Annotated in this window: 58 protein-coding genes (2 of these 58 running past the window's edge); 18 read left to right on the top strand and 40 right to left on the bottom strand. The window is 30.2% G+C overall.

All coding sequences use genetic code 11. The annotated features are described in order from the left end of the window. The 6 genes from DIS07_RS05855 to DIS07_RS15070 form a co-directional block, all read right to left on the bottom strand. Positions 1–137: the 5' end (the start) of a carboxypeptidase-like regulatory domain-containing protein gene (locus tag DIS07_RS05855; protein ID WP_109404292.1), read on the bottom strand. The gene continues 2533 nt to the left of window position 1, outside the view; 137 of the gene's 2670 nt are visible here — the first part of the coding sequence; it begins with the start codon at positions 135–137; its stop codon lies beyond the left edge, outside the window. Between the two features lie 45 nt (positions 138–182). Next, positions 183–935, bottom strand: a complete 753-nt coding sequence (locus DIS07_RS05850; RefSeq protein ID WP_109404291.1) for a GLPGLI family protein — start codon at positions 933–935, stop codon at positions 183–185. 63 nt (positions 936–998) lie between these two features. After that, positions 999–1202 (bottom strand): hypothetical protein, encoded by a 204-nt coding sequence (locus tag DIS07_RS05845; RefSeq protein ID WP_109404290.1) that lies wholly within the window; start codon positions 1200–1202, stop codon positions 999–1001. A 523-nt stretch (positions 1203–1725) separates the two neighbouring features. After that, positions 1726–2472 carry a GLPGLI family protein gene (locus tag DIS07_RS05840; RefSeq protein WP_181374548.1) on the bottom strand — a complete coding sequence of 249 codons (747 nt, stop codon included), beginning with the start codon at positions 2470–2472 and terminating at the stop codon, positions 1726–1728. Between the two features lie 53 nt (positions 2473–2525). Next, positions 2526–3275: a GLPGLI family protein gene (locus tag DIS07_RS05835; RefSeq protein ID WP_109404288.1), complete on the bottom strand. Its 750-nt coding sequence runs from the start codon at positions 3273–3275 to the stop codon at positions 2526–2528. Between the two features lie 52 nt (positions 3276–3327). Beyond that, a complete protein-coding gene (locus tag DIS07_RS15070; protein WP_181374547.1) occupies positions 3328–3564 on the bottom strand; it encodes a hypothetical protein in 237 nt (78 codons plus the stop codon). 509 nt (positions 3565–4073) lie between these two features. On the opposite strand from DIS07_RS15070, the gene DIS07_RS05825 reads away from it, so the two are divergent. Beyond that, on the top strand, positions 4074–4361 hold the full coding sequence (locus DIS07_RS05825) for a helix-turn-helix domain-containing protein (protein ID WP_181374546.1): 288 nt from the start codon (positions 4074–4076) through the stop codon (positions 4359–4361). A 108-nt stretch (positions 4362–4469) separates the two neighbouring features. On the opposite strand, the gene DIS07_RS05820 is transcribed toward DIS07_RS05825, so the two are convergent. The 7 genes from DIS07_RS05820 to DIS07_RS05785 all read right to left on the bottom strand — a co-directional run bounded on the left by DIS07_RS05820 (position 4470) and on the right by DIS07_RS05785 (position 17453). Then, positions 4470–5210, bottom strand: coding sequence for a succinate dehydrogenase/fumarate reductase iron-sulfur subunit (locus DIS07_RS05820; protein WP_109404287.1), 741 nt, complete (start codon positions 5208–5210; stop codon positions 4470–4472). 8 nt (positions 5211–5218) lie between these two features. Beyond that, a complete protein-coding gene (locus DIS07_RS05815; protein ID WP_109404286.1) occupies positions 5219–7231 on the bottom strand; it encodes a fumarate reductase/succinate dehydrogenase flavoprotein subunit in 2013 nt (670 codons plus the stop codon). A 12-nt stretch (positions 7232–7243) separates the two neighbouring features. Beyond that, complete coding sequence (locus DIS07_RS05810) at positions 7244–7918, bottom strand: succinate dehydrogenase cytochrome b subunit (RefSeq protein WP_109404563.1); 675 nt, start codon at positions 7916–7918, stop codon at positions 7244–7246. Between the two features lie 173 nt (positions 7919–8091). Continuing rightward, the gene (locus DIS07_RS05805; RefSeq protein WP_109404285.1) at positions 8092–12033 is read right to left on the bottom strand and encodes a LamG-like jellyroll fold domain-containing protein; all 3942 of its coding nucleotides are present in this window, start codon (positions 12031–12033) and stop codon (positions 8092–8094) included. Positions 12034–12527: 494 nt separating this feature from the next. After that, on the bottom strand, positions 12528–13925 hold the full coding sequence (locus DIS07_RS05795) for a LuxR C-terminal-related transcriptional regulator (RefSeq protein WP_109404283.1): 1398 nt from the start codon (positions 13923–13925) through the stop codon (positions 12528–12530). Positions 13926–13968: 43 nt separating this feature from the next. After that, positions 13969–14589, bottom strand: a complete 621-nt coding sequence (locus DIS07_RS05790; protein ID WP_109404282.1) for a DUF6973 domain-containing protein — start codon at positions 14587–14589, stop codon at positions 13969–13971. A gap of 32 nt (positions 14590–14621) precedes the next feature. Further along, positions 14622–17453, bottom strand: a complete 2832-nt coding sequence (locus DIS07_RS05785) for a VPS10 domain-containing protein (protein ID WP_109404562.1) — start codon at positions 17451–17453, stop codon at positions 14622–14624. A 152-nt stretch (positions 17454–17605) separates the two neighbouring features. Between DIS07_RS05785 and DIS07_RS05780 the strand changes: the two genes are divergently transcribed. Together DIS07_RS05780 and DIS07_RS05775 are read left to right on the top strand one after the other, a co-directional pair. Beyond that, positions 17606–18922 (top strand): DEAD/DEAH box helicase, encoded by a 1317-nt coding sequence (locus tag DIS07_RS05780; RefSeq protein ID WP_109404281.1) that lies wholly within the window; start codon positions 17606–17608, stop codon positions 18920–18922. A gap of 57 nt (positions 18923–18979) precedes the next feature. Further along, complete coding sequence (locus tag DIS07_RS05775; protein WP_109404280.1) at positions 18980–20272, top strand: aminopeptidase P family protein; 1293 nt, start codon at positions 18980–18982, stop codon at positions 20270–20272. 44 nt (positions 20273–20316) lie between these two features. On the opposite strand, the gene DIS07_RS05770 is transcribed toward DIS07_RS05775, so the two are convergent. Continuing rightward, entirely contained in the window at positions 20317–21099 is a 783-nt protein-coding gene (locus tag DIS07_RS05770) for an alpha/beta fold hydrolase (RefSeq protein ID WP_109404279.1), read from the bottom strand. Positions 21100–21244: 145 nt separating this feature from the next. Between DIS07_RS05770 and ppk2 the strand changes: the two genes are divergently transcribed. The 3 genes from ppk2 (at position 21245) to DIS07_RS05755 (ending at position 23890) form a co-directional block, all read left to right on the top strand. Further along, on the top strand, positions 21245–22045 hold the full coding sequence (ppk2, locus tag DIS07_RS05765; protein WP_109404278.1) for a polyphosphate kinase 2: 801 nt from the start codon (positions 21245–21247) through the stop codon (positions 22043–22045). 24 nt (positions 22046–22069) lie between these two features. Then, positions 22070–22942 carry a helix-turn-helix domain-containing protein gene (locus DIS07_RS05760; protein WP_109404277.1) on the top strand — a complete coding sequence of 291 codons (873 nt, stop codon included), beginning with the start codon at positions 22070–22072 and terminating at the stop codon, positions 22940–22942. Between the two features lie 84 nt (positions 22943–23026). Then, a complete protein-coding gene (locus tag DIS07_RS05755) occupies positions 23027–23890 on the top strand; it encodes a nuclear transport factor 2 family protein (protein WP_181374545.1) in 864 nt (287 codons plus the stop codon). Positions 23891–23936: 46 nt separating this feature from the next. On the opposite strand, the gene DIS07_RS05750 is transcribed toward DIS07_RS05755, so the two are convergent. Then, positions 23937–24800 (bottom strand): winged helix-turn-helix domain-containing protein, encoded by an 864-nt coding sequence (locus tag DIS07_RS05750; protein WP_109404276.1) that lies wholly within the window; start codon positions 24798–24800, stop codon positions 23937–23939. Between the two features lie 123 nt (positions 24801–24923). Between DIS07_RS05750 and DIS07_RS05745 the strand changes: the two genes are divergently transcribed. The 3 genes from DIS07_RS05745 to DIS07_RS05735 are packed head-to-tail and all read left to right on the top strand — an operon-like array spanning position 24924 to position 26658. Beyond that, entirely contained in the window at positions 24924–25487 is a 564-nt protein-coding gene (locus tag DIS07_RS05745) for a YceI family protein (RefSeq protein ID WP_109404275.1), read from the top strand. A gap of 4 nt (positions 25488–25491) precedes the next feature. Next, on the top strand, positions 25492–26064 hold the full coding sequence (locus tag DIS07_RS05740; RefSeq protein ID WP_109404274.1) for a hypothetical protein: 573 nt from the start codon (positions 25492–25494) through the stop codon (positions 26062–26064). Between the two features lie 6 nt (positions 26065–26070). After that, a complete protein-coding gene (locus DIS07_RS05735) occupies positions 26071–26658 on the top strand; it encodes a hypothetical protein (protein WP_109404273.1) in 588 nt (195 codons plus the stop codon). 49 nt (positions 26659–26707) lie between these two features. Here DIS07_RS05735 and DIS07_RS05730 read toward each other — a convergent pair whose 3' ends face one another. The 10 genes from DIS07_RS05730 to dinB all read right to left on the bottom strand — a co-directional run bounded on the left by DIS07_RS05730 (position 26708) and on the right by dinB (position 33766). Then, positions 26708–27070, bottom strand: a complete 363-nt coding sequence (locus DIS07_RS05730; RefSeq protein WP_109404272.1) for a cupredoxin domain-containing protein — start codon at positions 27068–27070, stop codon at positions 26708–26710. A gap of 71 nt (positions 27071–27141) precedes the next feature. Then, on the bottom strand, positions 27142–27690 hold the full coding sequence (locus tag DIS07_RS05725) for a carboxymuconolactone decarboxylase family protein (protein WP_109404271.1): 549 nt from the start codon (positions 27688–27690) through the stop codon (positions 27142–27144). 281 nt (positions 27691–27971) lie between these two features. Further along, positions 27972–28286 carry a thioredoxin gene (gene trxA, locus DIS07_RS05720; RefSeq protein ID WP_109404270.1) on the bottom strand — a complete coding sequence of 105 codons (315 nt, stop codon included), beginning with the start codon at positions 28284–28286 and terminating at the stop codon, positions 27972–27974. Positions 28287–28471: 185 nt separating this feature from the next. Further along, positions 28472–29131, bottom strand: coding sequence for a DUF4386 domain-containing protein (locus DIS07_RS05715; RefSeq protein ID WP_109404269.1), 660 nt, complete (start codon positions 29129–29131; stop codon positions 28472–28474). 69 nt (positions 29132–29200) lie between these two features. Beyond that, positions 29201–30040 (bottom strand): helix-turn-helix domain-containing protein, encoded by an 840-nt coding sequence (locus DIS07_RS05710; protein ID WP_109404268.1) that lies wholly within the window; start codon positions 30038–30040, stop codon positions 29201–29203. 99 nt (positions 30041–30139) lie between these two features. Then, positions 30140–30598, bottom strand: a complete 459-nt coding sequence (locus tag DIS07_RS05705; RefSeq protein ID WP_109404267.1) for a 3-oxoacyl-ACP synthase — start codon at positions 30596–30598, stop codon at positions 30140–30142. Then, positions 30579–31124 carry a YceI family protein gene (locus DIS07_RS05700; RefSeq protein WP_109404266.1) on the bottom strand — a complete coding sequence of 182 codons (546 nt, stop codon included), beginning with the start codon at positions 31122–31124 and terminating at the stop codon, positions 30579–30581. Before DIS07_RS05700 ends, DIS07_RS05705 begins: the two co-directional genes overlap by 20 nt. After that, positions 31109–32218: an NAD(P)/FAD-dependent oxidoreductase gene (locus tag DIS07_RS05695; RefSeq protein WP_109404265.1), complete on the bottom strand. Its 1110-nt coding sequence runs from the start codon at positions 32216–32218 to the stop codon at positions 31109–31111. The genes DIS07_RS05700 and DIS07_RS05695 overlap by 16 nt, the downstream gene beginning before the upstream one ends. Beyond that, a complete protein-coding gene (locus DIS07_RS05690; protein ID WP_109404264.1) occupies positions 32219–32668 on the bottom strand; it encodes a GNAT family N-acetyltransferase in 450 nt (149 codons plus the stop codon). Between the two features lie 12 nt (positions 32669–32680). After that, entirely contained in the window at positions 32681–33766 is a 1086-nt protein-coding gene (gene dinB / locus DIS07_RS05685; protein WP_109404263.1) for a DNA polymerase IV, read from the bottom strand. Positions 33767–33862: 96 nt separating this feature from the next. On the opposite strand from dinB, the gene DIS07_RS05680 reads away from it, so the two are divergent. Continuing rightward, positions 33863–36979 carry a BspA family leucine-rich repeat surface protein gene (locus DIS07_RS05680; RefSeq protein WP_109404262.1) on the top strand — a complete coding sequence of 1039 codons (3117 nt, stop codon included), beginning with the start codon at positions 33863–33865 and terminating at the stop codon, positions 36977–36979. A 14-nt stretch (positions 36980–36993) separates the two neighbouring features. On the opposite strand, the gene DIS07_RS05675 is transcribed toward DIS07_RS05680, so the two are convergent. The 9 genes from DIS07_RS05675 to DIS07_RS05640 all read right to left on the bottom strand — a co-directional run bounded on the left by DIS07_RS05675 (position 36994) and on the right by DIS07_RS05640 (position 45051). Further along, positions 36994–37872, bottom strand: a complete 879-nt coding sequence (locus tag DIS07_RS05675) for a sterol desaturase family protein (RefSeq protein WP_109404261.1) — start codon at positions 37870–37872, stop codon at positions 36994–36996. A 24-nt stretch (positions 37873–37896) separates the two neighbouring features. Continuing rightward, positions 37897–38049: a hypothetical protein gene (locus DIS07_RS15065; protein WP_181374544.1), complete on the bottom strand. Its 153-nt coding sequence runs from the start codon at positions 38047–38049 to the stop codon at positions 37897–37899. Between the two features lie 58 nt (positions 38050–38107). After that, positions 38108–38956 (bottom strand): alpha/beta hydrolase family protein, encoded by an 849-nt coding sequence (locus tag DIS07_RS05670; RefSeq protein ID WP_109404260.1) that lies wholly within the window; start codon positions 38954–38956, stop codon positions 38108–38110. A gap of 9 nt (positions 38957–38965) precedes the next feature. Beyond that, positions 38966–39577 carry a LysE family transporter gene (locus DIS07_RS05665; protein ID WP_109404259.1) on the bottom strand — a complete coding sequence of 204 codons (612 nt, stop codon included), beginning with the start codon at positions 39575–39577 and terminating at the stop codon, positions 38966–38968. A gap of 62 nt (positions 39578–39639) precedes the next feature. After that, on the bottom strand, positions 39640–40665 hold the full coding sequence (locus DIS07_RS05660; RefSeq protein WP_109404258.1) for a Gfo/Idh/MocA family protein: 1026 nt from the start codon (positions 40663–40665) through the stop codon (positions 39640–39642). A gap of 11 nt (positions 40666–40676) precedes the next feature. Then, complete coding sequence (locus DIS07_RS05655; protein ID WP_109404257.1) at positions 40677–41945, bottom strand: MFS transporter; 1269 nt, start codon at positions 41943–41945, stop codon at positions 40677–40679. Further along, a complete protein-coding gene (locus tag DIS07_RS05650) occupies positions 41942–43327 on the bottom strand; it encodes a four-carbon acid sugar kinase family protein (protein ID WP_109404256.1) in 1386 nt (461 codons plus the stop codon). The genes DIS07_RS05655 and DIS07_RS05650 overlap by 4 nt, the downstream gene beginning before the upstream one ends. Positions 43328–43329: 2 nt before the next feature. Continuing rightward, positions 43330–43968, bottom strand: a complete 639-nt coding sequence (locus DIS07_RS05645) for a cyclase family protein (protein ID WP_109404255.1) — start codon at positions 43966–43968, stop codon at positions 43330–43332. A gap of 3 nt (positions 43969–43971) precedes the next feature. Beyond that, entirely contained in the window at positions 43972–45051 is a 1080-nt protein-coding gene (locus tag DIS07_RS05640; RefSeq protein WP_109404254.1) for an isocitrate/isopropylmalate dehydrogenase family protein, read from the bottom strand. 171 nt (positions 45052–45222) lie between these two features. Between DIS07_RS05640 and DIS07_RS05635 the strand changes: the two genes are divergently transcribed. Both DIS07_RS05635 and DIS07_RS05630 read left to right on the top strand, forming a co-directional pair. Further along, the gene (locus DIS07_RS05635) at positions 45223–46266 is read left to right on the top strand and encodes a LacI family DNA-binding transcriptional regulator (RefSeq protein ID WP_235869099.1); all 1044 of its coding nucleotides are present in this window, start codon (positions 45223–45225) and stop codon (positions 46264–46266) included. Positions 46267–46271: 5 nt separating this feature from the next. Next, positions 46272–46937 (top strand): hypothetical protein, encoded by a 666-nt coding sequence (locus tag DIS07_RS05630; protein ID WP_219930517.1) that lies wholly within the window; start codon positions 46272–46274, stop codon positions 46935–46937. Between the two features lie 59 nt (positions 46938–46996). Here the strand turns inward: DIS07_RS05630 and gdhA are convergent, their stop codons facing one another. Beyond that, entirely contained in the window at positions 46997–48352 is a 1356-nt protein-coding gene (gdhA, locus tag DIS07_RS05625) for an NADP-specific glutamate dehydrogenase (RefSeq protein WP_394340964.1), read from the bottom strand. A 195-nt stretch (positions 48353–48547) separates the two neighbouring features. On the opposite strand from gdhA, the gene pheS reads away from it, so the two are divergent. The 3 genes from pheS to DIS07_RS05610 are packed head-to-tail and all read left to right on the top strand — an operon-like array spanning position 48548 to position 50393. After that, entirely contained in the window at positions 48548–49567 is a 1020-nt protein-coding gene (gene pheS / locus DIS07_RS05620; RefSeq protein WP_109404252.1) for a phenylalanine--tRNA ligase subunit alpha, read from the top strand. Between the two features lies 1 nt (position 49568). Continuing rightward, the gene (locus DIS07_RS05615) at positions 49569–49994 is read left to right on the top strand and encodes an META domain-containing protein (protein ID WP_109404251.1); all 426 of its coding nucleotides are present in this window, start codon (positions 49569–49571) and stop codon (positions 49992–49994) included. A 3-nt stretch (positions 49995–49997) separates the two neighbouring features. Next, a complete protein-coding gene (locus DIS07_RS05610; RefSeq protein WP_109404250.1) occupies positions 49998–50393 on the top strand; it encodes a hypothetical protein in 396 nt (131 codons plus the stop codon). Between the two features lies 1 nt (position 50394). Here the strand turns inward: DIS07_RS05610 and DIS07_RS05605 are convergent, their stop codons facing one another. Together DIS07_RS05605 and DIS07_RS05600 are read right to left on the bottom strand one after the other, a co-directional pair. Continuing rightward, positions 50395–50883 (bottom strand): hypothetical protein, encoded by a 489-nt coding sequence (locus tag DIS07_RS05605; protein ID WP_109404249.1) that lies wholly within the window; start codon positions 50881–50883, stop codon positions 50395–50397. A 44-nt stretch (positions 50884–50927) separates the two neighbouring features. Next, complete coding sequence (locus DIS07_RS05600; RefSeq protein ID WP_109404248.1) at positions 50928–52403, bottom strand: Na+/H+ antiporter NhaC family protein; 1476 nt, start codon at positions 52401–52403, stop codon at positions 50928–50930. A gap of 81 nt (positions 52404–52484) precedes the next feature. Between DIS07_RS05600 and DIS07_RS05595 the strand changes: the two genes are divergently transcribed. After that, positions 52485–53027, top strand: coding sequence for a pyridoxamine 5'-phosphate oxidase family protein (locus DIS07_RS05595; protein ID WP_109404247.1), 543 nt, complete (start codon positions 52485–52487; stop codon positions 53025–53027). Between the two features lies 1 nt (position 53028). Then, positions 53029–54675: a glycerol-3-phosphate dehydrogenase/oxidase gene (locus DIS07_RS05590; protein ID WP_109404246.1), complete on the top strand. Its 1647-nt coding sequence runs from the start codon at positions 53029–53031 to the stop codon at positions 54673–54675. 6 nt (positions 54676–54681) lie between these two features. Here DIS07_RS05590 and DIS07_RS05585 read toward each other — a convergent pair whose 3' ends face one another. Together DIS07_RS05585 and DIS07_RS05580 are read right to left on the bottom strand one after the other, a co-directional pair. After that, on the bottom strand, positions 54682–55323 hold the full coding sequence (locus DIS07_RS05585; RefSeq protein ID WP_109404245.1) for a CPBP family intramembrane glutamic endopeptidase: 642 nt from the start codon (positions 55321–55323) through the stop codon (positions 54682–54684). Positions 55324–55327: 4 nt separating this feature from the next. Continuing rightward, entirely contained in the window at positions 55328–56032 is a 705-nt protein-coding gene (locus DIS07_RS05580) for a TIGR04283 family arsenosugar biosynthesis glycosyltransferase (protein WP_109404244.1), read from the bottom strand. A 22-nt stretch (positions 56033–56054) separates the two neighbouring features. Between DIS07_RS05580 and DIS07_RS05575 the strand changes: the two genes are divergently transcribed. After that, the gene (locus tag DIS07_RS05575; RefSeq protein WP_109404243.1) at positions 56055–56819 is read left to right on the top strand and encodes a DUF547 domain-containing protein; all 765 of its coding nucleotides are present in this window, start codon (positions 56055–56057) and stop codon (positions 56817–56819) included. Here the strand turns inward: DIS07_RS05575 and DIS07_RS05570 are convergent, their stop codons facing one another. Then, positions 56820–57671: the 3' portion of a Kelch repeat-containing protein gene (locus tag DIS07_RS05570; protein WP_109404242.1), read on the bottom strand. 489 nt of this gene lie beyond the right edge of the window; the window shows 852 of its 1341 coding nt (coding positions 490–1341); the start codon falls outside the window, past its right edge — the gene reads right to left on this strand; its stop codon occupies positions 56820–56822.

Raw genomic sequence — 57671 nt, 5'->3', positions numbered from 1 at the left:
TTAGGTTTTGCAATAACATTGGCATAGGATAATGGGTTTTGTAAACTGTCTTTTATAACTCCATATAGGGTCACTTTTTGAGAGAAAGTTGTGATGCTAAAAAGTAGTAGGATGTAAGTTAGGGGATTCTTTTTCATTGTTTTACTTTTATTTCAGCTTTATTCTTTTTTAATTTTTTTGTTTTAATTCTGAAGTATAAACTTCTTTTTCTTATATAATGTTTGTCCTATTTCATCTAATTCATCCTGAGTAACTAATTTCCCCTTTTCTGAAAAATTAACCTTTATTTTATTCTTCTTGTTAATAATAACTATTTTAGAAGCAAGATATCTATAATTATCCTCAATAAGTTCAAGTATTAAACCAGGAAGTCCACCATATCCTTTTGGACCAAAATTTACAGGTATATCTGGAGCATACCATGCAGTTATTTCTTTTTTAAAGATTCCTTTATTATTTTTAATCATCAAATAAGAAGTAGCTTTAAAACATTTATACTTGCCAACTAGTTTACTATTATTCGTTAAGCTCCATTTTAAATTATCCAATTCACTAACAACAATATAGTTTTCTCCATAAACATTTTTACTAATCTTTCTTCTATTTGTTTTATAGTTGCTGTAATAAACATTATCAGCTTTTAATAAAGCGTTAGCTATTTTATAACTTTTATTATTATCATTCTGTAATGATTCCTGCTTAAGAAATATTGATTCTGATCCTTGAAATTTTAGTTCAAATTCAAATCTATTATTCTCTAAGCTTTTATTGATAAATCTCAACATTCCATTATACTTTTTATCCTTATTATCTATTGTTTTAGAGTCAATTAAGGCTTGCTCGACAGAAAATTTATAAACTACTCTTCCCGCATAATTTTGAGAAAAAGTTTTTAAAAAAAAGAATAAGGAAACTATTATTAAATTTTTTTTCATGGTATAAAATTTATGAGTATAGCGAGAGATTTAAAATCCCTCGCTATTAGTTATTAAATTGAATTACTCACTTGCTGTCTCGCAGATTTCATAAATAAGATTAGCAACTTCATTGGCTGTTTCCATATCAACTCCTTTATCTTCTAAATCGCCTTGTAAATCAAAAGCAATCTCAGAACAACTTTTATCCTTTGTCATTAAAGAATTCGCATTCATTATAGTTCCTGTTGCAAAAACAAAAACCATTGCTAATATTAATTTTTTCATTATATAAATTTTGTAATCCAAACTTATATTTGGATTTGTTTATTAAAAATTTTTAGAATTCTATATGAATTAACAAGTTTAAAATTCTATAAAAACTTGTAGAAAAAGGCTTACTTTTGCAAGGCTTCTTCTGCTTGTTGTTGTTTATTTACATAGGCATTTGTGTTAAGTTATACATTGGTTTCGCGATTTTTTATATTTCTTAATTCCGCAAGCGGAGGTTTTTTTATCAGTAGGCAGTAGGCAGTAGGCAGTAGGCAAAACTAATACTTATAGAATCTACTAGTTTTTAATTTTACTACTTTCTTATTGTTGTATATCTGCTTTTCTTTTCATAGCAATTTCTTTTCTCAAATTTGAAAAACATTTTTTAGCTTACCAAATAAATCGTATTCCATTATGGCATACCCATTTATGGTGATAGGATAAACTCACGGTTTTTGGGTATGCCAAAATGGAAGGTTTTTAAACTTATTTTTTTCTTATTTCTTGTTTTATTGTCAAAACAAAAGGTATATTAAACTTAGAATGAATTTCTTCTGCTCTCATACATTTTTTTACCTAAAGCTTCGAAGTCTTTTAAAGAAATTATTTTCCCTTTTGTTGGTTTTTTTAATTCTAAAAAATCTAATTTTTTAATTTTTTTTATGGTATATGATAAATAGCCAATGTCTAATCTAACAATTAAACCTGGTAAACCTCCGTAACCTTTTGGCCCATGATTAAAAGAAATTTCAGGAACAAACCAAGCTATTACATCATGATAACTGATCCCTTTAGAAGATTGAATTTTTTTTTGAGTTATCGCTTTAAAACAGGTATACTTTCCAATTTTTTTTGAAATACTACTAATTTCCCATTTTAACTTGGGCTTTTTTACAATAAAATCTTGACCATAAGCATTTTTTTTATGAAGTAATTCATTTTTAAATGAATAATAAATACCTCTATATCTTAAAAAGATTTTAGCACTTTTATATTCTTTTGTTTCTATTCTATTTGGTTTATAAAATTTTGATTTATCCCTATTAAAATCTAAATTATAGTATTCGTTTTTAGAGAATTTAATTGCGTTCAAGAATCGATTTTTCATATCCAAACTTAATTCAGCTTTCATTTTGTCTTTAGGATCTGAAGGCGATTTAATTTGATTTTTTTCATATCTTTTCTTAACTTCTAAGGAGTCTATCAAAAAATCTAATTTGTAAATAGCTCTATAATTTTCTTGAGCACTAAGATTTATTGAAACGAATAAAATTATAATACTCAAGAGAATTCTCATTTTTAAAAAGTAAAGAGATTAATGACTCTTTAAGTTAATTATTAGCTACCCCTAATTTTTTTTAATTTTTTGGTAGCTTTAAGAACCATTTCGTTAAATTCTTTATACGTGATTTTTTTACCTTTTGTTGGCTTTTTAACCTCTACTTGCTTCTTAGGGTTCAATTTAATATTAGTAACATAATAAACTATATGGTTTTTTTTGAGTTCCAATATTAAACCTGGTAAACCAGAGTAACCTATAGGCCCATATTGAATATTAATAGCAGGTGTATACCAAGCCGTAATATTGTTGGTTTTAAAACCATTTTTGGTTTTTATTTTTTCAATTGCGACTGCTTTGTATGCTTTATAATTTCCAATTTTTTTAGTTTCGTCAAGTAAAGTCCATTTAGTATAGTCTTTTGGGTAATGAATTAAGAAAAAATCACCAAAAATATCTACAGCTTTTATTTTCTCTTTAACATTATTGTAATACTCGCCTTTTCCGTAAGGTAAAAGTGCTAATTTTATGTATCTATTATTTGGTGTTTCCATAAAATCATTTACTTTAAAACTAGCCTGATTATCATTGTAATACAAAGAGAATTTTAAATAACTAGAAATATTATCTGTTTCCTTTTCAATTGCTGCAAATCTTTTTAATTTTTCTTTGCCTAATTTTTGTTTTTTATCAACTGTAAAAGTCTTTTTTTTCTTTGTTTTTTTATAAGTAATAATTGCTGAATTTGTTTGAGCATGTATTGATAAACTAGCTAATAAAATAATTGAAAATTTTATAATTATCTTCATATATGTTTATTTTAAAAGGGGTTTTACCCCCTTATATTTATATAAAATTTTCTTACTGTAAGTTGTTTATAGTAAGTTTCTTCTTATATGTCCCATCTTCATTACAATGCAATTCAAAGTATTGATTAGTATATTCATATTCTGCAACTGGATCTCCGTCACCAGCTTCTGTTCCATAATCCCAAGCATCTTGAGTACAATCTTGAAATGCAATTATTCTGAATGAATTCGCATTCATTATAGTTCCTGTTGCAAAAACAAATACAACAGCTAAAATTAATTTTTTCATTTTTTCTAAATTTTAAAATGATTCGTAAAATATATTTAGAATTCTAAATGAATAAACAAGTTTAAAATTCTATAAAAACTTGTAGAAAAAGGCTTACTTTTGCAAGACTTCTTCTGCTTGTTGTTGTTTATTTACATAGGCATTTGTGTTAAGTTATACATTGGTTTCGCGATTTTTTATATTTCTTAATTCCGTAAGCGGAGGTTTTTTTATCAGTAGGCAGTAGGCAGTAGGCAGTAGGCAGTAGGCAGTAGGCAAAACTAATACTTATAGAATCTACTAGTTTTTAATTTTACTACTTTCTTATTGTTGTATATCTACTTTTCTTTTCATAGCAATTTCTTTTCTCAAATTTGAAAAACATTTTTTAGCTTACCAAATAAATCGTATTCCATTATGGCATACCCATTTATGGTGATAGGATAAACTCACGGTTTTTGGGTATGCCAAAATGGAAGGTTTTTAAACTTATTTTTTTCTTATTTTTACATCGAAAAAGAAATTCTATTATGAGAGAAAGAGAAAGAGAAAGAGAAAGAGAAAGAGAAAGAGAAAGAGAAAGAGAAAGAGAAAGAGAAAGAATACAAGAAACTTATAAAACGATTTTAGATACTTTAGAAGAAAAAAGAAAAGCAGCTAATATGAGTCGTTTTGAAATAGCTGTCCATTTAGGTTTAACTGAAAATGGTTATTTTAAAGTAATTAAAGGGCAAACAAAATTAGACTTAGAACGTTTGCTAACTATTTTGAATAAAATTGCTATTTCTCCTGAAGATTTTTTTAAAGGTATCAAATAACAAAAAACCAAAACAAATTTCTGTTTTGGGTTTTTTGTTATTGAAATTTCTCGATACAATTTTCTTCTTAAGGTCAGTAAATCAATCGAAAAAACAGTTACTATTTAGTTAAACAGATGCTTTCATTAACTCTCTGTTCATTCTTGCGATATTATCTAAAGAAATTCCTTTTGGACATTCAACTTCGCAAGCACCAGTATTAGTACAGTTTCCAAAACCTTCTAAATCCATTTGAGCCACCATATTTTTAACACGATCTGCTGCTTCTACTTGTCCTTGTGGCAATAATGCATATTGCGATACTTTTGCTCCTACAAATAACATCGCCGATGAATTTTTACATGTAGCAACACAAGCACCACAACCAATACAAGTTGCCGCATCCATAGCAGTATCTGCTGCTTCTTTAGCAATAGGAATGGCATTTGCATCTTGTGTGTTACCAGAAGTATTTACAGAAATATAACCCCCTGCATGCTGAATTCTTTCAAAAGCGGTTCTGTCTACTATTAAATCTTTAATTACAGGAAATGCAGCTGCTCTAAATGGTTCTATAGTAATTGTGTCTCCATCGTTAAACATACGCATATGCAATTGGCAAGTTGTAATACCTCTATCTGGTCCATGAGCTTCACCATTAATATACATAGAACACATACCGCAAATACCTTCTCTACAGTCATGATCAAATGCAACTGGTTCTTCTCCTTTTGCAACCAAACCTTCATTTAAAACATCTATCATTTCTAAGAAAGACATATGTTCTGAAATCTCAGTCACCTTATAATCTACCATTTGACCCTTTGAACTTGAGTCTTTTTGTCTCCAAATTTTAAGTGTTAAATTCATAATCTTTCTTATTTGTATGAACGTTGTTTTAGTTCTATATCTTTAAATTCTAGTTGCTCTTTGTGTAACACTGCATCTTTAGGCTCTCCTTTATATTCCCAAGCAGAAACAAATGCAAAGTTTTTATCATCACGTTTTGCTTCTCCTTTTTGTGGCCCTGATTCTTCTGCAGATTCTTCTCTAAAGTGTCCTCCACAAGATTCTTCTCTAACTAATGCATCTTTAGCAAACAATTCTCCTAATTCTAAGAAATCTGCTACTCTTCCAGCTTTCGCTAATTCTTCGTTGTATTCATTAGATCCTCCTGGTACAGAAACGTTTTTCCAAAAATCTTTACGTAAAGCAGAAATTTCTTCGATAGCTTCTTTTAAACCTGCTTCATTTCGAGACATTCCACATTTATCCCACATAATTTTACCTAATTTTTTATGGTAATAATCTACAGAATTTGTTCCTTTGTTATTGATAAAGAAATCTATACTATCTTTTACAGATTTTTCAGCCTCATCAAATTCTGGCGTATCCGTTGGAATTTTCCCTGTTCTAATATCATCAGCTAAATAGTCTCCAATGGTGTAAGGTAGTACAAAATATCCGTCTGCTAAACCTTGCATTAATGCTGATGCTCCTAATCTGTTTGCTCCGTGATCGGAGAAGTTAGCTTCTCCAATACAGTACAACCCTGGGACAGTTGTCATCAAATTATAATCTACCCAAACGCCACCCATTGTATAATGTACTGCTGGATAAATCATCATTGGTGTTTCATATGGATTTTGATCTACAATTTTCTCGTACATCTGGAATAAATTCCCATACTTTGCTTCAACAATTTTTTGACCTAATTCATAGATTTTAGCCGCAGAAGGATTATTAATGTTCTGGATTTTAGCTTGCTCTGTACCGTATCTGGTAATCGCATCAGCAAAGTCTAAATAAACCGCTTCTCCAGTTGCATTTACGCCATAACCCGCATCGCAACGTTCTTTAGCTGCTCTAGAAGCTACATCACGAGGCACTAAGTTACCAAATGCAGGATAACGTCTTTCTAAATAATAATCTCTTTCGTCTTCTGATAAATCTGTAGGTTTTTTCTTTCCTTCTCTAATGGCAATTACGTCATCCATGTTCTTAGGAACCCAAATACGTCCATCATTACGCAACGATTCTGACATCAATGTTAATTTAGATTGATAATCTCCAGAACGTGGAATACAAGTAGGATGAATTTGTGTATAACAAGGGTTTGCAAAATAGGCTCCTTTTTTGTGGATTTTCCAAGCGGCAGTTACATTAGAACCCATTGCATTGGTAGATAAGAAATATACATTTCCATATCCTCCAGAACCTACAACCACTGCATGTGCAGAATGACGCTCTATTTCTCCAGTCACAAGGTTTCTTGCAATAATTCCTCTTGCTTTTCCATCAACAATAACCACATCTAACATTTCGTGTCTGTTAAACATTTCTATTTTACCACGAGCAATTTGTCTGTTCATTGCAGAATATGCGCCTAATAATAATTGCTGACCAGTTTGTCCTTTGGCGTAAAACGTTCTTGAAACTAACACCCCACCAAAAGAACGGTTATCTAGCAAACCACCATAATCACGAGCAAAAGGAACACCTTGTGCCACACATTGATCAATAATATTGGCCGATACTTCTGCCAAACGATACACGTTTGCCTCACGAGAACGATAATCTCCACCTTTTACAGTATCATAAAATAACCTGTAAGTTGAGTCTCCATCTCCTTGATAGTTTTTTGCGGCATTAATACCTCCTTGAGCTGCAATTGAGTGCGCTCTACGTGGAGAATCTTGGTACGCAAATGCTTTTACGTTATACCCTAGTTCTGCTAACGTTGCTGCTGCAGAACCACCTGCTAATCCTGTACCAACTACGATAACATCGATATGACGTTTGTTAGCTGGGTTTACCAGGTTAATTTTGTCTTTATAAGTTGTCCATTTATCTTTTAGTGGACCTTTTGGTACTTTTGAATCTAAAGCCATATTGTAATAAGATTAATGGTTAAAGTGATGATAAAGTGCTATGAAAATAAATCCTAAAGGCACAATTATAGAATATGCAATTCCTACTTTTTCTAATTTCTTTCTTAAAGAAGCTGCTCCAACAGATTGAAAAGCAGATGTAAAACCGTGTGCTAAATGCAGCCCTAAGAAAATAAAAGCTATAACATAAGCGCCAACTCTTATAGGGCTTACAAATTTATGCACTAATTCTTCATGATAACGCAAACCATCTATACCTTCTAAAGTTCCAGTCCAATCTCCTTGAATAAATTTTGTGTTAATCTCAGGAAACCAAAAATCGATAAAGTGAAGTACAATAAAGGCCAAAATAGTTAATCCGGTCCATATCATATTTCTACTAAACCAAGTAGAATTTGCTGCACCATTGTCTTTGGCATAACCGACACCATTTGCTTTTCTGTTTTTTAGTTCTAAAACAAAACCCATAACAAAATGATAGACAACCGCAAATATTAAAACAGGTTGTAAAGCAAATTGTACTAAAGGGTTGGTTCCCATAAAATGAGAAACCTCATTAAATGTATCTGGACTAAAGACTGATAAAATATTGATAGCAAAATGCTGAAGTAAAAAGAACATCAGGAAGAAGGCAGAAAGCGCCATGGCTACTTTTCTTCCAATCGAAGATTTGAAAAATCCGCTCATTGTATAATTAGTTAAAATTTCTAACAAATTTACGGCTAAAAGCTTCTACAAACAAAATTTTTAAATTGTTTTACAGTTATTTAGAATAATTATAAAAATGAAGTTTCTTAATAAAATTTTGAACACTTTTTTTGATAAAAATCTTGTGGCTACAATTTAAAATTTACAATAAATTACTCAATGAAAATTTTCTTATTAAGAGTTCTTGTTGGTGTTCTTAAAGAAATAACATATAAGCCTGTTTTTAAGTGGTTTACGTTTTTTATTCCTGTTTTTATTCCATTATAATTTAACGTTAAAATCTTACCTCCAATTATATTATACATCTTTAATTTTGTTTCTTCATGTTTTAACCCATTAACATGCATTACATTACTACTTGATACAAAAATTTCTAAAGGATCTGAGATAACATTATCTCCTATTCTTAAAACATTTTGAGTTGTGTGCAAATAAAACCTTCCAATACCACTTAAATGATTTAAAGGAGTTATTGTATAGTTGCTGTTTTCATCCTTTAAATTTGTAATTTTTTTTGCTTCTCTATCTTCTAGATATACATTGTAATTCTCTTCTAAATTTGTTAAAGAGGCAGAAAAAACAATTTGGTTATTTGCCTTAGCATCAATACTTATTGGAATTACATAGTTATCTATATTAGTGTTTGGCAATGATTGTATTGTATAATTCTTACCATTACTATTTGCCACCAAGTGTGAATTGATATCAAACTCAGAATTGCTAAAGTTTTCAATATCTTCATTGGCATCAAAACCTGTTGTTGCTGTTGATGAATAAATTACATCTGTATTAACTTTCACGGTTCCATTATCAATAAAAAGTTTTACAAAAGGAGTACTGCTTTGAGATTTATTAAAAATATGTGTTCCTGAGGAAGGTTGAATACTTCTTTTATTATTGTCAAACTGCAATGTTGTATTGGCATTAGGCTTTATAAAAAACCCTTGCCCTGGAGGTATAAATTGCTCTGTTGAACTTACCAAATTGGTAACTGCAACGTATTTTTGTTGGGTTTTATCCCAAATATAAATTGCAGGTGTTTCTAATTTAGCGGTATTATCTGCTAAAAAGTTATTATTACTGTTTTTGTTTACAGGGTAAAATGTTGTAAACGAATTTCCAATTGCATTCCATTGGCTTCCTGTTACCGTTTTATCAATGGTATTTACCTCTAGAGTCCCTGTAAATGAAACGGAACCATCTGAAGCTCTTGAAATAGCATAACTGCTTCCTTTTTCAAATTTTATAGAATCATCTGTTAAATCTGTGGCTGTATAATACACCCATTTTGATCCTGATGCTTTAGAATCATCATAATAACCTACAGCATATCTATTTGGGGTTACAGATGTATTAACTCTAATATTATTGTTTGTGTTTTCTACAAAAGCTTTTATGCTTTGTCCAGAAACAGGTGCTGTTATAATATGCCAATTGTTAGCTAACAAACCACCTCTTTCATAAGTTACATTTCCTGTTGATGTTCCTTTAACTAATAAACTTCCACTATCATTACCTGTAGATGTTATTGTGGCTGTTCCTGTTGTTATAAAGTTATCTTGAGTAGTTAATGCTTTTCCCGAATTTATATTTAAAGTCCCGCTTAAATTTAAGCCATTTATGGAAGCATCATCAACATCTATATTTAAGGTAATATTTGATGGAACAAAAATATCCTCATCAATATTGGGTAAGCTAGAAGAGCTCCAATTATTAGCAATACTCCAATTATTATTTGAAGTAGCATTAAATATTGTTCTTAAATTACTATTAGAAAAACTACCTGAATTACCATTAATAAAATTAGAAGAAGTACCCGTTTTTGCAAAGTTTACAAGATTCCCTGTAAGTTGATTGCTACTTACATCAATAAGAGAAGTTATGCTTGTATTATTGCCATTAGCCACACCTTGGTCAAAAGGAAAATAGAGTAATAAACCACTTGTGGTTGGATTAACTTTTCCATCTTTAAAAAAGTTAATCTCGTTTACAGAAAGGGCTTTATTCCAAAACCTAAATTCATCTATTGCTCCAGAAAAAGGATTTTGTATGTCTCCAATTTCAAAATTTGATTGGTCATTTATAACATTTGCTACAGAGCCACTAGTAGAAACTGTCGCTTTTACTCCATTGATATATACATTTAATGAACTGTTTTCTTTAACAAAAGCCACATGAGACCAAACATTTCTAGATAAAGATTCTGATGTTGTTACACTAGCATATGAAGAGTTTACTGTTCTTATACTAAAAAAAAGTTTGTTTGTTGAATAAATAAAGCACTTTATGGCTTCTCCTTTTCTAAAAAAATTTAATGTTGTTGCACTGGTTGCGGGATTTACCCAAAAATCAATAGAGAATTCATTCGTAACATCGAATACATTATTATAATTTACAAAAAAAGAATCGTCTGTTCCATCAAAATGTAAAGCATTGTTTTTTGTGGTAAATGTTTTTATAGGAGTATAGGTTGTTCCATTTGAATTGGTAGCATAAGCCTTGTAATAATAGAGTGTGTTTTCTGTTAAACCTGTAATTCTTTCAGAAAAAATTCCTGTTCCACTTCCACTTGTTTTTTGAGTTACATTAGTTCCGCCAATTTCAGGATTTGTATTTGTTGCAGAATATACAATCCCTCTTTGAGTAACAACAGCGGCACCTTGATTTGTTATATTTCCGCCTAAAGTAGCGCTTGAATTTAAAACTAATGGTGCTATATTATCAATTACAGGTGTTGAAGACAAAGTAGAAAAACTTAATACTTGACCATAATCTGTACCTTCTACATTTGTACCATAAGCTCTGTAATAATACGTAGTATTTTCACTTAAACCAGTAATGGTCTCAGAAAATGAACCAGAACCAGAGCCACTTGCTACTTGGGTTACATTTGTTCCTCCAATTATAGGAAATTGATTTGAGCTACTAAAAACAAAACCTCTTGCTGTAGTTGTTGCTCCATTAGGTTCAGAAATACTTGCAGGTAAAGTAGACGCTGATAGCGTTATGTTAGTAGCAGAACTATTAGATACATTTGGACTTTGCTTAAACCTTCTAATCTTAGAGTTTGTTCCTTCATCAAAAGCAATATACACATCATTAGAACTGGAAATAAATAAATGGCGTATTATTGCACTCCCGCTAGAAAAAAAGCCATTCCCTACAATGCTCCAAGAGCTACCATTGTATTTTTTAACACGTATTTTTTTTGAATTATCTTTATCAGAATATGCAACATAAATATGATCACTATTGTCAACAGCAATCTTTAATCCATTATAATCATCTGTATTTCCAGAAATAGAACCCACAGAGCTCCAAGAACTTGTGTATACATTTACAGACAAACTGCTAATAGGATCAAAACAAATAATCGGATTATTTGAGGAGTTAAATGAAATAACTGCATTGTTTCCAAACCCTGCTAGCCCTGATAATTCTACCCAAGAAGTACCATTAAAACGAAGCACTTTGGTAACACCAAAGGGACCGTTTTCGACATAAGATAAATATGGTGTGTTATTTCCATCAAATTTAAATGAAGCATTAAAATTATTAGGATGAGTTAGATTGCTGTTGCCAATTGTTTGATAAGTATTGTTGACTGTATCTATTTTTACAATGTCAGAAATAGAATTACCTTCTTTAAAATAGGCAAGGTATAATTCATTGGCATTATTTACTACTAGTTTTAAAGTTCTTAAAGTATTGGTGCTTGAAGATGTTACTTTGGTAATTAATTCCCATATCAATCCTTTTTTATAAACAGAGATCTCATTAACTGAAGTTGGAATTGCTATAAATAAATTATCATTACTATCAATGTCTAAAGAGATTTTTCCTTGTTCATGCGGGATAGATGGTAGTCCTTGAGTACTTATTTGGGTTACTGTATATCTATTGTGTTTTGCAATTGCATAAGACCCAATACCCGCTGAATATACAAAATAAACTTGATCATTTTTATCTACTTTAAAATCTGAGATCCCCAAAGTGCCACTTGCAACGGAATAAACATCTTGACCAATAGTTTGTGCTTTTATTGATATGCTTAGCATTATAAAGCTTAGTAAAAGTAAATTTTTGAGTTTCATAACTTCTTGAGTTTATATTGTTGATTAACACTTATTAATTTAAAAAATTCTAAATGCCTTTTTTTGAATTTAAAGAATAAAAATCTTTTTGTAAACTTTTATTTTCCTTGTATTTATTGAAACTATAGAAATACATATTCTTCATTGAATCTCTTTAATTTTCTGATTTATTTTTTTATTTGTTAACCAATAATATTTGATTTTGTATATTTCTTTAACCAAATAGATAACACCTGGTATAAACAAAATGATAAATTTTTTAGGGGCTATATAATATGAAACACCAAATAAAATAAGTGTAATTAGAACACTATACACAATGATTCTTTGTGTAATTCTTTGGATATTTTCATTGTTCTCTAACAATGTTTTTTTTAAAGATTGTATTCTTATTTTTCTGTACATCATTATTTTTTACGACAATGCAATACTAAGAATAGGCATTAAAAAAATTCCCACCCTTATGGGTAGTTTTGCTGTTTTACAACTGTTTTCTAGCTTTCGTACATTAATTTCGAAGCTATTTCGGTTCTTTTTTTGATATCTAATTTTTCATACAAATTTCTTGTATGATATTTTATAGTGTTCACAGAAACAAACAACTCTTCTGCTATTTCTTTATTATTTAGACCTTTTGTAATTTGTAATAAAACATCTATTTCTCTTTCAGTTAGATTATATTTTTTTGACAATTGATTTATTTTTTTCGCTATTTCGTCTATGTTTTTTTCTTCTTTTTCGAGCTTAATATGATCTAATTCTTGTAACGATTTTAACAATTCTGATTGCATTACAGCAATTACTTCATCTTGTTTTGTTCGATGTCTTAAGAATTTCTTTATTAAAAAAATTAGCAATCCAACCAAAAAAACAATTAAGGCTATACTAGAATAAATGCTAATAGTAAACTTACTTTTTTCTTTCTCAACTCTTGCTTCATACTCAATAAGACTCTCTGTATCGTTAACATTCTGAGCTCTTAATTCGTCGTTTTCTTTTTTAGAGTTTCTTGCTAAAGAATCTGTATAAGCAACTTGAGTAGTGATATCGTTTGTTAATTTGGCAATATCTATTTTATTAAGAAAATACCTTCTATGATGGTCAAACTCAAATCTGAAATCATCAATAAGAGCATTGTAATAGTTAGCACTATCTACATTTTTTTTACTAATAAAATACCTAGTTGCAATATAATTTTTATGAGCTTCATAATTGTAGTTATTTGGATCTGGAATATGTAAAGGAAGTTTATTTACATAGTAATAAGAACTATCTAGTTTCCCTAAATGCATATAATTTTCTGCTATTGTACTCAAAGCATCCATATACACACCTTGTTGCGCTTTTTTAAAAATAGATAATTTGGATTTTAACTTTTTTGTAGATATTTGGTATTTTCCCTGAAGATTTTCGATAAAACCCTCATATGTGCAAACAATAACTCCTGCTTCATTGCCAAATTCTTTATAAATTGCAATAGCTTTATCATAGTTTTCTATTGCTTTTTTATACATATCATTATCGATATACTCATCACCTAATTCTCTATAAACTTCACCTATATACTGTCTTAATTTATGCTTTCGAGCAAGTTCTTTTACTTTCTCAAAATGAAACATTACTTTCTCAAAATTACGTAAGTTTCTATATGCTGTCGCTTTAATAAAATTAGACTCTATTAAAAACAAAGGCATATCATCTTTAGAAACATGATTTTTAAGGGAATCAATTTTATGTAAGAATAGTTTGGGGGTTGTTTCTGAAAGTACTGTTAGTGAGTCTATAAAAGTTTTTAAAGAAGCATCTTTATAAGTTTTCTCTTCCTGAGAAAAGTGATTAATGGTTGTTAAAACCAAAAAGAAAAAGAAAAATTTCTTGGGGGAAATTCTCATAGATGGTTAATCTTATTGATGTATTGGCTCTAAAATACAAATTTTATTTAATATTATTAGAAGCCATCAAACACTTGTTGTTTTTCCATTTTCCTTTTAAAGATTCTTTAGAAATAATCTTTCCATCACAAGTTAAAAAGTTACCTTTTTTATCTTTTTTAATAATCTTCATTCTTCCTTGATGAATGGCGTTTATAATTCTGAAAATCAATCCTTTTTGAGAAATTTTACTTCTTCTTGTTATTAATTTTAAACCTTCTTTATTATTGTGCAAATCCATAGTTGATGATATTTCATCTGGCACAACTCCATCTTCTAATTTATTCTTCTTAAAAGTTAAATAGTTTTCTTTTTCGTGCGCTTTTCCTAAAGAGCGAGCTGCACTTTTTCCGATTTCTTGACGCAATATGGCCATCCAATACGCATGTCTAAAAGCGTCAACTTGACCTCCCGATTTATCACCATCTAACAAATTGGTTTTAGCAATAGAATCTGCAATTTTATTGGCTTTTAACGATGTTTTTAAGGCTTTTTTAGCTTTAAAAAGGTGAAATAGCACCCAAGTTCTTTTTGGAGGAGATAGCTTAAAAAAATCCTTTAAACCCGTTTGAGAAAACAAATTCAAAGACACAAACATTACTAATAGAGAAAGTGATTTTTTCATTATTTTTAAAGACCATTTTTAAGGTGCTACTTTTATTTCACTTCAAATGCTCTTTTAGCTTCACCAATTTTAATCATATATTTTCCTTTTGGCAAATAATACACATCATTTTTAGCTTTCTTAATATCAGCATCTTTGTTTGCTTTTAGGTAACTTTTTAAGCCTTTTTTAGAAAAAGAAACATCATAAATAGCTTCATTAAAACCTTTATCTGCATTTACAGAAAATGAATTTACTTTTACATCTCCAGAAAAGATATGAACTGTTACTTTTCTACTAGAATTTGCGTAAAAAGGAATTGTTATTTCTGGTGTATTTGCTTCAAACCATTTGCTCCAAGAACTTCCCCAGTTTCTACTTTTTCTAATAGATTCAACATCAAAAATGTGAGCAGATTTAGCAGTCAACTCATCCGTCATTAATTGTAATGAAGCAATATTTGCGCGGTACAAACTGCGTCCGTGAGTTCCAATTATTAAATGTTTTGCTGTGGGTTGAATTACCAAATCGTGTACAGCAACATTGGGTAAATTTTTGCTAAAAGCTTCCCAAGATTGTCCTTGATTAAAAGAAACATACAATCCGTTATCTGTACCTAAATACAATAGGTTTTCGTTTTCTGAATCTTCTTTTATCACATTTACTGGTGATGTTGGAATGTTATTACTGATGTTTTTCCAAGTTGTTCCATAATCGTCAGACATATACACATAGGTTATAAAATCATCAAAACGATAACCATTTAAAGTTGCGTACACTCTTTCTTTTTTAAACTTTGAAGCTACCACTCTAGACACCCATAAATTTTGTGGTAAATTGTTAGAAATTCTTGTCCAACTTCCTCCACCGTTTTTAGTAACATTGATGTATCCATCATCAGAACCTACATAAATTAATCCGAATTGGAATGGAGATTCAGAAATCGTTGTTAACGTTCCATATGCTACATTTCCTTTTTTTCCACCTGTGGTTAAATCATCAGAAATCGTTTCCCAATTATCACCTTTATTTAGAGAACGATGTAATTTATTTCCTCCTAAATAGAGAATATCTTGATTGTGTTTCGACAATAAAATAGGTGTTTGCCAATTGAATCTGTATGGGTTTTCGCCTAAGGTATGTTTCGGTTGAATGTATTTATTTTTACCTGATGCTCTATCAATTCTAAAATAATTTCCAAACTGATATCCTGTGTAAACAATATTCGGATTCCTGTCATCCACCTGAACTTGCATTCCGTCTCCGCCCATAATGGATTCATAAGGATTTTGCCCAGATTGATGCCAACGCTTGTTAATTCTAGCGTTATGAGACGCTACCCAAACTCCATTATCTTGCAAACCACCATACACTTTATAGTTTTTTTGATTGTCTGCATACACAGAATAAAACTGACCAACTGCAGGGTCGTTTAATTTTATCCAACTTTCTCCATCATCATAAGTCAAGTTTAATCCACCATCATTTCCATTTAAAATATGACCCGATTTTTTGGGATTTATCCACAATGCTTGATGATCTGCGTGCACATTTTCTTTGCTAATCGATTTGAATGTTTTTCCACCATCTTTCGATTTTAAAATAGGAACACCCAAAACATAAATTCCGTTTTCGTTCTGCAAATCCACTCGAATTTCTCCAAAATAATATCCATAAGAATAATACAAATCGTCTAAATAACCTTCGTGTGTTTTTTTCCAAGATTTACCTCCATTTGTGGTTTTAAATACCTCAGCTCCAACCACAGGTGTGTCAAACAAAAGAGAATTTGCATCCTCTAAATACTTCGCCAAATCAATGGGTTTTACAGAACCCACTCTAACCATTTGTTTCACATTTTCAGCTCTGTATTTTTCTTGAAACCCGTTTGTTTTTAAATATGTATTCAATTTTTTATCAGATAATTTTAAAAAATCTGCAGAAGACATTGTCTTAAAATCTTCTTTTGTTAATGCTTTTGATGAGGATTTCTTTTTTTGATTATCTTTTCTTCTAAACTGGCTATCGTGAAAAGCATAAACTGTATTTTCATTAAAAACCGCTAAACCAATTCTACCCACTCCATTTCCTTCTGGAAAACCATTTCTTTCTGATATTTTTTGCCAAGAATTTCCTGCATCTGTACTTTTATAAATGGCAGAATTACTTCCATCACCATCAAAATTCCAAGCTTTACGTTCACGTTCCCAAGAAGCTGCATACATCACGTTAAAATTATTGGGTGCAAAAGCAACATCAATAATTCCTGTATCTTGATTTACAAAAAGTGTTTTTGACCAAGTTTTTCCGCCATCAGTGGTTTTAAAAACACCTCTTTCTTGGTTTGATGAATACAAATGCCCAATAACACCAACCACCACTTCATTTGTATTAGTAGGGTTGATGACAATTCTACTAATATGATGCGAATCTGTTAGCCCAACATTGTTCCACGTTTTTCCACCATCTGTAGATTTTAGCATTCCAATTCCTGCGTAACTTGAGCGAGAAGAATTCTTTTCTCCTGTACCCACCCAAATAGTTTTTGAAATCCAATCTACAGCAATATCTCCTATATTTTGAGTTGGAGAATTATCTAAAACTGGTGTAAAAGTAGTTCCGTTATTATTCGTATACCACAATCCTCCAGAAGCGTAACCTACGTAAAATTCAGTAGGATTTTCTGGATTTACATCAACATCAGCAACACGTCCGCTCATTACAGTTGGACCAATATTCGTAAAGTTTACATTTTTTACTAATGATGATTGCATCATCTTAGTTTTTTTTTCTAAAGATTGTTGAATAACTTCAGCGTTTGTAGAAGTCTGTGCTAAAATGGAAGTTGAAAAACAAAGTAACAGGAATTGAAAAAGAGATTTCATAAGTTGGATAGTTTGGTTTAAAGTGTTGAAATTACCATTTGTATTTCCATTTTCAAAATCTTTAACACAAATTAGGAAACCCAACCAATTTTAAAGGATGTATCTTTACACCCAGAAACAACTACATAAAGTTACTTTCTTAAAAAAATTTTATGACATTTAAAGAATTAGGTCTATCCAGCGCTATTTTAAAAGCGGTTGAAGAAAAAGGATATACCAAACCATCACCCATACAAGAAAAAGCAATTCCACCAATTTTAGAAGGCAAAGATATTTTAGCTTCTGCACAAACAGGAACAGGAAAAACAGCGGGTTTTACCTTACCTGTATTGCAATATTTATCAGAAACCAAACACCCAAAATACAGACCTTTGCGTGCTTTAGTGTTAACGCCAACAAGAGAATTAGCTGCACAAGTTTATGATAATGTAAGAGAATACAGTAAATATGTAAATATAAAATCTGCTGTAGTTTTTGGAGGCGTAAATGCAAAACCGCAAATTGCTACTTTAAGAAGTGGTGTAGATATTTTAGTGGCAACTCCTGGTAGATTATTGGATTTACACGACCAAAAAGCGGTTTCTTTCAAGAGAATTGATGTTTTAATCTTGGATGAAGCGGATAGAATGTTAGATATGGGTTTTGTAAGAGAAATCAACAAATTGATAAGCTTTATGCCCGCAAAACGTCAGAATTTGATGTTTTCTGCAACTTTTTCTAAAGACATTAAGAAATTGGCAGAGGGGATTTTAAGAAATCCTATTTCGGTTGAGGCAACTCCTCAAAATTCTACTGCAAAAAAAGTAACACACAGTGTTTTTAAGGTTGATAAAAGCCGAAAAACAGAGTTTACCATCAAATTGATAAAAGACAACAACTGGAATCAAGTGTTGATTTTTACACGCACAAAACACGGTGCCAATAGATTGACTCAAAAATTGATAAAATCTAAAATTTCTGCTGCTGCCATTCACGGAAATAAAAGTCAAGGTGCAAGAACAAAAGCGTTGAAAAACTTTAAAGAAAATTCGATCAAAATTTTAGTGGCAACTGATATTGCTGCTCGTGGATTAGACATTCCTTTATTGCCTCACGTAATCAATTACGAATTGCCAAATGTACCTGAAGACTATGTGCATAGAATTGGAAGAACTGGAAGAGCTGGTGCTGCTGGAGAAGCCATTTCTTTAGTTTGTAGTGAAGAAGTAGAGTATCAAAAAGAGATTGAAAAACTTTTAAATGAAAAATTAAAATCTACCATAGTAGAAGGTTTTGAACCTACAGATACTGCACCTCCCAAAAGAGCAGCTACTCAAAGTAAAGGATCTTTTGGCAAAAAGAAAAACGCTTCAAATTCAAATTCTTCTCAAGGGAAAAAACCTAAAAGAAAACCGCATTTTAAAGGAAATAAATCTAATTCTACCTCTGGACGTGGAAGAACTGGGGCTCCTAAAAAGAAGCGTTTTTAAGTTCATTTTTTATTGATAATTTTATCGTTACATTTGTTTCTATAAATTCGAATACAGATGAAATATCACCCAATAAATTCACAACTTTTTATAAAAAACCGTAAAAACTTTATGGCGCAAATGAAGCCAAAAAGTATTGCTGTTTTTAACTCTAATGACATTTATCCTATAAGTGCAGATAGTACAATGCCCTTTGAACAGCATAGAGATATTTTCTATTTATCTGGTGTAGATCAAGAAGAAAGTGTATTGTTTTTATTTCCTGATTGCCCAAATGAAAACTTAAGAGAGGTTTTATTTGTAAGAGAAACCAATGAGCATATTGCCATTTGGGAAGGTGAAAAACTAACCAAAAAAGCTGCGACTAAAACAAGTGGAATAAAAACCGTTTATTGGTTACAAGATTTAGAAAAAATCTTGTTCGAAATGAGCACGTATGCAGATACTTTTTACATCAATACAAACGAGCATTATAGAGCTTCTGTAGAAACTGAAACTAGAGAAGATCGTTTTATAAAATGGTTATTGGCTAAATATCCTGCACATTCTGTAGCAAAAAGCAATCCTATTTTACAGCATTTGCGTTCTATAAAAGATCAAATTGAGTTGGATTTAATGCAACACGCCTGTAATATTACCGAAAAAGGTTTTAGACGCATTTTAAACTTTGTAAAACCTGGTGTTTGGGAATATGAAATTGAAGCAGAATTGTTGCACGAATTTGTAAAAAATCGCTCTAAAGGATTTGCATATACGCCAATAATTGCCTCAGGAAATAATGCCAATGTGTTGCATTATATAGAAAACAATCAACAATGTAAAAGTGGCGATTTAATTTTGTTTGATATTGCTGCTGAATATGCGAATTACAAAAGTGATTTGAGTAGAACAATTCCTGTTTCAGGGAAATTTTCTGATAGACAAAAAGCAGTTTACAATGCTGTAAATCACGTGAAAAAAGAGGCCACTAAAATGCTACTTCCTGGAACTTTATGGAAAGAATATCACGTAGAAGTTGGTAAAATAATGACTTCAGAATTATTAAAATTAGGTTTAATTGATAAAGCTGATGTTCAAAATGAAGATAAAAACTGGCCTGCATATAAAAAGTATTTTATGCACGGAACAAGTCATCATATTGGTTTAGACACACACGATTACGGACTTTTACACGAGCCAATGCAAGCAAACATGGTGTTTACAGTAGAACCAGGAATTTACATTCCAGATGAAGGATTTGGCATTCGTTTAGAGGATGATGTGGTGGTTCAAGAAAGTGGAGCACCTTTTAATTTGATGCAAAACATACCAATTGAAGCTGATGAAATTGAAGAGTTGATGAATCAGTAATTATATAAGTACAAACACAAAGGCGAGTTTTTAACTCGCTTTTTTTATGCTAAAGAATGAATAAACCCAATCGTTTGGTTGTTAAACGTTTCTGGCTGCTCAACATTTACAACGTGACCACATTTATCTATGACAAAAAGTGATGCTTTTTTATGCAGTTTTACAATGTTTTTAATCGAAGGTAGAAAAAGGTGATCTTCTGCTCCCATCACATATAAAGTAGGAATTTTAATGTCTTTTGTTCTAAAAAAACGCAATAAAGGATTGATTTCTGATGTCAATTTAAACCAACGAATAAATTCTTTTTGATAGAGTTTTTTTGCTTCATTTACAAATAACAACCTCGATTTTTTGTGGTTTTTCTTTGGCATAATAATAAATGCAAAGAATTTGTATAACAACATATAAGGCACTACAGATTTAAAAATCACTCCTAATTTCATTAAGATTTGAGAGCGAATGTTCAACTTAATAATCGCACCACCCATAATCATACTTTGTACTAATTCTGGTCTTTTTTCAGCTAAATTTCTTATTAAAATGGTTCCTAAAGAAATACCAATAAAATGCGATTTTTCAATCTTTAAGTGTTCAATAACCTCAACAATATCGTTTGTAATCGAATCAAAAGTATATTTAGGGTTAAAGGTATCTTTTAAAGTGGGTTTGCTATTTCCGTGACCACGTAAATCTAAAATCAACACATTAAAATGCTTTTTAAAATCACGTACTTGCTTAAACCAAATAGAACTACTTCCTCCCGCTCCGTGAACAAAAGTTACCCATTCTTTAGAAGTTGTATGTGGATATGAATAGTAATTTAACAAAAAATGTGTTTTTAAAATAAGCAGCAAAAATAACCTATTTTATTTTGATACTGTTGAGAATCGTTTTTTTCACTCATATAAATAAAAAAAGAGCCACCTAACAAATGTCAGTTTTTGCCTTTTTTAATTTTTGTAATTTGCCTAAATGGAAAAATCAACATCGGAAAACGGAAAACAAAAGAAGTTCAATTACGAGAAAGAACTCGCAAAATTGCATACAGAATTGGTACATATGCAAGAGTGGGTAAAAAATAAAGGATTAAAAGTTGTTGTTCTTTTTGAAGGAAGAGATGCCTCAGGAAAAGGTGGAACCATTAAACGTTTTACAGAACCTCTAAACCCTCGAATTTGTAAAGTGGTTGCTTTGGGTGTGCCTACAGAAAGAGAAAAATCGCAATGGTATTTTCAACGCTATGTACAATACTTACCTGCTGCTGGAGAAATTGTTTTGTTTGATAGAAGTTGGTATAATAGAGCGGGTGTAGAAAAGGTTATGGGTTTTTGTACTAATGATGAGTATGATGAATTCTTGCGTTCTTGTCCTGAATTTGAACGTATGTTGGTGCGTTCTGGAATTATCGTTTTAAAATATTGGTTTTCTGTAAGTGATGAAGAGCAAGAAAGACGCTTTAAAAATCGTATTTCAAATCCACTTAAACGGTGGAAATTTAGTCCTATGGATTTAGAATCTCGTTCTAGATGGATGGAATATTCTAAAGCTAAAGATCAAATGTTTGCACATACAGACACGAAACAAGTACCATGGTTTGTGGTAAATTCAGACAATAAAAAGAAAGCAAGATTAAACTGTATTAGTCACGTTTTAAGTAATATTCCTTATCAGAAAATGAATATCAAGCCAATTGAGTTACCTCCATTGCCAGATAATAAAGCGTATGTTAGACCTCCAATGGATTATCAAACATTTGTCCCAGAAAAGTTTTAACTTTACTTTTTTTAAAATGATTACGTGTCAGAAAAAATAGAAAAATATGATTTTAAAAAAGGACTTCTTCACGAGTTCGAAATCATTGATTTATCTGAACTTTATCAAAATAACTTTGAGCAAACAACATCACCTCATCGTTTAGAATTTTATCAGGTTTTATGGTTTAAAAAAGGAACTTCTAAACATTGGGTAGATTTTAATGCACTAGATATTGAACCTAACACCTTACTTTTTTTAAATAAAAATAGTGTTCAACGTTTTGATAAAAAAGGATATCCTAAAGGGAAAGCAATTTTATTTACTGATAACTTTTTTTGTAAAACCAAAACAGATACAGCTTATTTAAAAAGCTCTATATTATTTAACGATTTATTTTCAATTCCAAAATTTAAAGTAGAAAACGAATCTTTAAATCTTCAAAAAACATTAAATCTAATTCTTGCAGAATTTGAGCAGCCCAAAGATGATTATCAAGCAGATATCCTCAGAAATCATCTTAAAAACTTTTTACTACATTCTGAAAGAGAGCGAAAAAATAAAGACTTTGTAGAAATTAAAAAAGACAACAAACTTCATCTTGTGATGCAGTTTAGAGAGTTGTTAGAAAGTAATTTTATACAACATAAAAATGTTACTTTTTACTGTGAGGAAATGCATATCACACCTAAAAAATTAAACTCAGCAACAACAAACGTCTTAGAAAAACCTCCTAAAAGTATTATTATTGAAAGAATTCTTTTAGAAGCCAAAAGAATGTTAGTACATACTGTAAAAAACACCAAAGAAATATCTTTTTTACTAGGTTTTGAAGAACCCACAAACTTTATTAAGTTTTTTAGAAAGCATCTAAAAACGACTCCTCTATCTTTTAGAGAGCAATTTAACAAGGAGTAAAAGTATCATTTTTTCTCTTTTTCTTACCTTTTTTAACGTCTCTTTTCCACGCAAATTTGCAGTGTATTTAAATTCAATTTTAAAATGAAAAAAATAATCACTGTATTAATAATCGTTTTTGCTTTTTCTTATTGTTCTAAAAATAAAAAAGCAACTACTAAAAAAGAAGAAAAAATGAAAATTACAAACAAACAAAAAGTAGTATCATTATTAAAAAGTATTGAAACTGAAGCAAAAGAACCAATAGCTTTCATCAACCCACAAAAATATATTCAACACAATTTAGCTGTTGGCGATGGTCTTGCAGGTTTTGGAGAAGTATTACATCAATTACCTCCTAACTCTGCTAAAGTAAATAACATAAGAATTTTTAAAGATGGTGATTTTGTATTTACACATACTGATTATAATTTTTTTGGTCCAAAAATAGGGTTTGATATCTTTCGTTTTGAAAATGGAAAAATTGTTGAACATTGGGATAATTTACAAGAAAAACCCGCTTCTTTAAACCCAAGCAATCGCTCTATGATTGATGGACCAAATGAAATAACAGATTTAGACAAAACCCAAGAAAACAAAACATTAGTAAAAAACTTTGTAACAGATATTTTGGTCAACGGAAATATGCAAAAATTAGCTGGTTATTTTGATGGAGACAAATACCTACAACACAACCCACAAGTTGCAGACGGTTTGTCTGGATTAGGAAAAGCGCTAGAGTTTATGGCATCTCAAGGTGTATTTATGAAATACAACACCATTCATAAAGTTTTAGGAGAAGGCAATTTTGTTTTGGTAGTAAGTGAAGGTACTTTTGCAGACAAACACACCTCTTTTTATGATTTGTTTCGAGTAGAAAACGGCAAAATTGCTGAACATTGGGATGTTATGGAAACTATAATTCCTGAGTCTGAAAGAAAAAATAACAACGGTAAGTTTGGGTTTTAATAAAAGTCATTAAGCGTTAAAAAGGCGAGCATTGTGCTCGTCTTTTTTAGTTTATCTCTAACTTATAACCTACTCCGTGAATATTGGTAAGTTTAATAGCATCATCTTCTTGTAATTTTTTTCTAAGTTTAGAAATATAAGTATCTAAACTTCTTCCTACAATTACCCCATTATCTTCCCAAACTCTTTTGGTTAATTCTTCTCTTTTTACAACTTGATTTGCATTGGCTATAAAGATTTCTAACAGCTCACATTCTTTTTTAGATAAGGCTATTTCTTTTGCTTTTTTTACCAACTTATTTTGTTCTGGATAAAAAATAAAACTTCCTAATACTGTTTTAGCATCCTTACTATCCTCTCTTAAAACATTGCTTTTTTTATCTGAATATTTTCTGTAAACAATTCCTAAAAGAATAGGAATAAAAATATAAAGTAAATACCTATTACTTGATTTAGGGTTGTTATCCTTTAAAAATTTTATCTGAATTGTATAACAACTTTTTGGTAAAACTCTTCCTGCACAAGGAATAATCGTTTTTTCTTCATCAGCATTTATTTCATAACTATAGCTCACCTCATTGTTTAAACACTCAATTACTTCTACTCTATAATTTTCTTCAGCTGCTGATTTTTCAAGGTTTAATTTTACAATTGCAACCAACACACTGGGTTCAAAACTTAATTCTTTTTGAAATGAAATTTGAAATTTATCTGTTTCTAATTCTTTAATTGGTAATACTAAAGATGTAGAATCTTGATTAAAGAGTAATAATTGATTTCCAACTTGTCTTAAAGTAATTTTTATTTTTTCTGAAAAATCATTTTTATCATTCTCCTGAGGATAAAAACTCCACAAAACGAATGCTAAAACAATTAAAAAAATACCAGAAACAACTTCTTTTTTATTCATATAAATACAAATAACCAACATTTCTATTAAATTTTACAAGTGTTGACACTTCTTTTACATTTTTTTGACACTTTTTTCAACTGCTAAAAATAGTTTTACCTAATAATCATAAAAACTCAAAATATGAAAAAAGTAATTCTATGTATTCTAGCAACAACCTTAATGGGTTCCAATTTATTTTCTCAAGAAAAATTAGCAATCAATACTAAAAAAAGTACTATAAAATGGATTGGTGAACTTACCTTTAATTTTGGTGGACACGATGGATATATCAATTTTAAAGAAGGGCATTTTATAAAAGAAAATAAAGTTATTACTGGTGGTGAATTTATTATTGATATGAATTCTATGACAAATACAGACATAAAAGAACAAAGAGGTAAAGATGGTTTAATAAAGCATTTAAAAGAACCAGATTTTTTTGATGTAGAAAAATATCCAACTGCAAAATTATCTATAACAAGTGTAGAATATTTTGAAGATAAAACGATGAGAATATTCGCCAACTTAACTATTAAAGGGATTACAAACCCTATTAAATTTTATGCAAAACCTAATTACCAAGAAGAAAGTTTGTCTGCAAGATTTAAAATTGACAGAAAAATATGGGGTGTGAATTACCAAAGTAAATTTAAAAATAGCTTTATTTCTGATGCCATTGGTTTTGAAGTATTCATAAAATTATAAATCGATGAAAAAAATAGTTTTAACATTTACCTTATTTTTTCAATTAACTATTACTTTTTGTCAAGAAAATGAAAAGTTTGTAATTATAAAAAACACTAAAAACTGGAGTAAAGAAATTATTAAGTTTCCAATAGATTGGGTTCCAGAATTAGCTGTTAAAGGGTTTGAAGAGTTGTTGTTTTCTCCAAAATGGAAAGATAAAAAAAGTGATGAGTTTTGGTCTTTAGTGATGTCTTGGAATATCAAATCAAAATCTAGATTTTCTAAAAAAAAGATAGCTTATTATTTTAAAAGTTATTTTGATGGATTGATGGAACCAAATCATTGGGCTAAAGAATTTCCAAAACCAAAAGTTACTTTTAAAAGAAGTTCTAAAAGAAAATTATCTGGAAATATGACTTTTTTTGATGGCTTTCATACTGGAAAAATATTAACTGTAAATATAGAGGTAGAACAATATTTATGTAAAAAATCTAATAACGTTTTTATCATTTTTAGAATCTCTCCTAAAGCACAAAATCATTCAATTTGGAAAAGTTTATATCAACTAAAACTTAGAACTAATTTTTGCAAATAAAAAGCTATGAAAAATACTACAAAAGCACTTTTTTTAATATTCCTTTTTTACTCAATTTCTAATTTCGGGCAAAAAAATGAATTCAGTTTAATAAAACTAAATACTACTTGGGGGCAAGAGGTATTACGTTTTCCTGCAAGAAATATGAATTATAAAGGTGTAGGAGAAGTACGTTTTCCGCCTAAGGGATGGATAAATCCTAAACATCCAAATTTTTGGTCTTATACGTATGCTTGGAGTATCAATGTAAACAGAAAAATAAAAGCGGAGGAATTAGCTATTGATTTGGTAAAATATTTTAATAGCTTGAATAAGATTAATATGAACGATTCTAGCAACCCTAGAAAATCTTCTGCTTTTGTTAAGAAAATTAAGACAAAAAAATCTACCACATTATTTGAGGGTAAAGTAACTATTTTCGATCGTTTTGCAACCAATAAAATGTTGGTTTTAAATATAAAAATTGAAAGTCATTTTTGTAAAAAATCACAAAAAACAGTTTTGTTATTTACCTTTTCGCCAAAAGAATTCAATCATAAAACTTGGGAAATGTTAGATGAAATTAAATTAATAAATGGGGGTTGTAACAATTAAAAAAGGCGAGCATTCTGCTCGCCTTTTTTAATTAACTTAATTTCAAAAATTACTCTACTATTAAAGTGTACTCTGGTGTTTTGTTTAAAGGACAAAAGTAGGTGTATTCTCCTTTTTTAAGGGTTACTTTATTAGAGGTTTGCTTTGTGTTGTTTTTTACCAAAGCTGTAACATACGCTTCTTTAATGTGGTTTTTTTGGCCACTTTTACCTTTTGGTTGCAAAACAAAGCCAACATCTGTACCCACATTATTATTAGAAACTTCAAAAATGTAAGTTCCTGCAGACAACGTAATTTGTTTTTGAGTAAACTCCCCTTTGGTTTGTTCTAGAGAAACTGTTTTTACTTCTTGTGCATTTGCATTGAATGCAAAACCTAATACTACTACTAAAATTGCGATTACTTTTTTCATCTTTTCTATTGTTTTATGTTTATATATTAATTTGATTTAGATTCCCGTTTTCAGGGGAATGACATTTTTAATTATACAGTTGCTAATTCTAAAGGTTGTGCTACTGGAAAATCTACAGGAACTTCTGTAGTTCTGTGAAAGTAATTTGTAATTGTTATTTCACCTATTTGAACAATAACATCTGCTAAACTTCCTTTTGTATAACCAGCTGCGTAGAAATTTTCAACTGTTTCTTGAGTTGCTGCACCTCTATTTATTGCTACACTTTTTGCAAATTTTGCTAAAGCGTCTAATTTTGAATCAAAAGGAGCGTTTCCTGCTCTTAATTCTAAAATGGCACTATCAGAAAAACCATTCATTTTTCCAATTGCAGTGTGAGCTGATAAACAGTAAATACACTCATTTACTTGACTTACCGCTAAATTGATTACTTCTTTTTCTTTGTTAGAAAGACTTGTTTTTGCTTGTCCTATTGCTAATAAATTTCCTAAAGCAGTATCACTATGCGCAAAAGAGGCATAAATGTTAGGTACAAAACCTAACCCTTTTTCTAATTGGGTAAAAATTGCTTGATTGTTTTCTGATACTTCGTTTTTTGTTGGTACATTAAATGTGCTCATAATTTTTATGCCTGCTGCAAACAGGACTTTTTTATTGATTATTATTTGTTTTTGTTTACTTATTTTTTATTTGCAAGTACAAAGTTGTTGTTCTGGGTTTTGCTCATCATACGTTTGGTAACCCCAACAGTTTGGACATTGTGTTTGTTCTATTGTTTTCATAATTCTTGTTTTTTATTTTGATTAAACAACTTATTTCTTATTGACTCTGCAAAGATGCAACTGAATTCGACCTTTAAAAATGGACAAAAGTTCCTTTGCTTTGGACAACCTTATTTTTCTTACTTCAATCTGTTTATTTTATCTCTTAAATTTCTTTCTGTAATTAAACCTGTGTGTCTATCTGTAGGTTTTCCGTCTTTAAAGAAAATGAGTGTGGGTATATTTCTGATGCTGAATTCTGCAGCCAATTCTTGATACTCGTCTACATTTACTTTTTTAATGATAACATCATTTTTTAATTCGTCTGCTAATTTGTTGATCGTTGGCAATAATGTTTGACAAGGTCCACACCAATCTGCATAAAAATCTAATAATACATTAGGGTTATTTTCAATGATGTTTTTTACGTCTATTTGTGCTAATTGTGTTTCCATTTTTTTGTTTTTAGTGCTTATAAAAGCGTTATTGTTTTTTGATACTGCAAAGATGCAACCAACATGAAGGTTTAAAAATGGACAAAAGTTCTTTTGGTTTGGACAGGGTAATTTGTAGCAAAGAAAAAGCTCATTTGATTATTCAAATGAGCTCACTTTCTTTATTTTTTAAGTTTATATCTACATTACTCCTTTTTTAATCCTTTGAAAATTAACCAAAAAGGAAGCGTTATTTGAATTATTGCCATTGGTAGCATCATATTCATACTAATACTGTTTTTAAAAATAGAAGAAAAAACTTGAATACTCATTAACACTACGGCGAAAACCCCAAAAATAGATAGAAGTCTTGGAATCAATTTTGAAACAAATAAAGTATAATACAAGATAAAAACAGGAAGGCAAGAAATTAACAGGTAAAAATAGTGAGTCCACCAATGTTTTTGATAAATTATAGTTTTCATCATATTGATAGAACTTGTGTCTTTATATCCAGTTTTTAAAAACTCTTTACTAAATTCCAGCATAGAAATTACACTGTAATTATCAATCATAATAGAAATAAAATTGACAATACAGAAAGCTACATATAAATATGCTAAATTATAATGTTGCTTTTTAAAAACAGGTAACAATAAAATAGATACAATTATTGAAGCAATTCCACTAAAAATCCCAAGCAATACTGATATAATAATTTTGTTTTCATTCTCTGATGTTAACGTTGTAAAATCTTCTGAAAAAAGAATTTTTCCTTGTAAAAATTGAAAAATAAAAACACCTGTAATAAAAATGAATAGTAATAAAATCCCTACAATCCTACTCTTGTTTTTTGTTGAAGTCATAATTTAAATTAGTCGGTTAGCAATTATAGTTAAGACGTTATTATCTTATAAATAGTTGCTTACAATTTACTAATATTCTTTTTTAAATTGTAATGGCGGCTTAGAAATGGCTTTGGTAAAGAAACGTGAAAAGTAAGCGGGATCGTTAAAACCCAACTCAAAAGCAATTTCTTTTACGTTTTTATCTGTGTAAATGAGTAAGCGTTTTGCTTCTAACAAAATGCGGTTTTTAATAAAATCTGATGGCGTTTTTGCGCCCATTTTTTGGAAATGTTTGGTAATTGATTTTGGCGAAACTCCTAATCTGTTGGCGTAATCTGTTACTGAATGTAGGGTTCTAAAATTCTGCTCTACCAACAAGCTAAAATCTTTGAACAAACGTGTTTCTGTGTCTTCTTTAATAACGTGGTTTTCCTTTTTTACACGAACAGAATTGATAATAAATTGCTTTAAATAAGCTTGCAACATATCGTATTGAGCTGTTTCGTTTTGTTGAAACTCCTCAATTAAACTCTCTAAAATAAACTGCAATTTTTGTGTGTCTTTTTTACAAGGCTTTACAAATGGAGTTTCATAGATATTATTAAATAAAATTCCGTTACAAGCCACTTCTTTATCGTGTGTTTGTATGCAATAAAAATCTCTTACAAACGTGAGTTTATAAGCGGTTTTAATCTGTTCTGAATCTACTGTAAAGACTTGACCGGGAGATAGAAAAAAAAGCACATTGTCTTCGAAATTATATTGTTCAAAATCGATATTGTAGGTTCCTTTTCCTTCTTGAATCCAATAAATAGCATAGGCATTTTGTTGCACGGAATGATCTATGGTACATGCAATCTCAAACTGAACTGTACTTACTGAAAAGGTTTCTCCAAAAGAATATTTTACGATATCTTGAACTGCCATTTGGTTTTTTTGTTTGGGTTGGTCGTAATAAATTAATAAAACTTAATTTAGTCAGTTTCTAAATTCTATTGGCAATAAGCTGTTCTAGGAATATTCTTATTAAAAAACATCAATTATACTAATTTGAGCACCATTAAAAAAAACAGTGTCGTTTTTTTGTTTACCTAACAACAACTTACCTATTGGAGAAGCAGCAGAAACAGCAAAATAATCTTTATTGTTATGATGAATTTTTCCCACTGAAACAGCCAAAAAATAATTGCCTTTTTCAGTACAAATTACAGTTCCTAAGTGTGCTATTTTATTTATTTTAGAAACATCTATTCTAGTTAAGGTTTCGGTCATTTGCATGATGGACAGTAACTGTTGTCCTGCTTTTTCCATCTCTAATTGCAACATAGCTCTTCCCGTTTCATGCTTGTCTCCAGCAGAACTTTTAGTTTCTGATTGCAATGCTTTTTGATTGGATGCAATAATAGCCTCCACAGTTTGTAAACGTTGATTCACAAACGCATTACACTGCTTAAAAAGCACTTCTTTAATTTCTATTGGCAACATAAATCATTGTAACATTTACGGTATTGGACAACACTAAACTAGTTCCTCCTACATTAAAATCTTTTCTATTTAATTTAAATTTAGTGGTAAAAACTGTATTGTTATCAGTTCTTCGAACGTTAATAGTCGCTTTAATCTTTTTTTGAATACCTTTAATAATTAAATCTCCTTTTATGACAATTTTATTGTGTTGTTGACTAGTAAATTCTGATGATTTAAAAACAATAAACGGGTGTTTTTGAACATCAAAGAAATCTGGTTTTAATAAGTGTTTATCTCTAGACTTTGAATTTGTAAATATAGATTTAACAGGAATTTGAACATTAAAGAAACTAGATTTTAAATCTTCTAAGTTAATTCGACTTTTAACGGTAAAATTTGTAAAAGTTCCTTTTACATTAAATCCAAAGTTTTTAATCCTAAAACTAATACTAGATTTTTGTTTATTAGTAACTAGTTCTTGAGAAAAGCTTAAACAAGAGAATAAAATCCAAAAAATGAAACAAATTTTTAATCTAATAAACATACCATTTCTTTACCAATTAAACTACCAATAGCTACTCCCATTCCGCCCAATCTAACACCACAAAACACGTTATTAGAAATTTGCTTTATAATTGTACTTTTCTGATTTCCCACTCCCATAATTCCACTCCATCTGTATTCAATTTCAAATTCATGTTTTGGAAGAATTACTGTCTTTAATAAATGTTCTAATTTGTTTTGAATCTTTTTTGTTTGACCAAAATTTGTGGTTTCTTCAGTTCTAAAATCTAAATTTCTTCCTCCTCCAAGTAAAATTCTATCATCAATATTTCTAAAATAATAATACCCCTTATCTAAATGAAAAGTTCCTTTAATAGATAAGTTTTTAATTGGCTTAGTAATTAATACTTGGGCTCTTGCAGGTTGCACATTTTCATTCAAAAGGGGAGTCGCAAAACCATTTGTTGCAATGAATAATTTGTTGGTTTTAAAATTAATTTTATCAGTTTTTATCTCTACTTTCTCATTTATTTCAACAAACTCTTTTACAGTTATATTATTTAGAATTTTAACACCTAATTCTTGTACTTTTTTTAACAATTGATGTATCATTTTTCCTGTATCAATTTGCCCCTCTAGATTGTTGACAATATATTCTTGATGTGTTTTTTCAAAACCAAAAATGTTTTTTGATGTTGAAAAAACATTGCGATTAAAAATTGGATTTAATAATTTATTGACTTGGTCTTTTTGAGAAATATACTCATCAAAAATAGATTCATTTTCACACAATTCAAAACCTTTATTTTGTTGAAAACCTATGGATTCATCTCCTAAATTTTTGCGTAATAACTGCAATCCTGACCAACGTTTTTGAACTAAAAAAAATACTTCTTCTTCTGTATGAAATTTAAGATCATCTATTAATTCGGATAAACTTCCAAAACATGCAAAACCCGCATTCTTACTAGATGCTCCTTGAGGTAGCATTCCTTTTTCTAATACTAATACATTTGCTTTGGGGAATTTTAGTTTAAGATTTAATGCACAATTTAACCCTACAATTCCACTACCAACAATAGTGAAATCGATGTTTGTAAACCACTCTTTAATTTCCCAATAACTATAATTCATTTACAAGGTTTTTTCAAAACAAATACTGTTTTCCATAGCTACATATTGACCATAATTTGGAATAACATTATAATCGCACTTATTATAAAACTGTACTGCTTCTGTTTGTCTTTTCCCTGTTTCTAAGATACACTTTTTGTAACCAATTTCTAGCGCCCAACTTTCTAATTCTTGTAATACTTTTTTTGCTATTCCTTGATTTCTATATTTTTCTACAACATACATTCTCTTTACCTCTACTGAAGATTCATTAAACTCTTTAAAAGCTCCACAACCTACGGGTTTATGGTTAACATAAAAAACAACTACGTTTTGTAAAACATCAATATTATTAAATTGATTGTAAAAATCATGATCTTCTCCATCGGTAATTTTTAAGTAACTGTCTAAAAGTTTTACCAAGTTGATAAAATCTGTATTATCGGAATTTGTTCTTAATATCTTCACCAATCTATGTTTTTGTTAAAAATCAAATTTTAATTGCACCCAAACTGGTACTTTTTTTTGAGTGTTTAAATTTCCAAAAGAAATTCCCAATAGGCGAACCGAGTTTTTTAATTTTTCTTGATATAATAATTCTTTTACTACAGGGAAAAATTCTTGTTTTGTTTGCATAAAAGTACTTCTTGTTTTACTTCTTGTTTGCTGGGTAAAGTCTGAGTATTTTATTTTTAAAGTAATTGTTTTTCCTTTAGTACTCGATTTTATCATCCTTTTTTCTAACTCATCAGCTATTTTATTTAATTTCTCTAACATGAAAACTTCAGAAGAAATGTTTTCAAAAAAAGTGCGTTCTGCAGCAATAGATTTTCGGATTCGATTTGGTTTTACTGGACTGTTATGTATTCCTCGAACAATATTATAATAGTGTGCACCTGATTTTCCAAAAAGAGTTTTCAATTCTTCTAACGATTTTTGTTTTAAATCATTCCCAACAAAAATGCCTAAATTATACATTTTTGCTGCTGTAACTTTACCTACTCCATAAAATTTATTGACAGGTAATTCTTCTAAAAACTGAATAACCTCATCTGGATGCACCGTTTTTTGTCCATTAGGCTTGTTAATATCAGAAGCAACTTTTGCAATAAATTTATTAATGGAAATTCCTGCGGATGCTCTTAAACCTGTTTCATCATAAATACGTTGTCTTATTTCTCTGGCAATATCATTTGCAGAGGGGTTTCCTTTTTTATTTTCGGTAACGTCTAAGTAGGCTTCATCCAAAGAAAGAGGTTCAACCAAATCTGTATACTCAAAAAAAATCTCTCTAATTTTTGAGGTCAGTTCTTTATAACGAGCAAAATCTGATTTTACAAAAATAATGTGTGGACATTTTTGTTTGGCAAGCACATTACTCATTGCAGATTTTACACCAAATTTACGTGCTTCATAACTTGCTGCAGAAACCACTCCTCTATCTCCACCACCACCAACAGCAATGGGTTTTCCTCGTAATTCAGGATTATCCAATTGTGCTACAGAAGCATAATAAGCATCCATATCTACATGAATAATTTTACGAAAAGGAGGTGCTAACTTTTCCATATTATAAAAATACAATCTAAATTGACTTTATATTAAAAAGCATCTAAATTATTTTTTTTACCTTTAAAGTAGTTAACTAAAAGAAAGCCATTAAAAATGTTCTCCCGAAAAAACATTTTCTTAGTTTCTCTCTTTGTTAATATTTCTTTGATTTGTTTTTCTCAAACAGAGTTTATTACAACTTGGGAAACTACTTCTGCGAGTGAATCTATTACCATACCAACTTCTGGTGGTGGATACAACTATAATGTAAATTGGGGAGATGGTTCTCCTGATGATACTGGAGTAACTGGCAGTGTAAGTCATGTTTACACAGTTGCCGGAACTTATACAGTTACCATAACGGGTACCTTTAACAGGATTTACTTTAATGGTAACGCAACAAATGCGCCTAAAATTCAATCTATAGAACAATGGGGATCCTCCAGAATATGGACAAGTATGAATAGAGCTTTTGATGGCTGTTCTAACCTTGTAAATAATGCAACTGATGTTCCAATTTTATCAAGTGTAACTAGTTGTCAAAGAATGTTTAGAAATGCCTCCTCAATTGGAACTGGATCTGCAACCAATTGGAACTCTTGGGGTACTTCTAACATTACCAATATGTCTCAAATGTTTAGAGGCGCTAGTTCTTTTAATGAAAATTTAAATAGTTGGATCACAAGCAGTGTTACCAATATGTCTAATATGTTTAGAGATGCCACTAATTTTAATGGAAATATTAGTTCTTGGAATACAAGTAGTGTTACTAACATGAGTAGAGTTTTTCAAAATGCATCAAGCTTTAATCAAAATATAAGTGGTTGGAATACAGCTTCTGTTACAACAATGTCTTATATGTTTAGCGGAGCTAGTAGCTTTAATCAAAATATTAATGGGTGGACTGTTACATCTGTTACCAATATGGATGAAATATTTAGAAACGCGACCAATTTTAATCAAAGTTTAAACAGTTGGAATGTATCAAATGTTACCAATATGAATGAAGCCTTTAGAAATGCAACCAACTTTAATGGAAATATCTCTTCTTGGACTCCAACATCAGTAACTAACATGGGCCATATGTTTAGAGACGCTTCTAGCTTTAATCAAGATATCAGCGGATGGAATACTACAACGGTAACAAATATGTCTAACATGTTCTATAATGCATCAAGTTTTAATCAAAATATTGGTAGTTGGACAGTTAGTAGTGTTACCACTATGGCAAATATGTTCAGAGGTGCTTCAGCCTTTAATCAAGATATTAGTGGGTGGAATGTTTCTTCGGTTACTTCTATGAGCGCTATGTTTAGGAGTGCAACTAGTTTTAACCAAAATATTGGTGGATGGAATACTTCTTCTCTAACAAATGCAGGTTCAATGTTTCGTGGAAACACTGCTTTTGATCAAAATATTGGCAGTTGGGATGTATCTAACATCACCAATTTTTCGAATATGTTTAATGGTGCTAAATTATCAGTATCTAATTATAATGCACTTTTGGTTGGTTGGGATGCCCAAACTCTTCAGTCTGGAGAATCGTTTCATGCTGGGAATTCTAAATATTGTTCTTCAGCAGCAATTGCTGCACGAGCTAATATGATTGCTTCTGATGGTTGGAGTATTTCAGATGGTGGTGTATTAACCTCTTTTGTATGGACTGGAAACACAGATACAGATTGGAATACTGATACCAATTGGCAAGATGGTTACGATTCTGGTTGTACTTTAGACATAAGCATTCCCGTAGTTACTAATTACCCTTCAATTGGAGCTTCTTCAGAATTTACAGTAAATAATTTAACCATAGACTCTGGAGCGTCATTAACCATTGAGGGTGGTTTAACTGTTAGTGGGAATTTAACGACAAATAATGGACTGACACTCAATTCTGGTGGTTCAATTATTGTAAACGGAACTTCATCAGGAAACCTTACTTACAACCGCTCTATAGCAAATGGAGGTGAATACTACTATGTAAGTGTTCCTTTTGATGATGAAGACATAGAAGATATTATTGCAAATAATGCACTTGCAACTGGAAATGGAAATGTTGGTTTATTCTATTATGATAACAATACCACTAGTGGTTATTTAGGAAGTGGATTTATTTTTTATCAACCTTCATCTACAGAATCAGTTGTTTCTGCTAGAGGTTATGGAATTCAATTAAGTGCTTCAGGTAATGTTACTTTTACCGGAACAATGCCAACAACTGACGCTTCAATTTCTATTTCTGAAGGAACTATGGGAGATATAAACCCTAATCCAGATAATTTAATAGGAAATCCTTTTCCTTCTTATATCGCAGCAAATACAAATGCTAATGCTAATAATTTACTAAGTAATAATACCAGCATTTTAAGTGAAGAAACTATGTGGTTTTGGGATAATACTATAAATGATTATGTTGCTATTAATAATGCTTCTGCAGCATTTTATGTTGCTCCAGGACAAGGGTTTTTTGTGAGCTCTACTTCCTCTGGAGGTACATTTAATATTTTAGAATCTTGGCAAAGTCATCAAACAGATGATGTTTTTTACAGAGACAATTCTGCCCCATTTAGAATAAAATTAACTGTAAAAAACACCCAAAATGAACAACGTTTTACAGAGATTTTTTACTTTAGCAATACTACCCTATTTTTTGATAATGGTTATGACAGCTCAAAATTTAATGAAGACCATAATCTTGACATCTATTCTCGTTTAGTTAGTGAAGAGAACAGTAAAAACCTATCAATTCAATCGGTACAAAATACCGATTTAGAGTCTATTGTTATTCCTTTAGGTATTAATGCTAGCGGCAATATAGCTCTTAATCTATCCACCGTTAACCAACCACAAGGAGTAAATATTTACCTAGAAGATAGAGAGAATAATACTTTTACAAAATTAACAAATGAATCTAGTTTAGAGTTAAGTTTTGGGAAATCTGTTAATAATATTGGACGTTTTTATTTGCATACAAAAACAAAAACTTTAAATACTATTGAAAATTTATTAAAAGAATCTTCAATTTATTTAGACAATAAAACACTAGTTATTAAAGGGAATTTAAACTCTAAAAGTGATCTTGTTATTTTTGATGTTTTAGGAAAACAAATGTTTTCAAAGAAAAATTTAAAAACAAATAAAATAGAGTTGAAAACACTAAAAAAAGGGGTTTATTTTATTCGTTTAAAAAATGAAAAAGGTATCATTAACAAGAGGGTTTTATTGGAGTAATGCCTTAAAAAACATTATCGAAAAACCTTTTTTATTTTTAAGAAAACTGCATTATAAAAACTAACTACAACATAAAAAAGGTCTTTTACCACTCCTCTTTTGTTGAATTCATTATTAGGTATTCCCAATTCTTTTGTATTTTCATCACTATAAGTATTAAATAATCTATCCCAAAAAATAAAAACGACTCCAAAATTTTTATCAAAATGCTTTGGATCTTTTGAGTGATGCAGCCTATGTGTTGCAGGAGAAACCAAAATGTATTTTCCAATTAAACCCCAATTGGATTTTAATGCTGAGTGATGCATTAGAGAAAGTACTTCTGAAAAAATTCTAACAACTACATAGGTTTCTATACCTCCCAAAATTACAAAAGGTAAGACTTTAACAAATGAAGTAATTGCACCTTCTAGTGGATTAAACCTATATCTTGTGAAGATTGAAAAATCTGTTGCAGAATGATGAAACTTGTGTATATTCCATAATGTTTTAGATTTATGAAATATAAAATGATTGATATATTTTACTAAATCATAGATTATAAATAATATTATAAACTGAAGATAGGTATTCTCTATTGTGTGAATTAGATTAAATCCTATGTAAGTTTTTATCCCTTTATTTAATAAATGAAAAAAACCAAAAGAAAAGAGTACAACAAGTAGTGAATAAAAATTAAAAAGAATTAAAGAAAAATAAAATAAATCTGTTTGAACGGTTTTATTTGGTTTTAATATCTTTTTTAAAGAGGAATTAGACCAACCTACAAAAAGTAATTCTATTAAAAATACAAATGGAACAATTGACAATAAATTGAGAATCTTTTCTAAATCAAAAAAATGAAAAAGAGATAATATCTTTAAATATATTTCAGAAAAAAAATCTACATTCATTTAGATTGTTAAAATAAGAATCGACTAACCTATTGGCACACTTCCAGCTTGTGCTTTTTGAGGACTCAATAGGATATAAGTTCCTATTGCAGTTAATGCTGCATACTTACCGTAGTTTCCTATCTTTTTAATCGCTTCTTTTCTGTCAATTTTTTGGTTTTCTTCAGAGTTGTTCATAACTAGTTTAAGTTTGGTTTATTCCAAAGATATAAAAAAACTTTATTTTTTTGGAATTTTAAACTTTTGAATTCAAAAAATAAATACAATAACCTACTGTTTCTTTTAATTCTTTGGATAAAAAGTTTTCTTTCCAAGGATGTGCTACATTAAACACGTGGTTCGCATTTTCAATGGTTTGATATGCTGCTTTAGGATTCCATTTTTTTAGGTTTTCTGCTTCATTAATAAAAACAGAAGTATCATTATCTCCGTGAATTATTAAATGTGGGATTTCTAAATTTTCTGTTGCTTTTTGAATATTTAAACGTTCTTCATTTTGTTTAAAATCCTCATAAAACTGATAAAAATGTGGCATACTTTGTTTGGTTCGGGCATTTATCACATACTTTACTCCATTTTTTTTCCATTCACCTAAATCTCCATAAGTTGATGTCCTTTTGCCAAAATCGCAAACTGATGCTAACGTAATTACTTTTTTAACGCGACTATCTTCATTGGCTTTTAGCAAAACAATACCACCACCTCTACTGTGCCCAATTAAAGAAATATCTTCATAATTAACTTCATTTTTATATTTATAACTATTTGAAATATAATCTATTACACTTTCTAAATCGTCCAATTCTTTAGTGTAATTGTTATTTCCAAAAGCTTCTAAATCTGGGAAATCTATAGGTTGTTCTACTGTGCCACCATTGTGTGAGAAATTAAATTTAATAAAGAAAAATCCTGCGTTGGCAAAAGTTTCTGCCATTAAGTTCCATGCTCCCCAATCTTTAAAACCTTTGTAGCCATGACAAAAAATAACCACTTTTTTAGGCTTAAGAGTTTCTTGATAAAAAACATCTGTAACTATGGGTTTTTGATGTTTTCCTTTAATAATAATGTTTTTTAGGATTTTCATTTACAGAATTTATATTACAAATTTAAGGAAAGTAAACAAAGCAAAGCCTCCAGTAATACAACATAAAACTAGATTGATATTTTGGGTCATATTTCCTGTTTTCTGTTGGATTTTTGATGCATATTTTCCATATAAATATAGAATGTAAAAAGTTCCAATTACAATACCTATAACAAAAAACAAAATTGAAATAGTGTCGAAATTCATCAACTTAAAACTCATTAAAAAAGCCACAATTCCAGAAAAAAAGGGGATTGCAAACATATTTAATATGGATAAAAAGATGCCTGTAAAGAATGTGTTTTTGTTTTTATTATCGATTTCTATTCGATTTTTTTCTTTCTTATTTTGATGATAAAAATAATAGGATAACATCAGCAAAACAACAATGCCTCCTTTTTCTAAAAGTATAACTAACTTTTGATTATCAGTAATATATTTTGTAAAATAAACAGAAATATAAGCTTGTAGAGCAACAATTAACAAAACACCAGAGATGAAATAATGAAAATCTTTTTTATTTCTTTGTAATCGAATTTTTAGAGCAGTCATATTTAAAACACTTGGTGGAGTATATCCTAAAAATGAAAACAAAAAGCCTAATATAAAAACAGAAATCATAAATAGATTATTTAAGATTTCTGTCGAAATAAATTTTTAATAATTACGAGAAAAATAAAATATTAGGGTGCTATAGGAACTCCTTCTTGGTTAGATTTATAAATAGCATCTTGTACAATAATGTTATCTAAATACGCCTCAACATCAGTTTCAAAGGGTTCTCTAGATTGTAAACATTCTATAAAATGTTTTTGAGTGTTATAAACACAATCTCCTGCAAAGTTTATTTTATGAAAAGTATAATTGTGTCTTACTTCTTTTTCTCCTAATTTTTGAATGGTAATCGTACCATCATCAAACAAACGAATGGTGCCTTTATTTCCATCTAAACAAATGTTTCCAAAAGTTAATCTTGGGTCTTCACTAGTGTTTTCATTAAAACGATTGGCATCTAAAAATCCTAACGTTCCGTTTTTAAATTCAAACTGCACCCAAGCAAAATCCTCTCCTTTAATATTGGAATTTAAAGTTTTTAACTTTCCATATACCTGAGTAACATCTCCCATTAAATATCTGAAAACATCTATAAAATGCACCCCTGTTTCATAAATTAACAATTGTGGCATTTCTCTAAAATAAGGTTGACGATTCATATAAGCATCTTCTTGCCAACCATCTCCCATTCGCATTCTTAAGTTAATACTGTGAATTTTATCACCTATAACGTTAGCGTCTAATAATTTTTTGATTTCTCTATGCCAAGGCTGGAATCTAAAATTTTCGTGCACCATCATACGCACTCCAGAATCTTTAATCGCTTTTGCTAAAGCAACTGATTCAGTATAAGTAGGTGCTAATGGTTTTTGACAAATGATATCAACTCCGTGTTTTATAGCAATATTGCAAAACAAAGAATGTGTTTCTGGAGGTGTAATAATATCAACAAAATCTGGCTTTTCATCAATTAACATTTGCTCAAAACTATCATAAGCATTTGGAATATTAAATTGGTTACAAATAGCTTGAGCTTTTTCCATTCTTCTGCTAGAAACCGCTACAATTTCAACATTTTCCATTCGATTCCATGCTTCATATTGAAACTGACTAAAATATCCTGTACCTACAGCTACACCTCTTAATTTTTTCATCTTGTAGTTTTTTAATATTCAGAAAAGTGCTTATTAGGTTTCATTTTAAACCATAAAAAAATTGCAATTACATTTAGTATAGCACCCAATATAAAAAATAGATTTGTGTTTCCTGTCCAAGCTAATAAATACGGAAAAATTAGTGCAGTAATAAAAGCACCAATATTTCCTGCCATATTCATTGTTCCAGAAACGGCTCCTGAATGTTCTTTACCAATGTCTGCACAAAATGCCCATGATGAAGGTAAAGTCATATCCGCACCAAAAATAGCGATACTTAAAAATACAATTGCGCCTACTGCAGAACTCATATAAATACTACCAATTAAACCAATTGCTGCAAATGCAAACCCTAAAGCAGCTGGTACTACTCTTGATTTTTTCCAATCTCCTTTTTTAAAGATATAATCACCTAAGGCACCTGAAAACCAATTACCAAACGCACCAAATATTAAAGGAATAGAGGTATAAAATCCAGCTTCTAAAGTGTTTAAATTATACTCACTTTTTACGTGAGGAAACAACCAGGTTAGCGCAAAGAAAAAAGTAAAGTTGCTACAGAAATACTGAATCATAGCATACCACATATTTTTAGATTTTAGTAATGTCCCAAAATTTAAAGACTCTTTAGCAACATTTGTTTTTTTCTCTTGTCTGTTTGCAATAATAAATTCTTTTTCTTCTTGTGATAATGCTTTATGATTCTCTGGGTTATCTCTAAACAAGACATACCAAGCCAACGCCCAAAGAATTCCAACAATTCCCATAATTAAGAAAGAAATTCGCCATCCAAAACTATCAATTAACCACACTACTAATGGTAATGCAAACGCTGCACCTAATCTTGACCCAGAAAAATTAATCCCTGTTACTAAGCCTCTCTCTTTTAAAGGAATCCAACTATATATGGCTCTTGTCATTCCAGGAAAAGCACCTGCTTCTCCAGCTCCAAATAAAAATCGAACAATTAGTAACGAAATAAAATTCCAGGCATATCCAGTTAATGCTGTAAAAATTGACCAAATAGTAACAATACTTGCTAATACTTTTCTTGGACCTAACCTATCTGCTAACATCCCAGAAGGAGTTTGAAAAAAAGCATATCCTAAAGAAAAAATGGCTAAAACCCAACCCATTTGTTTGTCTGTTAAACTCAATGCTTCAGAAATTGGTTCTTTAGCTACAGAAATACAAATACGATCTACATATAACAATAATGCTAACAGAAAAGTACCTGTTACCATTAAATAACGTTTTGGGAAATAGCTAGTTTTTTTCATTTTAAAAGTTTAGTTAGTTGATATAAAGCTTGGTTATCTCCCACATTTCCAGGAAATATAATGTATGGCATTCCTGGGAACTTGGTTTCGTTTCCTAGTTTCCAAACTGGAACTCCTTTTAATGCTTGACCAGGAACAAAAGCTCTTTGCACATTTAATCCTTTCGTAGCCACATCGCTAGAAGTTATTCCTCCTTTAGCTACAATATATTTTGGTTTTGTATTTAGATTTTTTATGATTGATATTACTCCGTTAGAAACCTTATTTACTATGGCTAAACTCTCTGCTTTTGTAGCTCCTTTAATAATGGTTCTACTAGTATGAAATACCACGTCTTTATTTTCTTTTAAACTTTGATTTACCTTTTTGGATAGCTCATTAATATCATTTTGAAAAAGTACATCATTTTTTACATTAGAGACATCTAATTCTAAAAAAACAGCATCAGAATTTTGTTTTAACACCTTTAATTGAGCTGTTGTTTTTGGAACGTAAGAGCCAATAACAATTAAGGAACCTCCTGTTTTATGGTCTGTTAAAATTTCTTCTTTTAGCAAGCAATCTTTAGCTGCTATTCCAGTAATAGCATTTACAAAGGAAGCAGATGTTCTTAATAAAAAGGGTTCTTTACTTTTTAAAATAGCTAAAGCAACAGCTTCTAAATCAAAATAACTTGTAGCATTAACCACAATATGTGATTTTTTGGAAGAGGCAATCTTTTTAATAATTTCCTTTATTGATTGAGTTCTCAACTCTTCTAATGATAGACTTTCAATAGCATCCTCATTTAAATTTCCTTCATATTTTTCTACAATCCAATCTTTTAAATTTGAATTACGATAACCAAAAGTGTTGTCGTTAGCAAAGGGCGTTTTATGGGCTGGAATAAAATCATCTCCCTCTTTTACATAGTGAATATCATCATAAGTAAAACGTCCTCCTTCAAAAAAAGCAGGTGCAAGAATATGTTTAGCTTTAGGAATGTTTAAACCTTTTGCAAGCGCATCAACTTCATTAGGATAATGCCCTCTTAAAGTAGAATCTCCTCGGCTTAAAACAATTAGTTGTTTGTTGTGTTTTTTGGAAAGTTTGTTGAGTTTTGAGCCAAGGGATTCCGCTAAATCATTAGCCTCTTTTACTTGTAAACTTCTTGAGTTTGTTAAAATAAAAAAAACTGGACTGTTAATAATTTCTGTTTCTAAAACAGATGATTTCCAGCTGGTAACAACAGGAACGTTATACACGGTTTGCGTACCAGTTGGATCATCATCTAAGATAACAATAGATTTAGGGGTTGCTATAATTTCTTTTCTAATTTCTTCTAAAAACCCTTTACGTTGGTTTCCAGATTCAATTGCTTTTATAATCTCTTCTTTTAGCATTACTAATCTTGTAAAGCAATTACTCTTGATGGTGCCCCATCACCTCCTTCAACTTTTAGAGGTAGTGCAATTAATGTAACTTTTTGTGATGTAATTTGTTCTAAGTTACACAAACCTTCCACAATAATAATGTCATTTTTCATTAACATATGATGTATCTCAGTAACTTCATCAATATTATTTACATCTGCGACAGAAGGTGGCTCTACACCCAAAATATTTACCTTTTTTTCTCCACACCAATTGGCAAGTTCTACACTAATTCTTGGTAAATCATCACGATATGCAGCAGTGCCTAATTTTAAACTCCAATTTGTATGTAAAATAATACTTTGTCCAGGAATAAAATCGTTAACAATAGTATCTAGATGTGATACTAAGATTTCTTCTTTGGGTTTTATGTGAGTAAGGTTTACCACCCAAGCTTCACTTATTAATCTTTCGGTTGGAAGCTTATCTATGGTTTGTTTGTTTACACCAAAATGAAGTGGAGCGTCCATATGAGTTCCACTATGTGAGTATAAATGAAGTGTTGTTGCATTCCAACCATCAACAGCTAGTGTTTTGGCTGATTCAATAGCTACGCCACCCATCTTATTATTGATGGGTAACGTTAAATCTATTGTTTTTTTACTATGCATGTATTAAGCTGTAACTAATTTTGTAGATTCGATATATTTAATTACACGGTCTGCAATTTGTGAAGTAGAAGCACTACCTCCTAAGTCTACTGTTAAATTACCCTCTGCAGTAGTAGCTTCGATACCCGCAACGATATCTTTTGCAGCTTCAGTTTCTCCTAAATGATCTAACATAATAGCTGCTGACCAAATTTGACCAATTGGATTAGCAATATCTTGACCAGCAATATCTGGTGCAGAACCATGAATAGGTTCAAACATAGATGGAAAATCTTTTTCTGGATTAATGTTTCCACTTCCTCCAAGACCTAAACTACCCATAATAGCACCTCCTAAATCAGATAAAATATCTCCAAAAAGGTTTGTAGTAATAATTACGTCAAACACTTCTGGTCTTAACACAAAACTTGCAGAAGCATTATCGATATACATTTTATTAAATTCTACATCTGGATATTCTTTAGAGACTTCTTCTATCACTCTATCCCAATATGCTAAACTATTAATTAACGTATTTGATTTTGTTACATTAGTTACTTTACTTCTACGTTTTCTTGCTAATTTAAAAGAATAATGTGCAATACGTTCGATACCATAACGTGTAAAAACACTAGTATCTGTAGCAAAACCGTGAGCCTGATCTGCATAAAAAGTTTTACCACTTTGTACAAATTCTCCTTCATTATTTTCACGAACTACAACAAAATCTATATCTGCTTCTGTTTTTGTTCTTAACGGGCTTTTTAATCCAGAAAACAATTTTACAGGACGATAGTTTACATATTGATTTAATTCTGTTCTAACCTTAAATGTATAATCTTTTGCCGGTAAAGTGTCATCAATTTCTGGTAAACCTACAGCACCAAAGTAGATAGCATCAAATTGTTTTAAGGTTTCAATAGCATTGTCTGACATGAATTTACCATGATCTCTGTAGTATCCAGCTCCAAACGGAAAAGATTCTTTCTCAATTTTAAAATCATGTTTTTTAGCAACAGCATCTAAAACTGAAACTCCAGCTGGTACGATTTCTGCACCAATTCCATCTCCATTAACAACTGCAATCTTGTAACTTTTACTCATTTTAATTTATTTTTTGTGTTGTTTTAATTTTTTTGCGCAAATTTGCACAGTGTAAAGTTATTTTTTCAATAAATTTCACGCAACTAAAAACAAAATTATATAATATTTAAGTAAAAATATTACAGATAATCTATTTTTTGCGCAATTTTTTGCGCATTCATCATTAATAATTTGAATAAAAACAGTTTTTCTTCTCACTCAAACAACATCACTCTAAAAGATATAGCTGATGAGTTACAGCTTTCAGTTTCTACAGTCTCAAGGGCATTAAAATCTCATCCTAGAATTGGTAAAACCACTCAAGAAATCGTTAAAAGAACTGCAGTTAGATTGGGTTATTTATCTATTGATTTATTAGATGAGCAACAAAAGAAAAACTCTACTTTAATTGGAGTAATTGTGCCAAAAATTAGTTATTATTTATATGCTATGGCTATTAGTGGTATAGAAAAAATTGCAGAAGAAAATGGAATGCATATTATTGTTTGTCAGTCTAATGAATCCTATGAACGTGAAAAAGGTTTGGTTGAAGAACTTTCTGCAATTGGAGTAAATGGTATTATTGCTTCTTTAGCAAGTGAGACTAAAAATTTTAATCATTTTAAAAAAGCAAAACAATCTGGAATTCCTATAGTATTTTTTAACCGCGAATGCAACGATGTTGTTGCTAATAAAGTTACTATTGATAATGCAAGAGCTGCTTTTGAAGCCGTAAACCACCTTATTTCTGTGGGCTGTAAACGAATTGCATATATAGGAGGTCCAGAAGTTTTACAAATTAATAGAGATAGAGCTAAAGGATACACCAAGGCATTATTAGATAATAACTTAGAAAATACAGCCGACTATTTAGTATATAGTAATTTTGACAAAGAAAGCATTCTTTCTGCAGCTCGTAAATTATTATATGCCCCTATTTATCCTGATGGAATATTAGCTTTTAGCGATCAAATTGCTATTTCTACCATGTTAGTTGCCAAAGAAAGAGGTATAGAAATTCCTAAAAAACTCTCTATAATCGGTTTTAACAATGAACCTGTTGGTGAACTCATCAATCCATCTTTAACTAGTATTTCTCAACCTGGATTTAGAATGGGAGAAGAAGCTGCACAATTATTAATCAATGAGTTGAAAAAACCCAGTATTCTTTTCGAAAAGAGAATATTAAAATCGTTTTTGGTTATTCGAAACTCCACCAATAAAAATAAAATTTAATATTTATGAAGATCTATCCTCTTTTAAAAACCTTTTGTTTTGCGAGTTTATTATTGATATTCACAAGCTGTATATCACAAAAAATATTTAAAGAAAAAAATGGTTTCTTACGTGTTGAAGCAGAAGACTTTTATCTACAAACTAATGATAGTGTTAGAAAATGGTATGTCGTTGACAAAAACTTTACAACAGATTTAAAAGATGCAGATTTTTCTCATTCAAAATCTGCGAGTAAAAACAAATACGTAGAAATTTTACCTGACACACGTCAAACACATGCCGATAAACTAATTCGAAAAGAAAATTTTAGTAATGTTCCAGGAATTGCTGTACTGCATTACAAGGTAAACATAAAAAACCCAGGAAGGTATTATGTTTGGGTAAAAGCATTTAGCACAGGTTCTGAAGATAATGGTATTCATGTTGGTTTAAATGGAAAGTGGCCAAACTCTGGAAAACGCATGCAATGGTGTAAAGGAAAACGTTCTTGGTATTGGGAGAGTAAGCAAAGAACCAAAGAAGTACATTGTGGTATTGAAAATGCTATTTATTTAGATATTGAGAAAGCTGGAGAACATACAATTCAATTTAGTATGCGTGAAGATGGTTTCGAAATGGATGAATGGTTAATTACATCGGATAAAAATTACAATCCTAGAAATATAAAATAACCAAAAAAAAGCTTAAAGAAATATCTTTAAGCTTTTTTTTACTCTAAAGCAACGAATTATTAAACAATACCTTGCGCTAACATTGCATCTGCTACTTTTACAAAACCTGCAATATTTGCACCTCTAATATAATCTATTGATCCATCATCCTTTTCACCGTATTTTACACAAGAGTCATGAATATCGCTCATAATATCTTTTAACTTATCATCTACTTCTTTACGAGTCCAACTTAAACGTAAAGAATTTTGACTCATTTCTAAACCTGATGTTGCCACACCGCCTGCATTAGACGCTTTACCTGGGGCAAAAAGAATTTTGGCTTTTTGAAATTCGTGAATAGCTTCTGGTGTAGAAGGCATGTTTGCTCCTTCTGATACACAAATACATCCATTAGACACTAATTTTTTAGCATCATCTCCGTTTAATTCATTTTGAGTAGCACAAGGTAATGCCACATCACAAGGAACAGACCAAGGCTTCTCTTTAGCAACAAATTTTGCAGAAGTATATACTTTTACATATTCACTTATTCTTCCTCTCTTATTGTTTTTAAGGTCCATTACAAATTTTAGTTTGTCTGTATCTATACCATCCTTATCATAAATATAACCACCTGAATCTGATAACGTTAATACGGTTGCACCTAACTCAATGGCTTTTTCTGCAGCATATTGTGCTACATTTCCTGATCCAGAAATAACCACTTTCTTACCGTTAAAAGAGTCTTTTTGGGTTTTAAGCATATCTTGCGCAAAATAGACATTTCCATAACCTGTTGCCTCTGGTCTAATTAAAGAACCTCCCCAAGACGCTCCTTTACCTGTTAAAACTCCAGTAAATGTAGTTTTTAGTTTTTTATACATTCCAAACATAAAACCAATTTCTCTTGCTCCAACCCCAATATCTCCAGCAGGCACATCTGTGTTATGTCCAATATGCCTAAACAATTCACTCATAAAGGCATGACAAAATCGCATGATTTCATTATCAGATTTTCCTTTAGGGTCAAAATCTGACCCTCCTTTTCCTCCACCCATTGGTAACGTTGTTAAGGAATTTTTAAACACTTGTTCAAAAGCTAAGAATTTTAAAATACTTGCATTAACTGTTGGATGAAAACGTAGACCTCCTTTGTATGGCCCTATTGCTGAATTCATCTGAACTCGATATCCCCTGTTCACTTGAATTTCTCCGTCATCATCTACCCAACATACTCTAAAAGAAATTAATCTTTCAGGTTCTACCATTCTTAACAAAACATTTTTACCAAAATATATATCATTATCAATAATATATGGGATTACAGTTTCTGCAACTTCTTGTACAGCTTGTAAAAATTCTGGTTCGTGACCGTTTCGTTGTTTTACCAACTCCATAAAACCGTCTATTTTGGATTTAATAGTTTCCTCCATATTTTTTTGTGATATTAATAAAAATTTAACTCTACAAAGATAGTTATTTTTCAATATCATAAAATAAAAAAGTTTTCTTAAATTTTTCGCAACATCCTTATTTCAATCGATTTCGAGAAGTGTGCATCATTTCTTATATTTTGCAAACTAAAACTATTTAAAAAAGATTAAATTTGCGGTCTAATTATCCTCGAAATGTTAGATAAAGTAAAAGAATTGATTGGTGAAGTAAAAGCTTTTAACACTACCTCTAAAGATGAAGTAGAAGCTTTTAGAATTAAATATTTAGGGAGCAAAGGGTTGTTAAAAGGATTGTTTGCTGAGTTTAAAAATGTTGATGCAGAATTACGAAAAGATTTTGGACAAGCCTTAAATAACTTAAAAAAATCTGCTGAAAGTAAAGTTGCTGAACTTAATGATGCTTTAGAAAATGCAGTTGAAGAAAAAGGAGTTTATGGAGATTTAACACGTCCAGCAGAACCTATAAACCTTGGGTCTCGACATCCAATTTCTTTGGTTAAGAATCAAATTATCGAAGTATTTAACAGAATTGGATTTACCGTTTCTGAAGGTCCAGAAATTGAAGATGATTGGCATAACTTTACAGCTTTGAATTTGCCTGAATATCATCCTGCTAGAGACATGCAAGATACGTTCTTTATTGAGCAAAATCCTGATATTTTACTGCGCACCCATACTTCTTCTGTACAAGTGCGTTATATGGAAGAAAATGAACCGCCAATTCGTACTATTTCTCCAGGAAGAGTTTTTAGAAATGAAGATATTTCTGCAAGAGCGCATTGTATTTTTCATCAGGTGGAAGGTTTGTATATAGATACTGATGTTTCTTTTGCTGATTTAAAACAAACACTTTTGTACTTTACTAAAGAGATGTTTGGAAAGTCTAAGATTCGTTTACGTCCTTCTTATTTCCCTTTTACTGAGCCAAGTGCAGAGGTAGATATTTATTGGGGATTAGAAACAGAAACAGACTACAGAATTACCAAAGGTACTGGGTGGTTAGAAATTATGGGGTGTGGAATGGTGGACCCTAATGTGTTGAAAAACGCAAACATTGACCCTACAAAATACTCTGGTTATGCTTTTGGTATGGGAATAGAAAGAATTGCTATGTTATTATATCAAATTCCTGATATTAGAATGTTTTATGAAAATGACAAACGTTTTCTAGAACAATTTAAATCTATAATCTAAAATGAAAAAAGCTTATTTCTTTTTATTTTTAATATCTATGTTTTCTTGTGCAGAACAACCTGAAAACAAAGAAACTGAAAAAGATTTTTTAAATACAATCGTTGGGAAATGGAATCTTTCTGAAATAAAAGGATTCTCCAGTACAGATATTAAGAACTTAAGAATAGCTCCTTTTATTAAATTTGAGGAAAATAAAATTAGCGGGACTAATGGTTGTAATAATTTTTTCTCTTCAATTACTACTATTAGTAAAAATAATATCTCGTTTTCACCCTTTGGAGAAACAAAAATGATGTGTCAAGAAATGAAAATATCTGATACTTTTGGAGAATTAATTTCAAAAACCGATATGTATTTTCTAAAAAATAACACCCTTATTTTTCTTAACAAAAAAAATGAAAATCTTTTAACTTTTACAAAAGAATAACTCTTGAAAAAAGACATCAAAATACCCAAAGTTACTGACGTTGAAATTGCAGTTGTATTTGAATACAATGATATCTACAAAACCCATGATTGGAATGTTTACATTATTAACAAAAAAGAGGTAGATTTAGAAATGGTTGTGATTGTTTCTCAAGGTTTTTCTGATACCAAATCAACCTCTTTATTGCGTAAAAAAATAAATAAATTACCCGCCAATTCTTTTGCAAAAGTAGAGTTAATTCAACCTGAGTTGTTTACACTCAACAATCAGTTTCAAGTTACTTTTTTTGAAGGAAATGTTTTATATGATAAAACGTTTGTTTTTAAAGAAAATTCCATAAAAGAGGGCACTTTACGTATGATTCCAGAATTGCAGAAGCGCGGGGTTTTGGCAAAATAAATTAATCAAAATCTGCTTCTATTTTTGCGATGTTAGCAATGTCTTTGTTTAAGTATTTAATACTTACTTTAGGTGGAATAGAAATTTCTATACAGGTTTCTGAAAAGACCAAACTTTCAGAGGATAATTTGGATTGAAATTCATTAGACATTAAAAGTGATTTTAAAATCAACTTAAACATTTTTCTATCTTTGTACTCTTCGTACATAACCTCTATTTCTTCTTTATTGAGCTCTTTAAATCTACTAAAGTGAATTTCTACAGAAGGAGGAATCGAAACACCTACAATTAACCTATTTGTTCTAAAACCTGCTTTTTCTAAGAGTGGTAACACATTAAAAACCTCTTTTACATAATCAATAAATTTATTTTTTGTATTGGTTCCCAAATCTCCAATTTTTGAAAGTCCATTTTTTAATTGTTCTAAAATTTGGTCTGCACCTCCTGTAATGCTTTTTGATGTTTTTGTTATAATATTATCTTTTTTCATATGAAACAAATTATGTAGTTCTGAAACAAGTTCTAATTAATGTCTTACCCAAAAAATCCAATAATCAAATACAAAACCGTTGTAATAAAACCACCAAATAAGGCATAAGGTAATTGTGTTTTTACATGGTCTATATGGTCGCTTGCAGAAGCCATAGACGAGATAATTGATGTATCTGAAATTGGTGAACAATGGTCTCCAAAAATTCCTCCACCTAAAGTTGCGGCTACGACAATTGTTAAATCTGCACCGTGAATATTTGCCATCGGTACAGAAATTGCCAACATAATAGCAAAAGTCCCCCAAGAAGTTCCTGTAGAAAATGCAATAAAAGAACTTATTACAAAAACAACAGCAGGTAACAATTCTGGAGACAACCATTCTTTGGTTGCATTAGCAACATAAACACCGGTATTTAATTCTTTACAAGCATTACCAATTGCAAATGCCAACAACATCAATAAAGCTAAGGGCATTAATTCACTAATTCCTTTTAAGGTTAAATTTACTGCTTCTTTTGGTTTTAAAATTCCTTGAATAAAATACATTGAAATTGCAACTAAAATCGCTGTAATTACAGCATATAAAACCGATGATGATCCAGAACCTTCTCCAATTGCTTTTTGCATATGGTCTATAGTTGATGAAGATTCTTTAACAACATTCCAACCTGTATAAATTAGGTTAATAGGCATCATAAATACCATAACCAAAAGAGGCACAATCATATTGTAAGCTTTGGCAGAAATTCCTTCTTTTGGTGGATAAGAAGTTACCGTATCAGAAATCATTGGTTTCGACCCTTCATTTAATAAAGCTCCTGTTTCTTTAGTTCTTTGTTCGGCTTTTTTCATTGGACCAAAATCTTTTTTTGATAAAATCACTACAAAAACTAAAATAATTGCTAAAAGTGGATAAAAATTATACACTATTGATTCTAATAAAAGTGGTAGAGGTTTATCTATTCCTTGAGTAATTAATAAACCCATGATAAAAGCTCCCCAAGCATTAAAGGGAATTAAAATAGACGATGGTGCAGAACTTGAATCTGCGATATATGCCAACTTTTCTCTGGGGATTTTAAGTTTATCAAAAATTGGTCGGTATAAAGTTCCTACAGTTAAAGAGCTAATACTTGTTTCTACAAACAATAAAATACCCGTAAAGGTGGCCAAAAGCTGTACCATTACTCTGCTATATCCAGGTTTCTTATTTTCATATTTTATCAATTTTTTATTAATAATATTAATAAAACCCTCAACTCCTCTTGAATATTGAATAAAAATTAACAACGCTCCAACTAAGGCGCTAAACATTATAGTTCTTGTACTTCCTTTGTCTTGAAATACGTTTACCATTCCTTCAATCATGGCTAAAGTCCCTTCTAATGGATTCCATCCTTTAATAATTAACCAAGAAAACCAAATTCCGAACAACAAAGCAATATATACTTGCTTAGTTCTTAAGGCTAAAATGATAGCAATTATTGGTGGTAAGACTGAAAGAAATCCGTAATCCATAAAAGAAAATTATTTTGTCTAAAGGTAAGAAATTAATAATTTGAGATGTTGTAAATTGTAGGGCTTTAAATAACATAAAAAATGGCAAAGTTTTATACTAAAATCACTTCTCGGATTCAAAAATTTATTGAAGCTCAAAAAATATTTTTTGTGGCAACTGCTCCAAATTCTGGTCGAATTAATTTGTCTCCTAAAGGCATGGATTCTTTTCGTGTTTTGAATGAAAACCGTGTATTATGGCTAAATGTGACAGGAAGTGGAAATGAAACGGCTGCACATTTATTAGAAAACCCAAGAATTACCGTGATGTTTTGTGCTTTTGAAGGTGCACCAAATATTTTACGTTTGTACGGAACAGGAAAAGAAATAAAAGAGGGTGATGACTCTTGGAATGAATTGATAAAACTGTTTCCTGAAACCCCTGGTACTCGTCAAATATTTGATATTAACATTGATTCTGCTCAAACTTCTTGTGGAATGTCGATTCCATTTTTTGAGTATAAAGGGGAAAGAGAAGAGTTAAATGATTGGGCTGCTGATAAAGGTAAGGAGGGAATTACAGCTTATTGGGCAGAGAAAAACCAAACCAGTATTGATGGTTTACCAACTAAAATTTTAGAGTAAAATGAACAGCTTTTCTTACTTTGATAGGGAAAAAATCACCAAAGACTTACAGTCTTTTGAGTTTGATTTATTGATCATTGGTGGTGGAATTACTGGTGCAGGAATTGCTTTAGATGCAGCATCTAGAGGTATGAGAGTAGCTCTAATCGAAAAAAATGATTTTGCTTCAGGTACCTCAAGTAAATCTACAAAACTTATCCACGGAGGCTTACGATACTTAAAACAATTCGATTTTTGGTTAGTAAAAGAAGTGGGCACTGAACGAGCAATTGTGCATAAATTAGCACCCCACCTAGTGGTTCCTGAAAAAATGATTTTACCACTTATTGAAGGTGGAACCTACGGTTCTTGGTTAACTTCTATTGGGTTAAAAGTTTATGATATTTTGGCGTCTGTAGAAGGAGAGGATAAACGTAAAATGTTAACTAAAGAAGAAGCTATAAAAAAAGAAGCTTTATTACCAAAAGAAATTTTAAACGGTGCTGGTTATTACGCAGAATATAGAACAGATGATGCTCGTTTAACTATAGAGGTTTTAAAAACAGCATTAAACTATAATGCAAAAATTATCAATTATATAGAAGCGTCTGAGTTTATTTATGAAAATAAAAGGGTGGTTGGTGTAACTGCAAAAGATAATTTATCAGATACTTTTTTCGATATAAAAGCTAAATTTGTAGTTAATGCAACCGGCCCTTGGGTAGATAATCTTCGCCAAACAAATCATTCTAAAATTGGTAAGCGCTTACACTTAACCAAAGGTGTCCATTTAGTAGTTCCTCATAAAAAACTACCTGTGCAGCAGTCTGTGTATTTTGATATTCCTGATGGCAGAATGATGTTTGCCATTCCTAGAGGAAAAGTTACTTATTTTGGAACAACTGATACTAATTATCAGCTAGATAAAGACAATATAAAGACCAATTTAGTTGATGCAATGTATTTAATTTCAGCTGTAAACAATATGTTTCCAGAAATAAATTTATCAATAGATGATATTGATTCTTCTTGGGCAGGATTACGTCCTTTAATTCATGAAGAAGGAAAATCAGCATCAGAATTATCAAGAAAAGATGAAATTTTTGTCTCTGATACTGAATTGATTTCAATAGCAGGAGGAAAATTAACTGGTTATCGAAAAATGGCTGAAAGAATTGTTGATCTAGTCGCAAAAAAATACAGTCGGAAATTTGATACTTCTTTTAAAGAAATCAAAACCAAAGAAATTGTACTTTCTGGTGGAACATTTAAAAATTTTAATGAAGTAAAAATCTATACAGATGCGATTCAAAATAGAATTACAGAAGTAGGTTTTGATAGAAAAGATGCAGAATATTTAGTGCATAATTATGGTAAACAAACCGATATCATTTTACAAAAATTTGATGATTTCATGCATGATGATATGCAAGAAAAACTCATAAAAGCCGAGGTTTGGTTTGCCATTAATTATGAAATGGCTTGTACACCAACCGACTTTTTTATGAGAAGAACAGGTCTTTTATTTTTTGATATACACCGTGTAGTTTTATATAAAGAGTTAGTCATTAATTTATTTAAAACCTCTTTTTCTTGGGATGAAAATACAACTGAAAATCACACAAAAAAATTAGAAGAAAAACTTAAAATTGCTACAACTTTTAATTAAGCAAACTTATACTGGAAATAGAAATAACTTTCCATAGCCCACGGTATATAACCAAATTCCATAAACGGTATGTTCTAACAATACAAGCCATAAAGAATTGGTTTTTAAATACGTTTTTATAAAAAGAATTCCTCCAATAAAAGTAAACCCTAGAACTATCCAGCTTTGAAACCAAATATGAGCAAAAGAAAATAAAATTGCGTTTATGAAAATAAATAAAAATTCATTTTTAAATATATTATGATAGCGTTTTAAAAAGAAAGTTCTATAAATTAATTCTTGAGGAATCACAGAAAAAAGAATATATATTATACTAAACTTTAACCACAATTTTGGCTTGTTTAATATTACATTAAAAAGAGCATCTTTATCTTGAAAATATAAAACAGTGGTGGTTAAAAAGATGATGATTAATAAATTAACACCTACTACTTTTAGAGTCTTTTGTTTTAAATTTTTATCGTTGCTCTTTTTCTTAAATTTTTCAATAAAAATCGAAATCAAAGAGATGTAAACGACTCCAATGATAAGATAAATAATTTTATATGTTTTTGAAATTTGTAAAAAGAGAATTAAGGGTGTACCCACAAAAAGCGCAATAATTTCTGCAATTTTAAGTGTCTTATTGTTTTTTAAAAAAGGCTTCATTTTTTTAAACAGATTCTCTTAATAAGCTTTTATACATTTTTCTTAATTTTATTGGATCTACACCCAACTTATATTTAAAAAAAACATAGCCATTGATTAGATTAACTTTTAACCAAGAATTGTTCTTGTATTTTCTAGCACTAGCAATAGCTTTAGATTGAATAATTGAATATCGAACTTTACATTTTCTTACTCTATCAATCATTTCAAAATCTTCCATAATACAAAAATCTTCATTATAACCATTAAGACTTTTAAAAACCTCTTTAGTAAAAAACTGACATTGATCTCCTCCTCCTGCAAAAAAACCATCTTTAGTTGTAAACTTGCTATTTACATTAAGTAAAAAAGAATTTTTATCAAACTTGTAAGCAAAAAAACCTGCTTTATTACCAATAGAAATTGATGTTTTAACTTGATTGTAGAAATCTTCTGGTAACTGAACATCTGCATGTAAAAAAAGAAAAACTGCACCCTTAGCCTTTGATGCAGCAAAATTCATTTGAGCTGCTCTTCCTTTTTTTTCTGATTGTAAATACCTAACTTTATCAAAGTTTTTGCAGATTTTTGGACTATTGTCTGACGTTTCTGGCGAGTTAGAAACAATAATTTCAATTGGAAATTTGTTAGCTTGATCACTTAAAAACGACAACCTCTTAACAAGGTTTTCTTGTTCATTATAAACTGGAATAATAACACTAATTTGCACGCCTAAACATACGAATTATTATATGAAGAAGTTTTTATTAATTCTCCTTTTTTTTTCAAGCACCTATATTTTTTCTCAAGAAAAAATCAATTATGAAAGTGTTTCTCAACAATTTTTACAAAATATTATTGATAAAAAACCTGTTGACAAACAAGTTTATATTCTAGAAAAAAGCAGGTTAAAAGAATTGGTAAATCAGTTAAAAACCGACCATCAAAAAATTGCTTTTTGGGTAAACATTTACAATGCTTTTATTCAAATTTCATTGACTCAAAATCCTAAATTATATGATAATAGAGGTGCTTTTTTTAGCAATAAGAGAATAAAAATTGCAGGAGAAACTTTGTCTTTTGATGATATTGAACACGGTATTATCAGAAAATCTCGAATGAAAATTAGTTTAGGTTATTTAAGAAAATGGTTTAGACCAAAATGGGAACGTAAACTACGTATTAATGGTGACATCGATTGGAGAATCCATTTTGCTCTAAACTGTGGAGCAAAAAGTTGTCCTCCTGTAGCTATTTATTCTTCTAAAAATTTAAATAAGGAGTTCGATTTTATGACTACAGAATACTTAAAAGAACAAACAACTTACAATAAAGTAACAAAAGCAGCTAAATCTGTAGCATTATTCTCTTGGTTTCGAGGTGATTTTAATGGAAAATCTGGAGCTTGTAAAATTTTAAAAAAATATAAAATTACACCAAAGGAAGCCAAAAAAATAGAATTTAAAAATTACAACTGGACGTTGTTGTTAGGAAATTTTAGAGAAATACCCAACTAATTACTTTAAGTTTTTTGAATTGGTTGGTTGTGTCTTTAAGAATTCTGATATGTTTAAAGAGTACAATTTATTTGACGGAAACTTTCTATAATCTTCTACTTGATAACCTCCTACTATATATAAAATTTCGTTATAAAAATGTAGCTTAGTACCTTCTAGGTTTAAGTCTATTGAATACTCTTGCAAGATTTTCGTTTTAGGGTTAAATCTTAAAATCTTATCACTTTCTTGTAAGTAAATAAACTCATTATCCTTTGTTAAAGTTGGTTTTCTTAATGGTGCAAAAAGATTTCCCTCTATTTTCCACTTTCCAGTTTTAAGGTTAAAAGACTCTATTTCTGTCAAGGCTTTTTTATAAAATCCACCAAAAAAATAGAGTTTATCGTTAAAAACGATTCCAGAAACTTCTTTACCTTTAGACATTCTGGTCAAGAGATACCAGTATCCTGTTTTTAAATCATACATATGAACCTCATCTGAATACACTTTATTTCCGTTCTTTCTTTTTTTTGTTGAACCACCAAAAACGATAATTTTATCATCATATAAGACAGCATCAAAATCTACAGATGGATGTGGGTTTGTTTTATCTTTCTTTAAAGTAAAATCATTTAATGATACTATTTCTATTTCGTTAACCAACAACTCTAATGTTTTCTTTTTTGATAGCTTTTTTCCCCCTAAAATATAAACTTCATTTTTATAATAAATGGCCTTATGATAGGCTCTTTTAGTCATCTTTTCTTTAACAAGCGACCAATTTTTATTATCAATATTATATATCTGAATATCAGATTTAAAAGCGTTAAAACTAATTGGTTTTGGTTGTCTTAAAAACCTCATAATTTCTTG

The organism is Polaribacter aquimarinus (assembly GCF_003129485.1).
GTDB lineage: Bacteria > Bacteroidota > Bacteroidia > Flavobacteriales > Flavobacteriaceae > Polaribacter > Polaribacter aquimarinus.
Note: the sequence above shows the minus strand (reverse complement) of the source record. Positions and strands in the feature narration are given on the sequence as shown.

What these genes read in the sequence shown, in the direction of transcription:
- DIS07_RS15070 (WP_181374547.1), bottom strand. Translation starts at nt 3,564, where the DNA reads ATGAAAAAATTAATTTTAGCTGTTGTATTTGTTTTTGCAACAGGAACT.
- trxA (WP_109404270.1), bottom strand. Translation starts at nt 28,286, where the DNA reads ATGGAAACACAATTAGCACAAATAGACGTAAAAAACATCATTGAAAAT.
- DIS07_RS05605 (WP_109404249.1), bottom strand. Translation starts at nt 50,883, where the DNA reads ATGAAAAAAGATAATATTATAACAAAAACATCAAAAAGCATTACAGGA.
- DIS07_RS05680 (WP_109404262.1), top strand. Translation starts at nt 33,863, where the DNA reads ATGTTCTCCCGAAAAAACATTTTCTTAGTTTCTCTCTTTGTTAATATT.
- DIS07_RS05670 (WP_109404260.1), bottom strand. Translation starts at nt 38,956, where the DNA reads ATGAAAATCCTAAAAAACATTATTATTAAAGGAAAACATCAAAAACCC.
- DIS07_RS05700 (WP_109404266.1), bottom strand. Translation starts at nt 31,124, where the DNA reads ATGTTTATTAGATTAAAAATTTGTTTCATTTTTTGGATTTTATTCTCT.
- DIS07_RS05810 (WP_109404563.1), bottom strand. Translation starts at nt 7,918, where the DNA reads ATGAGCGGATTTTTCAAATCTTCGATTGGAAGAAAAGTAGCCATGGCG.
- DIS07_RS05785 (WP_109404562.1), bottom strand. Translation starts at nt 17,453, where the DNA reads ATGAAATCTCTTTTTCAATTCCTGTTACTTTGTTTTTCAACTTCCATT.
- DIS07_RS05730 (WP_109404272.1), bottom strand. Translation starts at nt 27,070, where the DNA reads ATGAAAAAAGTAATCGCAATTTTAGTAGTAGTATTAGGTTTTGCATTC.
- DIS07_RS05575 (WP_109404243.1), top strand. Translation starts at nt 56,055, where the DNA reads ATGAAGAAGTTTTTATTAATTCTCCTTTTTTTTTCAAGCACCTATATT.
- DIS07_RS05600 (WP_109404248.1), bottom strand. Translation starts at nt 52,403, where the DNA reads ATGGATTACGGATTTCTTTCAGTCTTACCACCAATAATTGCTATCATT.
- dinB (WP_109404263.1), bottom strand. Translation starts at nt 33,766, where the DNA reads ATGGAAAAGTTAGCACCTCCTTTTCGTAAAATTATTCATGTAGATATG.
- DIS07_RS05710 (WP_109404268.1), bottom strand. Translation starts at nt 30,040, where the DNA reads ATGGCAGTTCAAGATATCGTAAAATATTCTTTTGGAGAAACCTTTTCA.
- DIS07_RS05650 (WP_109404256.1), bottom strand. Translation starts at nt 43,327, where the DNA reads ATGCTAAAAGAAGAGATTATAAAAGCAATTGAATCTGGAAACCAACGT.
- DIS07_RS05815 (WP_109404286.1), bottom strand. Translation starts at nt 7,231, where the DNA reads ATGGCTTTAGATTCAAAAGTACCAAAAGGTCCACTAAAAGATAAATGG.
- DIS07_RS05790 (WP_109404282.1), bottom strand. Translation starts at nt 14,589, where the DNA reads ATGAAAAAATCACTTTCTCTATTAGTAATGTTTGTGTCTTTGAATTTG.
- DIS07_RS05585 (WP_109404245.1), bottom strand. Translation starts at nt 55,323, where the DNA reads ATGAAGCCTTTTTTAAAAAACAATAAGACACTTAAAATTGCAGAAATT.
- pheS (WP_109404252.1), top strand. Translation starts at nt 48,548, where the DNA reads ATGTTAGATAAAGTAAAAGAATTGATTGGTGAAGTAAAAGCTTTTAAC.
- DIS07_RS05705 (WP_109404267.1), bottom strand. Translation starts at nt 30,598, where the DNA reads ATGTTGCCAATAGAAATTAAAGAAGTGCTTTTTAAGCAGTGTAATGCG.
- DIS07_RS05725 (WP_109404271.1), bottom strand. Translation starts at nt 27,690, where the DNA reads ATGAGCACATTTAATGTACCAACAAAAAACGAAGTATCAGAAAACAAT.
- DIS07_RS05655 (WP_109404257.1), bottom strand. Translation starts at nt 41,945, where the DNA reads ATGAAAAAAACTAGCTATTTCCCAAAACGTTATTTAATGGTAACAGGT.
- DIS07_RS05850 (WP_109404291.1), bottom strand. Translation starts at nt 935, where the DNA reads ATGAAAAAAAATTTAATAATAGTTTCCTTATTCTTTTTTTTAAAAACT.
- gdhA (WP_394340964.1), bottom strand. Translation starts at nt 48,352, where the DNA reads ATGGAGGAAACTATTAAATCCAAAATAGACGGTTTTATGGAGTTGGTA.
- DIS07_RS05775 (WP_109404280.1), top strand. Translation starts at nt 18,980, where the DNA reads ATGAAATATCACCCAATAAATTCACAACTTTTTATAAAAAACCGTAAA.
- DIS07_RS05665 (WP_109404259.1), bottom strand. Translation starts at nt 39,577, where the DNA reads ATGATTTCTGTTTTTATATTAGGCTTTTTGTTTTCATTTTTAGGATAT.
- DIS07_RS05590 (WP_109404246.1), top strand. Translation starts at nt 53,029, where the DNA reads ATGAACAGCTTTTCTTACTTTGATAGGGAAAAAATCACCAAAGACTTA.
- DIS07_RS05825 (WP_181374546.1), top strand. Translation starts at nt 4,074, where the DNA reads ATGAGAGAAAGAGAAAGAGAAAGAGAAAGAGAAAGAGAAAGAGAAAGA.
- DIS07_RS05675 (WP_109404261.1), bottom strand. Translation starts at nt 37,872, where the DNA reads ATGAATGTAGATTTTTTTTCTGAAATATATTTAAAGATATTATCTCTT.
- DIS07_RS05640 (WP_109404254.1), bottom strand. Translation starts at nt 45,051, where the DNA reads ATGAGTAAAAGTTACAAGATTGCAGTTGTTAATGGAGATGGAATTGGT.
- DIS07_RS05835 (WP_109404288.1), bottom strand. Translation starts at nt 3,275, where the DNA reads ATGAAGATAATTATAAAATTTTCAATTATTTTATTAGCTAGTTTATCA.
- DIS07_RS05715 (WP_109404269.1), bottom strand. Translation starts at nt 29,131, where the DNA reads ATGACTTCAACAAAAAACAAGAGTAGGATTGTAGGGATTTTATTACTA.
- DIS07_RS05805 (WP_109404285.1), bottom strand. Translation starts at nt 12,033, where the DNA reads ATGAAACTCAAAAATTTACTTTTACTAAGCTTTATAATGCTAAGCATA.
- DIS07_RS05735 (WP_109404273.1), top strand. Translation starts at nt 26,071, where the DNA reads ATGAAAAATACTACAAAAGCACTTTTTTTAATATTCCTTTTTTACTCA.
- DIS07_RS05740 (WP_109404274.1), top strand. Translation starts at nt 25,492, where the DNA reads ATGAAAAAAATAGTTTTAACATTTACCTTATTTTTTCAATTAACTATT.
- DIS07_RS05595 (WP_109404247.1), top strand. Translation starts at nt 52,485, where the DNA reads ATGGCAAAGTTTTATACTAAAATCACTTCTCGGATTCAAAAATTTATT.
- DIS07_RS05845 (WP_109404290.1), bottom strand. Translation starts at nt 1,202, where the DNA reads ATGAAAAAATTAATATTAGCAATGGTTTTTGTTTTTGCAACAGGAACT.
- DIS07_RS05660 (WP_109404258.1), bottom strand. Translation starts at nt 40,665, where the DNA reads ATGAAAAAATTAAGAGGTGTAGCTGTAGGTACAGGATATTTTAGTCAG.
- DIS07_RS05645 (WP_109404255.1), bottom strand. Translation starts at nt 43,968, where the DNA reads ATGCATAGTAAAAAAACAATAGATTTAACGTTACCCATCAATAATAAG.
- ppk2 (WP_109404278.1), top strand. Translation starts at nt 21,245, where the DNA reads ATGGAAAAATCAACATCGGAAAACGGAAAACAAAAGAAGTTCAATTAC.
- DIS07_RS05780 (WP_109404281.1), top strand. Translation starts at nt 17,606, where the DNA reads ATGACATTTAAAGAATTAGGTCTATCCAGCGCTATTTTAAAAGCGGTT.
- DIS07_RS05695 (WP_109404265.1), bottom strand. Translation starts at nt 32,218, where the DNA reads ATGAATTATAGTTATTGGGAAATTAAAGAGTGGTTTACAAACATCGAT.
- DIS07_RS05745 (WP_109404275.1), top strand. Translation starts at nt 24,924, where the DNA reads ATGAAAAAAGTAATTCTATGTATTCTAGCAACAACCTTAATGGGTTCC.
- DIS07_RS15065 (WP_181374544.1), bottom strand. Translation starts at nt 38,049, where the DNA reads ATGAACAACTCTGAAGAAAACCAAAAAATTGACAGAAAAGAAGCGATT.
- DIS07_RS05755 (WP_181374545.1), top strand. Translation starts at nt 23,027, where the DNA reads ATGAAAAAAATAATCACTGTATTAATAATCGTTTTTGCTTTTTCTTAT.
- DIS07_RS05820 (WP_109404287.1), bottom strand. Translation starts at nt 5,210, where the DNA reads ATGAATTTAACACTTAAAATTTGGAGACAAAAAGACTCAAGTTCAAAG.
- DIS07_RS05795 (WP_109404283.1), bottom strand. Translation starts at nt 13,925, where the DNA reads ATGAGAATTTCCCCCAAGAAATTTTTCTTTTTCTTTTTGGTTTTAACA.
- DIS07_RS05615 (WP_109404251.1), top strand. Translation starts at nt 49,569, where the DNA reads ATGAAAAAAGCTTATTTCTTTTTATTTTTAATATCTATGTTTTCTTGT.
- DIS07_RS05750 (WP_109404276.1), bottom strand. Translation starts at nt 24,800, where the DNA reads ATGAATAAAAAAGAAGTTGTTTCTGGTATTTTTTTAATTGTTTTAGCA.
- DIS07_RS05630 (WP_219930517.1), top strand. Translation starts at nt 46,272, where the DNA reads ATGAAGATCTATCCTCTTTTAAAAACCTTTTGTTTTGCGAGTTTATTA.